Origin of the sequence: Siccirubricoccus sp. G192 (genome assembly GCF_019084075.1) — a bacterium.
GTDB lineage: Bacteria > Pseudomonadota > Alphaproteobacteria > Acetobacterales > Acetobacteraceae > G192.
In genome coordinates this window covers 4,710,452-4,765,230 of sequence record NZ_JAHREN010000001.1, presented here as the reverse complement: position 1 = coordinate 4,765,230, position 54,779 = coordinate 4,710,452, and the positions used below count along the sequence as shown (strand labels likewise).

General features: G+C 70.8%; 56 protein-coding genes, 1 tRNA gene and 4 pseudogenes (2 of these 61 running past the window's edge). 39 read left to right on the top strand and 22 right to left on the bottom strand.

Features of this window, described 5'->3' with window-relative positions; genetic code table 11:
• The 12 genes from KSF81_RS23060 to KSF81_RS23005 form a co-directional block, all read left to right on the top strand.
• Positions 1-182 carry the final stretch of a dienelactone hydrolase family protein gene (locus KSF81_RS23060; RefSeq protein ID WP_217380948.1) on the top strand. Its footprint begins 667 nt before the window's first position, so only the last 182 of its 849 coding nucleotides appear in the window; its start codon lies off the left edge, out of view; its stop codon occupies positions 180-182.
• Positions 183-243: 61 nt separating this feature from the next.
• Positions 244-705 carry a ribose 5-phosphate isomerase B gene (rpiB, locus tag KSF81_RS23055; protein ID WP_217380947.1) on the top strand — a complete coding sequence of 154 codons (462 nt, stop codon included), beginning with the start codon at positions 244-246 and terminating at the stop codon, positions 703-705.
• Positions 706-710: 5 nt separating this feature from the next.
• Positions 711-2,015, top strand: coding sequence for a serine hydroxymethyltransferase (glyA, locus tag KSF81_RS23050; protein ID WP_217380946.1), 1,305 nt, complete (start codon positions 711-713; stop codon positions 2,013-2,015).
• 40 nt (positions 2,016-2,055) lie between these two features.
• Complete coding sequence (gene nrdR / locus KSF81_RS23045) at positions 2,056-2,508, top strand: transcriptional regulator NrdR (protein WP_217380945.1); 453 nt, start codon at positions 2,056-2,058, stop codon at positions 2,506-2,508.
• 35 nt (positions 2,509-2,543) lie between these two features.
• Complete coding sequence (locus tag KSF81_RS23040) at positions 2,544-2,945, top strand: VOC family protein (protein WP_217380944.1); 402 nt, start codon at positions 2,544-2,546, stop codon at positions 2,943-2,945.
• Between the two features lie 88 nt (positions 2,946-3,033).
• Positions 3,034-4,137 (top strand): bifunctional diaminohydroxyphosphoribosylaminopyrimidine deaminase/5-amino-6-(5-phosphoribosylamino)uracil reductase RibD, encoded by a 1,104-nt coding sequence (gene ribD / locus KSF81_RS23035; protein ID WP_254453706.1) that lies wholly within the window; start codon positions 3,034-3,036, stop codon positions 4,135-4,137.
• A complete protein-coding gene (locus tag KSF81_RS23030) occupies positions 4,119-4,790 on the top strand; it encodes a riboflavin synthase (RefSeq protein ID WP_217380942.1) in 672 nt (223 codons plus the stop codon). Before ribD ends, KSF81_RS23030 begins: the two co-directional genes overlap by 19 nt.
• The gene (gene ribB, locus KSF81_RS23025) at positions 4,787-5,947 is read left to right on the top strand and encodes a 3,4-dihydroxy-2-butanone-4-phosphate synthase (RefSeq protein WP_217380941.1); all 1,161 of its coding nucleotides are present in this window, start codon (positions 4,787-4,789) and stop codon (positions 5,945-5,947) included. The genes KSF81_RS23030 and ribB overlap by 4 nt, the downstream gene beginning before the upstream one ends.
• 102 nt (positions 5,948-6,049) lie before the next feature.
• Complete coding sequence (gene ribH, locus KSF81_RS23020; protein WP_309139655.1) at positions 6,050-6,430, top strand: 6,7-dimethyl-8-ribityllumazine synthase; 381 nt, start codon at positions 6,050-6,052, stop codon at positions 6,428-6,430.
• Positions 6,427-6,981 carry a transcription antitermination factor NusB gene (gene nusB, locus KSF81_RS23015; protein ID WP_217380940.1) on the top strand — a complete coding sequence of 185 codons (555 nt, stop codon included), beginning with the start codon at positions 6,427-6,429 and terminating at the stop codon, positions 6,979-6,981. Before ribH ends, nusB begins: the two co-directional genes overlap by 4 nt.
• A 47-nt stretch (positions 6,982-7,028) precedes the next feature.
• Positions 7,029-7,997 (top strand): thiamine-phosphate kinase, encoded by a 969-nt coding sequence (thiL, locus tag KSF81_RS23010; RefSeq protein WP_217380939.1) that lies wholly within the window; start codon positions 7,029-7,031, stop codon positions 7,995-7,997.
• A 19-nt stretch (positions 7,998-8,016) separates the two neighbouring features.
• Positions 8,017-9,189: an MFS transporter gene (locus KSF81_RS23005; protein WP_217380938.1), complete on the top strand. Its 1,173-nt coding sequence runs from the start codon at positions 8,017-8,019 to the stop codon at positions 9,187-9,189.
• A gap of 88 nt (positions 9,190-9,277) precedes the next feature.
• Here the strand turns inward: KSF81_RS23005 and KSF81_RS23000 are convergent, their stop codons facing one another.
• Entirely contained in the window at positions 9,278-9,823 is a 546-nt protein-coding gene (locus KSF81_RS23000) for an outer membrane protein assembly factor BamE (protein ID WP_217380937.1), read from the bottom strand.
• Between the two features lie 116 nt (positions 9,824-9,939).
• On the opposite strand from KSF81_RS23000, the gene KSF81_RS30410 reads away from it, so the two are divergent.
• From KSF81_RS30410 to KSF81_RS22965, 6 genes and pseudogenes are all read left to right on the top strand, one after another.
• Positions 9,940-10,989, top strand: a complete 1,050-nt coding sequence (locus tag KSF81_RS30410; RefSeq protein WP_254453705.1) for a YceD family protein — start codon at positions 9,940-9,942, stop codon at positions 10,987-10,989.
• A gap of 135 nt (positions 10,990-11,124) precedes the next feature.
• Positions 11,125-11,328: a 50S ribosomal protein L32 gene (gene rpmF, locus KSF81_RS22985; RefSeq protein ID WP_217380936.1), complete on the top strand. Its 204-nt coding sequence runs from the start codon at positions 11,125-11,127 to the stop codon at positions 11,326-11,328.
• A gap of 58 nt (positions 11,329-11,386) precedes the next feature.
• A pseudogene (gene plsX, locus KSF81_RS22980) lies at positions 11,387-12,434 on the top strand (phosphate acyltransferase PlsX).
• Positions 12,435-12,448: 14 nt separating this feature from the next.
• Complete coding sequence (locus KSF81_RS22975) at positions 12,449-13,429, top strand: beta-ketoacyl-ACP synthase III (RefSeq protein WP_217380935.1); 981 nt, start codon at positions 12,449-12,451, stop codon at positions 13,427-13,429.
• A 117-nt stretch (positions 13,430-13,546) separates the two neighbouring features.
• A complete protein-coding gene (locus tag KSF81_RS22970) occupies positions 13,547-13,861 on the top strand; it encodes an integration host factor subunit alpha (protein WP_217380934.1) in 315 nt (104 codons plus the stop codon).
• Positions 13,858-14,271, top strand: a complete 414-nt coding sequence (locus tag KSF81_RS22965) for a MerR family transcriptional regulator (protein WP_217380933.1) — start codon at positions 13,858-13,860, stop codon at positions 14,269-14,271. The genes KSF81_RS22970 and KSF81_RS22965 overlap by 4 nt, the downstream gene beginning before the upstream one ends.
• Before the next feature lie 283 nt (positions 14,272-14,554).
• On the opposite strand, the gene KSF81_RS22960 is transcribed toward KSF81_RS22965, so the two are convergent.
• The 4 genes from KSF81_RS22960 to KSF81_RS22945 form a co-directional block, all read right to left on the bottom strand.
• Positions 14,555-14,911 (bottom strand): hypothetical protein, encoded by a 357-nt coding sequence (locus KSF81_RS22960; RefSeq protein ID WP_217380932.1) that lies wholly within the window; start codon positions 14,909-14,911, stop codon positions 14,555-14,557.
• Between the two features lies 1 nt (position 14,912).
• Positions 14,913-15,212, bottom strand: a complete 300-nt coding sequence (locus KSF81_RS22955) for a hypothetical protein (protein WP_217380931.1) — start codon at positions 15,210-15,212, stop codon at positions 14,913-14,915.
• Between the two features lie 124 nt (positions 15,213-15,336).
• Entirely contained in the window at positions 15,337-16,779 is a 1,443-nt protein-coding gene (locus KSF81_RS22950; RefSeq protein WP_217380930.1) for a HAMP domain-containing sensor histidine kinase, read from the bottom strand.
• Entirely contained in the window at positions 16,766-17,455 is a 690-nt protein-coding gene (locus KSF81_RS22945) for a response regulator transcription factor (protein ID WP_217380929.1), read from the bottom strand. Before KSF81_RS22945 ends, KSF81_RS22950 begins: the two co-directional genes overlap by 14 nt.
• Before the next feature lie 349 nt (positions 17,456-17,804).
• On the opposite strand from KSF81_RS22945, the gene KSF81_RS22940 reads away from it, so the two are divergent.
• From KSF81_RS22940 to KSF81_RS22925, 4 genes are all read left to right on the top strand, one after another.
• Positions 17,805-18,161 carry a hypothetical protein gene (locus KSF81_RS22940; RefSeq protein ID WP_217380928.1) on the top strand — a complete coding sequence of 119 codons (357 nt, stop codon included), beginning with the start codon at positions 17,805-17,807 and terminating at the stop codon, positions 18,159-18,161.
• A gap of 24 nt (positions 18,162-18,185) precedes the next feature.
• Positions 18,186-18,536, top strand: coding sequence for a hypothetical protein (locus tag KSF81_RS22935; protein WP_217380927.1), 351 nt, complete (start codon positions 18,186-18,188; stop codon positions 18,534-18,536).
• A 290-nt stretch (positions 18,537-18,826) separates the two neighbouring features.
• Positions 18,827-20,269: a Do family serine endopeptidase gene (locus KSF81_RS22930; protein ID WP_217380926.1), complete on the top strand. Its 1,443-nt coding sequence runs from the start codon at positions 18,827-18,829 to the stop codon at positions 20,267-20,269.
• Between the two features lie 196 nt (positions 20,270-20,465).
• Positions 20,466-20,542 (top strand) — tRNA-Pro (locus KSF81_RS22925).
• Positions 20,543-20,626: 84 nt separating this feature from the next.
• Here KSF81_RS22925 and KSF81_RS22920 read toward each other — a convergent pair.
• A complete protein-coding gene (locus KSF81_RS22920; protein ID WP_217380925.1) occupies positions 20,627-22,138 on the bottom strand; it encodes an aldehyde dehydrogenase family protein in 1,512 nt (503 codons plus the stop codon).
• Positions 22,139-22,251: 113 nt separating this feature from the next.
• Between KSF81_RS22920 and KSF81_RS22915 the strand changes: the two genes are divergently transcribed.
• Both KSF81_RS22915 and KSF81_RS22910 read left to right on the top strand, forming a co-directional pair.
• Positions 22,252-23,460 carry a CaiB/BaiF CoA-transferase family protein gene (locus tag KSF81_RS22915; protein WP_217380924.1) on the top strand — a complete coding sequence of 403 codons (1,209 nt, stop codon included), beginning with the start codon at positions 22,252-22,254 and terminating at the stop codon, positions 23,458-23,460.
• A gap of 14 nt (positions 23,461-23,474) precedes the next feature.
• Positions 23,475-24,314, top strand: coding sequence for an alpha/beta fold hydrolase (locus KSF81_RS22910; RefSeq protein ID WP_217380923.1), 840 nt, complete (start codon positions 23,475-23,477; stop codon positions 24,312-24,314).
• A 60-nt stretch (positions 24,315-24,374) separates the two neighbouring features.
• On the opposite strand, the gene KSF81_RS22905 is transcribed toward KSF81_RS22910, so the two are convergent.
• From KSF81_RS22905 to KSF81_RS22895, 3 genes and pseudogenes are all read right to left on the bottom strand, one after another.
• Positions 24,375-25,454, bottom strand: a complete 1,080-nt coding sequence (locus tag KSF81_RS22905; RefSeq protein WP_217380922.1) for a thiamine pyrophosphate-dependent enzyme — start codon at positions 25,452-25,454, stop codon at positions 24,375-24,377.
• A gap of 265 nt (positions 25,455-25,719) precedes the next feature.
• Positions 25,720-26,016 (bottom strand): annotated as a pseudogene (locus KSF81_RS22900) (thiamine pyrophosphate-binding protein); the annotation flags it as partial.
• A 70-nt stretch (positions 26,017-26,086) separates the two neighbouring features.
• Complete coding sequence (locus tag KSF81_RS22895; RefSeq protein WP_217380921.1) at positions 26,087-27,538, bottom strand: amidohydrolase family protein; 1,452 nt, start codon at positions 27,536-27,538, stop codon at positions 26,087-26,089.
• Between the two features lie 172 nt (positions 27,539-27,710).
• Here KSF81_RS22895 and KSF81_RS22890 point away from each other — a divergent pair, with 172 nt between their 5' ends.
• The 4 genes from KSF81_RS22890 (at position 27,711) to KSF81_RS22875 (ending at position 30,048) form a co-directional block, all read left to right on the top strand.
• Complete coding sequence (locus KSF81_RS22890) at positions 27,711-28,001, top strand: peptidoglycan-binding domain-containing protein (RefSeq protein ID WP_309139742.1); 291 nt, start codon at positions 27,711-27,713, stop codon at positions 27,999-28,001.
• Entirely contained in the window at positions 27,998-28,294 is a 297-nt protein-coding gene (locus KSF81_RS22885; protein ID WP_217380919.1) for a hypothetical protein, read from the top strand. Before KSF81_RS22890 ends, KSF81_RS22885 begins: the two co-directional genes overlap by 4 nt.
• Positions 28,295-28,385: 91 nt before the next feature.
• Positions 28,386-29,585: an IS256 family transposase gene (locus KSF81_RS22880; protein WP_217379024.1), complete on the top strand. Its 1,200-nt coding sequence runs from the start codon at positions 28,386-28,388 to the stop codon at positions 29,583-29,585.
• Between the two features lie 97 nt (positions 29,586-29,682).
• Positions 29,683-30,048 (top strand): hypothetical protein, encoded by a 366-nt coding sequence (locus KSF81_RS22875; protein WP_217380918.1) that lies wholly within the window; start codon positions 29,683-29,685, stop codon positions 30,046-30,048.
• Between the two features lie 611 nt (positions 30,049-30,659).
• Here KSF81_RS22875 and KSF81_RS22870 read toward each other — a convergent pair.
• Genes KSF81_RS22870 through KSF81_RS22850 form a run of 5 tightly spaced genes read right to left on the bottom strand, consistent with a single transcriptional unit; the run spans position 30,660 to position 37,397 of the window.
• Positions 30,660-32,324 carry a hydantoinase B/oxoprolinase family protein gene (locus KSF81_RS22870; protein ID WP_217380917.1) on the bottom strand — a complete coding sequence of 555 codons (1,665 nt, stop codon included), beginning with the start codon at positions 32,322-32,324 and terminating at the stop codon, positions 30,660-30,662.
• A gap of 38 nt (positions 32,325-32,362) precedes the next feature.
• Entirely contained in the window at positions 32,363-33,190 is an 828-nt protein-coding gene (locus KSF81_RS22865) for a hypothetical protein (RefSeq protein ID WP_217380916.1), read from the bottom strand.
• A 47-nt stretch (positions 33,191-33,237) separates the two neighbouring features.
• Positions 33,238-35,340, bottom strand: a complete 2,103-nt coding sequence (locus KSF81_RS22860; RefSeq protein WP_309139654.1) for a hydantoinase/oxoprolinase family protein — start codon at positions 35,338-35,340, stop codon at positions 33,238-33,240.
• Complete coding sequence (locus tag KSF81_RS22855) at positions 35,337-36,602, bottom strand: hydantoinase/carbamoylase family amidase (RefSeq protein ID WP_217380915.1); 1,266 nt, start codon at positions 36,600-36,602, stop codon at positions 35,337-35,339. Before KSF81_RS22855 ends, KSF81_RS22860 begins: the two co-directional genes overlap by 4 nt.
• Positions 36,603-36,605: 3 nt before the next feature.
• Positions 36,606-37,397 (bottom strand): SDR family oxidoreductase, encoded by a 792-nt coding sequence (locus KSF81_RS22850; RefSeq protein ID WP_217380914.1) that lies wholly within the window; start codon positions 37,395-37,397, stop codon positions 36,606-36,608.
• A 133-nt stretch (positions 37,398-37,530) separates the two neighbouring features.
• Between KSF81_RS22850 and KSF81_RS22845 the strand changes: the two genes are divergently transcribed.
• Entirely contained in the window at positions 37,531-38,508 is a 978-nt protein-coding gene (locus tag KSF81_RS22845) for a D-glycerate dehydrogenase (RefSeq protein ID WP_217380913.1), read from the top strand.
• Positions 38,509-38,577: 69 nt separating this feature from the next.
• Complete coding sequence (locus tag KSF81_RS22840) at positions 38,578-39,552, top strand: MBL fold metallo-hydrolase (RefSeq protein ID WP_217380912.1); 975 nt, start codon at positions 38,578-38,580, stop codon at positions 39,550-39,552.
• 10 nt (positions 39,553-39,562) lie between these two features.
• Here the strand turns inward: KSF81_RS22840 and KSF81_RS22835 are convergent, their stop codons facing one another.
• Positions 39,563-40,432, bottom strand: a complete 870-nt coding sequence (locus tag KSF81_RS22835; protein WP_217380911.1) for an amidohydrolase — start codon at positions 40,430-40,432, stop codon at positions 39,563-39,565.
• 50 nt (positions 40,433-40,482) lie between these two features.
• A complete protein-coding gene (locus tag KSF81_RS22830) occupies positions 40,483-41,484 on the bottom strand; it encodes an EAL domain-containing protein (RefSeq protein ID WP_217380910.1) in 1,002 nt (333 codons plus the stop codon).
• Positions 41,485-41,681: 197 nt separating this feature from the next.
• Between KSF81_RS22830 and KSF81_RS22825 the strand changes: the two genes are divergently transcribed.
• A complete protein-coding gene (locus tag KSF81_RS22825) occupies positions 41,682-42,149 on the top strand; it encodes a hypothetical protein (RefSeq protein ID WP_217380909.1) in 468 nt (155 codons plus the stop codon).
• 1 nt (position 42,150) lies between these two features.
• Here KSF81_RS22825 and KSF81_RS22820 read toward each other — a convergent pair whose 3' ends face one another.
• From KSF81_RS22820 to KSF81_RS22800, 5 genes and pseudogenes are all read right to left on the bottom strand, one after another.
• A complete protein-coding gene (locus KSF81_RS22820; protein ID WP_217380908.1) occupies positions 42,151-42,681 on the bottom strand; it encodes a carboxymuconolactone decarboxylase family protein in 531 nt (176 codons plus the stop codon).
• Positions 42,682-42,820: 139 nt separating this feature from the next.
• Positions 42,821-43,395, bottom strand: a pseudogene (locus tag KSF81_RS22815) (peroxiredoxin).
• Positions 43,389-44,156 carry a DUF3501 family protein gene (locus KSF81_RS22810; RefSeq protein WP_254453703.1) on the bottom strand — a complete coding sequence of 256 codons (768 nt, stop codon included), beginning with the start codon at positions 44,154-44,156 and terminating at the stop codon, positions 43,389-43,391. The pseudogene KSF81_RS22815 and the gene KSF81_RS22810 overlap by 7 nt, the downstream one beginning before the upstream one ends.
• A 14-nt stretch (positions 44,157-44,170) precedes the next feature.
• Positions 44,171-45,514: a heterodisulfide reductase-related iron-sulfur binding cluster gene (locus tag KSF81_RS22805; RefSeq protein ID WP_217380907.1), complete on the bottom strand. Its 1,344-nt coding sequence runs from the start codon at positions 45,512-45,514 to the stop codon at positions 44,171-44,173.
• 113 nt (positions 45,515-45,627) lie between these two features.
• Entirely contained in the window at positions 45,628-46,047 is a 420-nt protein-coding gene (locus tag KSF81_RS22800) for a rubrerythrin family protein (protein ID WP_217380906.1), read from the bottom strand.
• 148 nt (positions 46,048-46,195) lie between these two features.
• On the opposite strand from KSF81_RS22800, the gene KSF81_RS22795 reads away from it, so the two are divergent.
• The 4 genes and pseudogenes from KSF81_RS22795 to ykgO all read left to right on the top strand — a co-directional run bounded on the left by KSF81_RS22795 (position 46,196) and on the right by ykgO (position 48,561).
• Complete coding sequence (locus KSF81_RS22795; protein WP_217380905.1) at positions 46,196-47,125, top strand: hydrogen peroxide-inducible genes activator; 930 nt, start codon at positions 46,196-46,198, stop codon at positions 47,123-47,125.
• A gap of 30 nt (positions 47,126-47,155) precedes the next feature.
• Positions 47,156-47,947, top strand: a pseudogene (locus tag KSF81_RS22790) (acyl-CoA dehydrogenase family protein); the annotation flags it as partial.
• Positions 47,877-48,359, top strand: coding sequence for an acyl-CoA dehydrogenase family protein (locus KSF81_RS30400; protein WP_309139653.1), 483 nt, complete (start codon positions 47,877-47,879; stop codon positions 48,357-48,359). The pseudogene KSF81_RS22790 and the gene KSF81_RS30400, both read left to right, overlap by 71 nt.
• A gap of 76 nt (positions 48,360-48,435) precedes the next feature.
• Positions 48,436-48,561 (top strand): type B 50S ribosomal protein L36, encoded by a 126-nt coding sequence (gene ykgO / locus KSF81_RS22785; protein WP_043337704.1) that lies wholly within the window; start codon positions 48,436-48,438, stop codon positions 48,559-48,561.
• Positions 48,562-48,651: 90 nt separating this feature from the next.
• Here the strand turns inward: ykgO and KSF81_RS22780 are convergent, their stop codons facing one another.
• On the bottom strand, positions 48,652-49,011 hold the full coding sequence (locus KSF81_RS22780) for a hypothetical protein (RefSeq protein WP_217380904.1): 360 nt from the start codon (positions 49,009-49,011) through the stop codon (positions 48,652-48,654).
• A gap of 153 nt (positions 49,012-49,164) precedes the next feature.
• Here KSF81_RS22780 and KSF81_RS22775 point away from each other — a divergent pair, with 153 nt between their 5' ends.
• From KSF81_RS22775 to KSF81_RS22760, 4 genes are all read left to right on the top strand, one after another.
• Complete coding sequence (locus tag KSF81_RS22775; protein WP_217380903.1) at positions 49,165-50,622, top strand: FAD-linked oxidase C-terminal domain-containing protein; 1,458 nt, start codon at positions 49,165-49,167, stop codon at positions 50,620-50,622.
• On the top strand, positions 50,619-51,812 hold the full coding sequence (locus KSF81_RS22770) for an FAD-binding protein (RefSeq protein ID WP_217380902.1): 1,194 nt from the start codon (positions 50,619-50,621) through the stop codon (positions 51,810-51,812). Before KSF81_RS22775 ends, KSF81_RS22770 begins: the two co-directional genes overlap by 4 nt.
• An 85-nt stretch (positions 51,813-51,897) precedes the next feature.
• Entirely contained in the window at positions 51,898-54,213 is a 2,316-nt protein-coding gene (locus KSF81_RS22765; RefSeq protein WP_217380901.1) for a molybdopterin-dependent oxidoreductase, read from the top strand.
• A 116-nt stretch (positions 54,214-54,329) separates the two neighbouring features.
• Positions 54,330-54,779, top strand: the 5' portion of a protein-coding gene (locus KSF81_RS22760) for a PhoX family phosphatase (RefSeq protein WP_217380900.1). It continues 1,125 nt past the right edge of the window; only the first 450 of its 1,575 coding nucleotides appear in the window; its start codon is at positions 54,330-54,332; its stop codon lies off the right edge, out of view.

The following is a 54,779-nucleotide window of genomic DNA, read 5'->3' as shown; positions in this document are numbered from 1 at the left end:
AGGTCGAGACCGTGCTCTACAGCGGCGCGGCGCATGGCTTCGACCATCCCGGCCGGCCCGTGCGCAGCCATGCCCTGCCGGATGGCCGCATGGTGACGATGGGCAGCGACCCGGCGGGGCGGGCGGACGCGCTGCGGCGCGTGGCGGGCTTCCTCGGGGCGCATGGCGGGGTTGCGCCCTGACGGGCCGGGTTCCCAGGGGCCCGCTCTTCGCCTCGCATCGGGGAAGTGCTAGTCAGCCCGCATGACCTCCGCCGGATTCCCCATCGCCATTGGCGGCGACCATGCCGGGTTGCCGCTGAAACAGGCCCTGCAGCAGGCGCTCGCCGCCGCCGGCCACGCATTGCTGGATTTCGGCACGAATGAGGCCGCCAGCGTGGATTACCCGGATTTCGCACACCAGGTCTGCCTGGCCGTGCAGGAGGGCCGGGCGCACTTCGGCGTGCTGGTCTGCGGCAGCGGCATCGGCATGGCGATCGCCGCCAACCGCCACCCCGGCATCCGCGCCGCGGTGCTGCATGACAGCACGGAGGCGCGGCTGACACGGGCGCATAACGATGCGAATGTCGCCGCCTTCGGTGCCCGGCTGATCGGGGCCGAGGTGGCGCAGGACGCCCTGAATACCTTCCTCGCCACCGCCTATGAGGGCGGCAGGCATGACCGGCGGCTGGCGAAACTTGCCCCGCCCCCCAAGGCCGGGGAGTAGCACCCATGAACGAGACCACCGCCTATCGCAGCCCCGCCCGCTTCTTCAGCGCCGGCCTGGCCGAGAGCGACCCCGAGATCGCCGCCGCCATCGGCCAGGAATTGGTGCGCCAGCAGGACGGCATCGAACTGATCGCCAGCGAGAACATCGTCTCCCGCGCCGTGCTGGAGGCCCAGGGATCCGTCCTCACCAACAAATACGCGGAAGGCTATCCCGGCCGCCGCTACTATGGCGGCTGCGAATTCGTGGATATCGCCGAGACCCTGGCGATCGAGCGGGCCTGCAAGCTCTTCGGTTGCGGTTTCGCCAATGTGCAGCCGCATTCCGGCGCCCAGGCCAACCAGGCGGTGTTCCTGGCGCTGCTCCAGCCCGGCGACGCCTTCATGGGGCTTGACCTCGCGGCCGGCGGGCACCTGACCCATGGCTCGCCCGCCAACCTCTCCGGCAAGTGGTTCCGGCCGGTGCCCTATACGGTGCGGCGCGAGGACCAGTTGATCGACATGGAGGAGGTCGCCCGCATCGCGCGGGAGAGCCGGCCGAAGCTCATCATCGCCGGCGGCTCGGCCTATGCGCGGCACTGGGATTTCGCCCGGTTCCGAGCCATCGCCGATGAGGTGGGCGCGATCTTCATGGTGGACATGGCGCATTTCGCGGGCTTGGTGGCCGGGGGGGCGCATCCCTCGCCCTTCCCGCATGCGCATGTCGCCACCACCACCACCCACAAGACGCTGCGCGGCCCGCGGGGGGGGATGATCCTCACCAATGACGAGGCGCTGGCGAAGAAATTCAACAGTGCCGTCTTCCCTGGCCTCCAGGGCGGCCCGCTGATGCATGTGATCGCCGCCAAGGCGGTGGCCTTCGGCGAGGCGCTGCGGCCGGAATCCCGCGCCTATGCCCGGGCGGTGGTGGGCAATGCCCGGGCGCTGGCCGAGGAGCTGCGCGGCCAGGGCCTGGACCTCGTCACCGGCGGCACCGACAACCACCTGCTGCTGGTGGATCTCCGGCCGAAGCGCCTCACCGGCAAGGCGGCGGAGGGCGCGCTGAACCGGGCGCATCTCACCTGCAACAAGAACGCCATCCCCTTCGACCCGGAGAAGCCGATGGTGACCTCCGGCGTCCGCCTCGGCACCCCCGCCGGCACCACCCGCGGCTTCGGCGAGGCCGAGTTCCGCGAGATCGGCCGGCTGATCGGCCAGGTGCTGGACGGGCTGGCGGCGGCCAATGCGCCGGAAGGCAATACCGCGGTCGAGGCCGCGGTGAAGGCGCGGGTGCAGGCGCTCTGCCAGGGCTTCCCGATCTACCGGGACTAGGAAGGAGGGCGTTTCGCCCCCGGGGGGGAGGAAGACACGGATGCGCTGCCCCTATTGCGGCGGTGAGGACACGCAGGTGAAGGACAGCCGCCCCGCCGAGGACGGGGTGGCGATCCGCCGCCGCCGCTCCTGCCCGGCCTGCGGCGCCCGCTTCACCACCTTCGAGCGGGTGCAGCTGCGCGAGCTGACCGTGCTCAAGACCGATGGCCGCCGGGTGCCCTTCGACCGCGAGAAGCTCGCCCGTTCCATCCGCGTGGCGCTGCGCAAGCGCCCGGTGGACGAGGACCGGATCGAGCGCATCGTCAACGGCATCCAGCGCCGGCTGGAGACCGAGGTGGAATTCGAGGTCACGTCCCGCCAGATCGGCGAGATCGTCATGGAAACCCTGAAGGAGGTGGACCAGGTGGCCTATGTCCGCTTCGCCAGCGTCTACCGCAATTTCCGCGAGGCCCGCGATTTCCGCGCCTTCCTCGGCGAGATGGACGCGGATTAGCACCGGCCCCGATCAGCTTCCGCCTTGGGACTCCCATGCTCGACCACGTCTCCATCACCGTCTCCGACCTCGCGCGCGCCGCGCCCTTCTGGGATGCGGTGATGGCCGCGCTCGGCATCGGCTGCGTGGTGCGGCGGGAGGGCCAGCTCGGCTACGGCACGCGCAACCGGCCCGGGGATGACGGGCACGGCTACCTCTCCGTCCATGCCAGCACCGGCCCCGCCGTGGTGGCGGACAACCGGCACTGGTGCTTCCGCGCGCCGGACCGCGCGGCGGTCGAGGCCTTCCATGCCGCCGGGCTGGCGGCCGGCGGGCGCTGCGACGGGCCGCCCGGCCTGCGGGTTGGCTATCACCCAGCCTATTACGCCGCCTTCCTGCTGGACCCGGGTGGCAACCGGGTGGAGGCCGTCTGCCACCGCCCGCCAGGCCCCGCATGAATTCCAGCAACCGCGGCCGGTGCGGCTTTCCCCCGGCCGGGCCGCACCCCAGCTAGCGCCCATGTCTTCCGCCGAGGATCAGGCCCATATGCGCGCGGCGCTGGGGCTGGCACGACGGGGCCTGGGCAATACCTGGCCCAACCCGGCGGTCGGCTGCGTCATCGTCCGGGATGAGCAGGTGGTGGGCCGCGGCTGGACCCAGCCCGGCGGCCGCCCGCATGCCGAGACCGAGGCGCTGGCCCGGGCCGGCGCCGCGGCCCGCGGCGCCACCGCCTATGTCACGCTGGAGCCCTGCTCCCATTGGGGCCGCACGCCGCCCTGCTGCGATGCGCTGGTCCGCGCCGGCATCGCCCGGGTGGTGGTGGCCACCGGCGACCCGGACCCGCGCGTCGATGGCCGCGGCTTGCAGCGGCTGCGCGATGCCGGGGTGGTGGTGGAGACCGGCCTGATGGGAGAGGCGGCGCGGGCGGTCAATGCCGGCTTCGCCCGCCGCATCACCCTGGGCCTGCCGCTGGTGACGCTGAAACTCGCCACCAGCCTTGATGGGCGGATCGCCACGGCGGCAGGCGAGAGCCGCTGGATCACCGGGGCCGAGGCGCGGCGGGCGGCGCATGGGCTGCGCGCCCGGCACGACGCCATCCTGGTCGGCAGCGGCACGGTCCTGGCCGATGACCCGGACCTCACCTGCCGCATCCCCGGCATGGCCCGGGTGCCGCTGGCCCGCGTGGTGGCCGATAGCCGGCTGCGGACGCCGCTCGATGCCCGGCTGGTGGCGACGGCGCGGGAGGTGCCCACCTGGATCGCCACGCGCACCGGCCAGAAGCCGGCCGCGCTCGCCCCCTACCAGGCGGCGGGGGTGGAGATCCTGACGGTGAAGCGGGGCAAGGTGGGGCTCGACCTGCCCATGCTGCTCGGCGCCCTGGCCCAGCGGGGCGTCACGCGGGTGCTGGCGGAGGGCGGCGCCGGCATCGCCGCCGGGCTGCTGCGGGCGGGGCTGGTGGACCGGATCGCCTGGTTCCACGCCCCCGGCGTGATGGGCGGGGACGGGCTGTCGGCGGTGCAGCCCTTGCCGCTGGCATCGCTTTCCGCCATGCCCAGGTTTGTGCGGGTTGCCAGCCAGCCGCTCGGGCCGGACTGGCTGACCGAATTCAGACGCGCGGAGGGCGAAGACCCATGTTCACCGGGATCGTGACCGACCTCGGCACGGTGCGGGAAGTGCAGCCGATCGGCGGCGGCAACGACATGCGCCTCATCATCGGCACCTCGCCCGCCTTCCTGGCGAGGCCCGAGCCGGCGGTGATCGGCGCCTCCATCGCCTGTTCCGGCTGCTGCCTGACCGCGGTGGAGCTGGGCGGCGACTGGTTCGCGGTGGATGCCTCGGCCGAGACGCTGTCGAAGACTACCCTCGGCCGGCTCAGGCCGGGCAGCCGCATCAACCTGGAACGCTCGCTGCGCATGGGCGACGAGCTCGGCGGGCATCTCGTCTCCGGCCATGTGGACGGGGTGGCGGAGGCGCTTTCGGCCGAGCCGGAGAACGGCTCGGTGCGCTGGCGCTTCCGGCTGCCGCCGGGGCTTGCGCGCTTCGTCGCCGCCAAGGGCTCCATCGCGATCGACGGCTGCTCGCTGACGGTGAACGAGGTGGGCGAGCCCGGCGCGCTTGACGAAGCGGTCTTCGGGGTCAACATCATTCCCCATACCGCCGCCGTGACCACCTTCGGCACCTTGCAGCCGGGCGGGGCGGTGAATATCGAGATCGACATGCTGGCGCGCTATGTCGCGCGGCTGGCGGCATCCGGGGGCGCCGCGCCACCGGAGGCCCCGACGCACAGGGACAGGACTCCATGACAGCCGGCACCGTGGCCCAGGGCGGCGAGCAGATTTCGCCGCAGCGCGTCAATTTCGCCGATTTCCTCTCGCCCTCCGAGGAGCTGATCGAGGAGGCGCAGCGCGGCCGCATGTTCGTGCTGGTGGATGACGAGGACCGGGAGAATGAGGGCGACCTCGTCATCCCCGCGCAATCCGCGACGCCGGACGCCATCAACTTCATGGCCAAGCACGCCCGCGGCCTGATCTGCCTGGCGATGACCCGGCACCGGGTGGAGCAGCTCGGCCTGCCGCTGATGGCCGCCTCCAACGGCACCCGCCACGCCACCGCCTTCACCGTCAGCATCGAGGCCAAGGACGGCGTCACCACCGGCATCTCCGCCGCCGACCGTGCCCATACCATCGCGGTGGCGGTGAACCCGGAACTCGGGCGGGATCATATCGTCACCCCCGGCCATGTCTTCCCGCTGATGGCGCGGGATGGCGGCACCCTGGTCCGCGCCGGGCATACCGAAGCGGCGGTGGATTTCGCCCGGCTCGCCGGGCTGAACCCGGCCGGCGTCATCTGCGAGATCATGAACGATGACGGCACCATGGCCCGGATGCCGGACCTGGTGGCCTTCGCGCAGCGGCACGGCCTCAAGCTCGGCACCATCGCCGACCTGATCGCGCACCGGCGGCGGACCGAGCGCCTGGTGCGGCGGGTGCAGGAGGGCCAGATCGAGCATGCGGTCGGCGGTGAGTGGCGGCTGGTGGTCTATACCAACACCCTGGAATATGCCGAGCACCTGGCGCTGGTGAAGGGCGACGTGACCCAGCCTGGCCCGGTGCATGTGCGGATGCATGCCGCCAACCTGCTGCACGACATCGTCGCCGGCATCGGCACCCGCGACCTGCACGACGCCATGCGCATGATCGCCGAGGCCGGGCGCGGCGTGGTGGTGGTGATCCGCGACTGGCGCCCCACCAACATGAGCGAGCAGGTGCGGCGCGGCCGCGACCGCCGCGTGGCGCCGCCGGAAATCCGCGACTATGGCATCGGCGCGCAGATCCTCGCCGATCTCGGGGTGCGCGACCTGGTGCGGCTTTCCAACAACCCGCGCCCGATCATCGGGCTGGAAGGCTATGGGCTGCGCGTGTCCGAAACCCGGCCCCTCATCCGCAAGGGCGAAGCATGAGCACCATCGATGCGCCGGAACGCGCCGCCAGCCCCATCGCCGGGCCGCCGCCGCGCCTGCTGGTGATCCAGGCCCCCCTATTACGAGAAGGTGGTGGGCGGCATGCGCGAGGGCGCCGAGGCGGTCTTCGCCACGGCCGGCGCCACCGTGGAGGTGGTGGATGTGGCAGGCGCCTTCGAAATGCCGGCGGCGCTGCGGATGGCGCTGGCGCAGGCCGGCACCCCCTATGACGGCTTCCTCATCCTGGGCTGCGTGGTGCGGGGCGATACCGACCATTACGACCATATCTGCCGCGAGACCTGCCGCGGCGTGATGGACATCGCGGTGGAGACCGGCGCCGCCATCGGCTTTGGCCTGCTGACCGTGCACAGCCTCACCCAGGCGCTGGAACGCGCCGCGCCCGGCCGCATGAACAAGGGGGCCGAGGCGGCGCATGCGCTGCTCGGCCAGGTGGCGCTGCGCCGCCGCTGGGGCCTCGGATGAGCGGCGCCCGGAAGCCGGCCGGCAAGCCGAAGGGCAAGCCGGACCGGGTGCGCGGCCGGCCGCGCACCGGCGCCCGCGTCGCCGCCATGCAGGCGCTCTACCAGAGCGAGCAGACCGGCGAGGCGGCGGAGGCGGTGATCGACCAGTTCGTCCGCCACCGGCTCGGCAACCTGCCGGGGCCGCGCGGCGAGATCGGCGGCTTCGAGGAAGGCCGCGTGCCGGAGGCCGATGTGCCGCTCTTTGCCGCCATCGTCCGCAAGGCCGCCCAGAACGGCGAGACGGTGGACGGGCTGGTGGCCGGGCATCTCGACCCGGACTGGCCGCTGATGCGGCTCGATCCCGTGCTGCGCGCCCTGCTGCGCGCCGCCTGCGCCGAGCTCTGGGGCGGCACCGAGCCGCCGGCCCGGGTGGTCATCAACGAGTATCTCGATATCGCGCATGGCTTCTTCAGCGGCGACGAGCCGCGCTTCGCCAATGGCGTGCTGGACGCCATGGCCCGCAGCCTGCGGGCCGCGGAATCCGCCGATGCGCCGCGCCGCCCCGGCGGCTGAGCCGGTGCCCATGGCGCATCCGCCTTGCCCGTGGCTGCGGGGCTGGCATGTCGCTCCCCGGTGAATTCGCCCTGATCGCCCGGCATTTCCGTAGCCTCGCCGGCCCCGGCGCGCTCGACCTGCTGGATGACGCGGCGCTGCTGGATGTGCCGCCCGGCCGGCAATTGGTGCTGACGGCGGATGCCATGGTCGCCGGCGTGCATTTCCTGCCCGACGACCCGCCGGAGACCATCGGCCGCAAGCTCCTGCGGGTGAACCTCTCGGATCTCGCCGCCATGGGCGCGGCGCCGCTCGGCTACCTGATGACCGTGGCCTTGCCGCAGGGGACCGCCGATGGCTGGGTCGCCGGCTTCGCCGCCGGGCTGGCAGCGGACCAGGTGGCGTTCGGGCTTTCGGTGCTGGGCGGCGACACGGTCTCGACGCCGGGGCCGGTCACGCTGTCGCTCACCATGCTCGGCACGGTGGCGCCGGGGGCGGCGCTGCGGCGAGCCGGAGCGCGGCCGGGCGATGCGGTCTGGGTTTCCGGCACAATCGGCGATGGCGCGCTGGGGCTCCGGGTGCTGCAAGGGCGGCTGGCGGCGGATGCGGCGGGGCATCTGGCCCAACGCTACCGGCTGCCGGAGCCGCGCCTGGCGCTTGGCCAAGCGCTGGCCGGGCTGGCGCTGGCGGCCATGGATGTCTCGGACGGGCTGGCCCAGGACCTCGGCCATCTCTGCCGGGCGGGCGGCTGCGGCGCGGTGGTGGAAGCGGCGGCCGTGCCGCTCTCGCCCGCCGCCCGCGCCGCGGTCATGGCGGACCCCGCCCTTCTGCCGCTGGTGCTGACCGGCGGCGACGACTACGAACTGCTCTTCGCCGCCGCCCCCGACCAGGAGGCGGCGGTGCTGGCCCGGGCTGCTTCCGCCGGCGTGGCGGTGACGCGGATCGGGTCTTTCGTCGCGGGGCCTGCAGAGGTCGCGCTGCGGGGTGAGGGGGGGCGACCCCTGGCCCTGCCCAGGGGAGGGTGGAGCCATTTCTAGCACGTCGCGGGACCGGGCCATGAAGCGGCAGGTCTGGCTGCTGTTCTTCTGCCAGGCGCTGATGCACTCCACCATTGTCGGCCAGGCGGTGATGGGGGCGCTGATCGGCCATTCCCTCGCCGAGGACAAGGCGCTCTCCACCCTGCCGATCGCCATCCAGATGACGGCGACCATGGCGGCCTCCATCCCGGCCGGACTGGTCTTCAGCCGCCTCGGCCGCCGCCCCGGCTTCATCTTCGGGGCGCTTTTCGCCCTGGCGGGCTCGCTGACCTTCGCCGCCGGGGTGTGGCAGGGGGATTTCGTGCTCTATTGCCTGGGCGCGGTGCCGGCGGGGCTCGGCTTCGGCATCGGCCAGCATTACCGCTTCGCCGCCGCCGAGGTGGCGACGCCGGCCTATCGGGCGCGGGCGATCTCGCTGGTGATGACCGGCGGCGTGGTCTCGGCCGCCTTCGGACCGGAGATCGTGAAGCATACCGGCGCCGCCTTCCCGCCCTTCCTGTTCCTCGGCACCTATCTGGTGCTGGCGCTGCTGCCGCTGATCTGCATCCTGCTGCTGGCCTTCACCCGGCTGCCGCCGCCGCCCGCCCGCAGCGCCGGCGGCGCCCCGGTGCGGGAGATCATCTCCCGGCCGGCCTTCATCGCGGCGGCCGTGACCGCGGCCGTGGCCTTCGGCACCATGAACCTCGTCATGACCTCGACGCCGGTGGAGATGATGCTCTGCGGCTTCGGCGTCGGCGCCTCGGCCACCGTCATCCAGGCGCATGCGGTGGCGATGTATGCGCCGGGCTTCGTCACCGGGCGGCTGATCACCCGCTTCGGCACCAGGCGGATCATCGGGGTCGGCGCGCTGCTTTCGGCGCTTTGCGTGCTGGTCGGGCTGCAGGGCCAGAGCTTCGCGCATTTCGCCCTGGCCCTGGCGCTGCTGGGCGTGGGCTGGAATTTCATGTTCGTCGGCGCCACCACCCTGCTCGGCACGGCCTATGCGCCGGAGGAGCGGGTGCGGGCGCAGGCGGCCAATGACCTGATCGTCTTCGGCACCGTGGCCTGCACGGCCTTCCTCTCCGGGGCGGTGCATGCGCGGGGCGGCTGGGTGATGCTGAACCTGTCCATCCTGCCCGCCCTGGCAGTGGCGCTGGGCCTGCTGGCCTGGCAGCGCTGGCGGCGGCAGGTGGCGGCGCGGGCGGTGGCCTGAACGGCCCGGTCGCCCGCAGGCGCAGCCGGGCCGATTCCCTAAAGGCTGAACCGGCGTTCGGAAGCTTGTGGCCTGGCGGCTCCGGGGCCTAGCGGATCTGGCCGATCGGTGGGCCGGCGGTGCCGGGGCCGATATTCGGCTGCGTCGCGCCGGCGCCCACCCGGCCGATATTGCCGAACAGCGCCTGCAACAGCGTGCGCTCCGTGCCGGGGGTCGGGGTCTCGCGCGAGACCATGGAGACGGGCTGGCCATCGGCCGCGGTCAGGACCCGCACCTTGTCCACCACGCCGCGCTCATCGAATTCGACCACCACGGTCTTCTGGTCTTCCACCAGGAGCTGCCGGGCGGGCCGCTGCCGGGTGCGGCTGCTGATATAGTACCACTGGTTGTCGTTGAAGGTGCTGGTCTGGGTCGGCGAGCCGAGCAGGGCCCGGATATCGGCCTTGGTCTGGACCCCGGGGGTGATCTCCCGCAGCTGGTCCTCCGTCACCCGGTTGCCTCGCTGGATCTCCGGCGCCTCGAACAGGCTGCAGCCGGAGAGCAGCAGCACCGCCGGCAGGGCCAGCAGGGCGCGGCGGACCAGGCCGCCCCAGGAGGCGGCCTGGGGCGCGGTGCGGGAAGCGGAGGCGGGCATTGCGTTGACCGGGCGAGGGGGGCGATCCATGTGTCCTGGCGAATGCCACCTTGCCGCGGCACGGTCAACCACGCCTGCTTGTGCCCGCCCGCCCTGCCATAAGGATCCACCGACCGATGGGCCTCCTCGCCCTGCTCCGCCGCAAGCCGCATGAGCGTTCCGGCTTCGAGCTCTATGGCGCCGCCGTCGCCGCGGCACGGCATCCCTGGTTCTTCGGCCCGCTCGGCGTGCCGGACAGCCTGGATGGCCGTTTCGACCTGGTCGGGCTGCATGTGGCGCTGCTGATCCGCCGGCTGCGCCGGGACCCGGACCCGCGCGGCGCCGCCCTGGCCCAGGCGGTCTTCGATGCCATGTTCGCCGATATGGACGTGAACCTGCGCGAGATGGGGGTGGGCGACCTCTCGGTCGGCAAGCGCGTCAAGGCGATGTGGGAGGCCTTCCACGGCCGCGCCCATGCCTATGAGGCGGCGCTGGATGCGGGGGATGCGCCGGCGCTCGCCGCCGCGCTCGGCCGCAATGTCTGGCGTGACGGGGCAGGCGGGGCGGCGGGGGGCGCCGCGCCTGGCGCGCCACGTCATGGCCGCCGCCGCGGCGCTGGCGACCCAGCCGCTCGCCGGGCTGCTGCGCGGCGAGGCCCGTTTCTCTGCCCCGGAGGAGGCTGCCGATGCCGCCTGAACCCCGCGAATTCTCCCGCCCCCCTCGCCCTCGGCCGGGTTGGCCCCGAGGGGCGGCGGGAGGTGCTGGAGGCCAGTGCCGCGGAATGCGCCGCGCTGGCCCGCCGCTTCGGCATCCCCTCGATCGAATCGCTCCGTGCCGAACTGCACCTGAAGCCGGAGCCGGATGGCGCGGTGCTGGCAGAGGGCCGGCTGGAGGCGACGGTCACGCAATCCTGCGTGGTGACGCTGGAGGCCGTGCCGCAGCAGGTGCAGGAGGCGGTGGCGCTGCGCCTGCTGCCCCCCGGCCGCGCGCCGGACGAGGGGCCGGAGGAGATCGACGAGATCGAAACCGAACACGGCATCGCCGATCTCGGCGAGGCGGTGGCGGAACAGCTTGCCCTGGCGCTCGACCCCTATCCACGGGCGCCCGGCGCCGCCCTGCCCCCGGAGGCGGGTGATGCCGGGGGCGGGAAGCTGGCCGGGCTGGCGGCGCTGCGGCGGCGGCATTGATGCCCCATCCTTGCCGAACTCGGTCTTTCCTGGGCGGCGCCGATGGGGCGAACGCTTGCGTGAGCGGGGGGGCGGTGCTACAGGCCCGCCCTTCCGCTGCACTCAGCCGCTTGTTGAAGAGAGAGGCTCGGCACCATGGCCGTTCCGAAGAGAAAAGTTTCGCCCTCCCGCCGCGGCATGCGGCGGGCCCATGAGGGCCTGAAGGCCGAGGCCCATTCCGAATGCGCCAATTGCGGCGAGCTGAAGCGGCCGCACCATGTCTGCTCCGCCTGCGGCCATTACGACGGGCGCGAGGTGGTGCCGGCGGGGAATGCCCTGAAGTCCGCCATCCGCACCTGACCGGGCCACGGGCCCCTTGCGGCGACGCGTGATGATCTGGCACCGGGAGCGCGCCTGAATGTCGCAATCCTTCTCCCTGGCCATCGACGCCATGGGGGGCGACAACGCGCCTGACAGCGTGCTGGATGGGCTTGAATTGGCCGCCGAACGGCACCCGCAGGCGCGCTTCCTGCTGGTGGGCGACGAGGCGCGGCTCGGCGCCATGCTCGCCCGCCGCAAGCGCGCCGCCAGGCTGTGCAGCCTGCGCCATGCGCCGGGCGTGATCTCATCCGAGATGAAGCCCACCGCGGCGCTGCGCCAGGGCCGCAACAGCTCCATGCGCCTGGCGATCGACGCGGTGGCGGCGGGGGAGGCGGCGGGCGTGGTCTCGGCCGGCAATACCGGCGCGCTGATGGCGCTCGCCAAGATCGTGGTGAAGGCGCTGCCGGAGATCGACCGGCCGGCGCTGGCCGCCATCGGCCCCTCGGCGCGGGGCGATGTGGTGATGCTCGACCTCGGCGCCAATGTGCAGTGCGATGCCCGCAACCTGGTGGAATTCGCGGTCATGGGCCATACCTTCGCCCAGGCGGTGCTCGGCCTGCCGACCCCGAGCTTCGGCCTGCTGAATGTGGGCTCGGAGGAGTTGAAGGGCGACGAGCGCGTCCGCCAGGCCGCCGAGGTGCTGCGGGACAGCCATATCGGCGCGCAATTCCCATGGCTTCATCGAGGGCCATGACATCGCCGCCGGCACCGTCGACGTGGTGGTGACGGATGGCTTCACCGGCAATGTCGCGCTCAAGACCGGCGAGGGCGCGCTGAAGCTGATGCGCGACCTGCTGCGCCAGGTCTTCACCAGCAGCATCCCGGCCCGCGCCGGCTACCTGCTGGCGCGCCCGGCGCTGGACCGCCTGCGCGAATGGATGGACCCGCGCCGCTACAACGGCGCCATCCTGCTCGGCCTGAACGGCGTCGTGGTGAAGAGCCATGGCGGCACGGATGCGGTGGGCTTCGCCCATGCCGTCGATGTCGCCATGGACATGGTGACGCACCGCTTCAACGAACGCATCCGGGAAGGCCTTTCCCACCTCTCCACCCCGGCGCCGAAACTGGCGCCGGTGGCCCGCTAGGGATTCCGCTTCCCATGATCACGCGCGCGCTCATCGCCGGCTGCGGCGGCTACCTGCCGGAGCGGGTCGTGCCGAACGACCGGCTCGGCGCCGACCTCGGCATCGAGACCTCGGATGCCTGGATCGTCGAGCGCACCGGCATCCGCCAGCGGCACATCGCGGCGCCGCAGGAGACCGCCTCCTCCATGGGCGCGGAAGCGGCGCGGCAGGCGCTGGAGCGCGCGGGGATCGGGGCGGAGGCGGTGGATGCCGTCATCCTGGCCACCGCCACGCCGGACCAGGCCTTCCCCGCCAGCGCGGTGCGGGTGCAGCAGGCGCTCGGCATCACCCGCGGCTTCGCCTTCGACCTCTCCGCGGCCTGCACCGGCTTCGTCTATGCGCTCGGCATGGCGGATGCGCTGATCCGCACCGGCCAGGCGCGCTGCGTGCTGGTGATCGGCTCGGAGGTCTTCTCCCGCATCCTGGACTGGACCGACCGCGGCACCTGCGTGCTGTTCGGCGACGGCGCCGGTGCCGTGGTGCTGACCGCCGGGGAGGGCGGGGGCACGGCGGCGGACCGCGGCCTCCTCTCCACCCATCTGCACAGCGACGGCCGCTTCGGCGACATCCTGCTGGTGGATGGCGGGCCGGGCTCCAACGGCCAGTGCGGCAAGCTGCGCATGGCCGGAAGGGAGGTGTTCCGCCACGCCGTCTCCAAGCTCGCCGCCGTGGTCGACGAGGCGCTGGAGGCGAATGGGCTGGGCCATGAGGATGTGCGCTGGCTGGTGCCGCACCAGGCCAACCGGCGGATCATCGATGCCATGGGCAAGAAGCTGAAGCTGCCGGCCGAGCGCGTGGTGGTCACGGTGGACCGCCATGCCAATACCTCCGCCGCCTCCATCCCGCTGGCGCTGGCCGAGGCCGCCGGCGCGGGCCTGATCGAGCGGGGCGACCTGGTGGTGATGGAGGCGATCGGCGGCGGCCTCACCTGGGGCGCGGCGCTGGCGCGGTTCTGAACCCGCCCGGGAGCCTTTCCGCCCCGCAACGACCGGCCTTTTCGCCATGATGGTTGACGCCCGCGGCGGATACCGGTTTTCTAGGCGGATGAAGGGCTTGCGGGAAAAGGCTCCAGGATGAACACCTTGACGCGCGCGAACCTGGCCGAGGCGATCTACGCCCAGGTCGGGCTGTCGCGGAACGAATCCGCCGCGCTGCTGGAAACGGTGCTGGACCGCATGTCGGCCGCCCTGGAGGCCGGCGAGGCGGTGAAGATCTCCGCCTTCGGCACCTTCATGGTGCGGCAGAAGGGCCAGCGCATCGGCCGCAATCCGAAGACCGGGGTGGAGGTGCCGATCCTGCCGCGCAAGGTCCTCTCCTTCCGGCCCTCGCAGGTGCTGAAGGCCCGCATCAACGGCCAGCCGGTGCCGCGCGACGAGGCGCGGGCGTGAGCGAAGACCACGCCGACGCTGCCCGCACCCGCGCCCGCAAGGCGCCCACGGCCTTCCGCACCATCAGCGAGGTCGCGGAGGACCTGCACATCCCGCAGCATGTGCTGCGCTTCTGGGAAACCAAATTCCCGCAATTGAAGCCGCTGAAGCGCGGCGGCGGGCGGCGCTACTACCGGCCCGAGGACATCGCGCTGCTGCGCCGCATCAGCGACCTGCTCTATACCCAGGGCTATACCATCAAGGGCGTGCAGCGCCTGCTGCGGGAAGGCGGGCTGGAGGAAGCCGGGGCGGCGGAGGACACCGACCTGCCGCTGCCCGAGCCGCCAGAATCCGGCGCCGAGGCGCTGCGGGCGGTGCTGGAGGAGCTTGAGGACTTGGCCGAGGAATTGCGCCACCTGGCGCAGGGCTGAAGCCAGGGGTGCCATCGGCATCCGGCGGCGCGCCGGCCTTGCACCCTCGCAGGCCGTACCACGGGCCTGAACGGCGGGGCGGCATGGCCACGGCCGCCCCGCTCCAATTCCCGGTCCCCGGTCCCGCCGCGCGCATGGGGCGCCGCTTCGGTCATGGCTCTGCCCGGGCTTCAGGAGCAGCTAGAGCGTGATCGCTTGAGGTGCTCGCACCGAAAAGCGTGAATCACGCGATCAAACAAAGGCCTGGAGCATGATGCGTGAACGAAGGTGAACGCATCATGCTCTAGTCGATGGTGAGGACGCATCCGACGCCGAAGGTGTCGAGGTCGTCGGTGTGGATCGACCGCAGCCACATGTTGATGAAGCGGCCACTGCCGACCACCGCGCCCTGGTAGACATTGCTGCCCGATCCAAGGGGCCCCCAATGGTCTCCGCCAAAAACGGCTGTCGGCGTCTTCACGCCATCGATCGTGTAGATGTCGAAGGCGAAGGCGTTGTCCCTGTCGAAGTCGTTGAGCGAATCCACCATCGTCACCGATCCCCAGGCCAGGAATCGGCGGACCCTGCCCAGATCGACCGTGGCGCTGGCCGATCCGCCATTGTTCTTGAGCGCGGCCAGGTTGACCCTGAATGCTGGCATGTCACTTTTCCTCCAGCGTCCTGCGGTGGAGTTCGGCAAGTTGCCGGCCCAGCGCGTCGGTGACGAGCGGGTGCTTGACGACCTCGCCGGTGCTGAGATCCACCGACATCGTCGCTTCGCGGCTCGATACGACCGGCATCGCCGTCCTGGTGATGCCAAGGCGATCGGCATCGCCGAAGCGGCTCAGGATGGCGCGGGCATCCTCTTCCGTCACCTCCTGCGGCTGCTCCTTGTCGAGTGTAAAGGACTGATGCGTATGCACGATCGCGCCGGTGGTTTTGTCGTACAGGACATAACGCATTGTGCCCTCCTTCGCGGATAATCACCGCGGGCAGGAGCGTAGAGCCGATCGCATGGTGATCGTTGTGCGCTGCCGCACATGCCTTGCGGCGCGAAGGCTGCCCGGCACCCAGCAATCCGCGGCATCAGCCCGGTGACGGGTGGGAAGCGCCGGCTGGCGTCCCTTGCGGCGGTGCCGGCACCTCCAGCACCGCCCGCAGCCCCGGCCGGTTGTCGCCGAACGTCAGGCGCATGCCGTGCAGTTCCGCCACCGCCGCCACCAGCGCCAGGCCGAGGCCGCTGCCGGGCTGCGACCGCGCCGCATCCAGCCGGTGGAAGCGGCGCAGCACCCGCTTGCGTTCCGCTTCCGGGATGCCCGGCCCGTCATCCGCCACCGCCAGCAGGGCGCCACCACTGGGCCTAGCCTCGAGTGTGAGCCGGATATGCCCGGCCTCCCGCCCATGCGTGACCGCGTTCTCCACCAGGTTGGCGAGCATCTGCGTCACCAGCTCGCGGTCGCCCCAGGCCATGAGGCCGGGGGCCAGGCGCGTCTCCAGCACCTGGCCGCGCGCTTCCGCCGCCGGGGCATAGACCTCGGCCACCGCCTCCGCCACGGCGGTGAGGTCGAGGCGGGTGAAGCCGGCGCGGCGGGCACCGCTTTCCACCTGCGCGATGCGCAGCAGGGCGGCGAAGATGCCGAGGATGCGGTCGCAATCCGCCAGCGCGCCCTCCACCGCCGCCTCCCATTCCGCCTCGCTGCGGGGCGCCGTGCGCAGCGCGGCTTCCAGCCGCTGCCGCAGCCGGGCGAGGGGGGTGCGGAGGTCATGCGCGATGTCGTCCGTCACCTGCCGCACCGCCTGCATCAGCGCCGCCAGCCGGTCGAGCGTGGCGTTGATGCGCGCCGCCAGCCGGTCGAATTCATCGCCGCCCTCGCGCGCGGCCAGGCGGCGGGTGATCTCGCCGGCCTCCACCGCGGCCAGCGCCGCCTCCATCGCCGCCGCCCGCCGGGCCACGCCACGGCCCATGACGGCGCCGCCCAGCAGGCCGAGCAGCAGGGCGCCGCCGCCGACCCAGCCGGCAGCGCCGAGCAGCCGCGCCTCCAACTCCCGCACCGGCGCCAGGTCCCGCGCCACCACCAGGAAGCCGCCGCCCGGCAGCGCCGCGCCAAGGGCGAGCAGGGTGGTTTCCGGCCCGGCCGGGCCGCCCTCCAGCCGCAGGTTGCGCCAGCCGGGCAGGCGCGGCGCCTCGGCGAGGTTGCCGGCGGCCCGCCCGCCATCCGGGGCGGTCAGCGCATAGTATTCGGCGCCGCCGCGATCGGCCGCGAGCCGCGCCTCCACCGAGACGGCGGCCGAGGCCAGGCCGCCGAGCTGCGCCGCCTGCTGCAGCACGCCCATGTCGCGCGCCACCTCCTCGGCGACCTGCCGCGCGGCGAAGCCGGTGGTCGCCCACCAGGCGACGGCCGAGAGCGCGGCGGTGCCGAACAGGGTCAGCGCCAGGTGCAGCAGCGTGACCCGGAAGGCGGTGGTGCGGAGGATGCCGGCGAGGGTGCCGCCCGGGCGTGTCCGGGCCGATGGGTCAGCCGGGGGCATTGTCGGGCGCGCGGATGGTGTAGCCGGCGCCGCGCACGGTATGGATCAGCTCGGTGCCGAAGCCGCGGTCGAGCTTGCCGCGCAGCCGGCTGATATGGGTCTCGACCACGCTGGTCCTGGGGTCGAAATGGAAGTCCCAGACGCCTTCCAGCAGCATGGTGCGGGTCACCACCTGGCCCTCGCGGCGCATCAGGTATTCGAGCAGGCGGAATTCGCGCGGTTGCAGCTCGATCCGGCGGCCGGCGCGGGTCACGCTGCGGCGCAGCAGATCCATCTCCAGGTCGCCCACCCTGAGCACCGTGACCTCGGATTGCAGCGGCGGGCGGCGGGCCAGGGCATTGACCCGGGCCAGCAGCTCGGCGAAGGCGAAGGGCTTGCCGAGATAGTCGTCGGCGCCGGCCTCCAGCCCCTCCACCCGGTCGCCGACCCCGGTGCGGGCGGTGAGGAACAGGGCCGGGCTCCGCACCCCGGCGGCCCGCAGCGCCCGCACCAGGCCGAGCCCATCGAGGCGCGGCAGCATCCGGTCCACCACCAGCACGTCGTAGTCGCCGCTGCCGGCCAGGAACAGCCCCTCCCGCCCATCCGCGGCGCGGTCCACCAGATGGCCGGCCTCGGTCAGGCCGCGGGCGACGTAGTCGGCGGTCTCGGCGTCGTCCTCGACGATAAGGATCTTCACGGGTGGCGACTCCGCGGCCGGGCCGGCCGAGCATGCGGATTGGTAAACCCGCCAGGCCGAGGCGGCCAGGGGCGGAGGCTGCACCACTGCCAGCGCCGTCCGCCTGCGCAGGAATCTCGTCGTTCACGCCGGGATTGCGGGCGATGCCTGCCAACCGCCACGACCATCAGGCCGCGTGCAGGCTGCCGTCCTGCGGCGGATGGGAGCGCAGCCAGGCGGCCCTGCGCAGATCGGGTTCGTTGCGGTTTGGCGGCGCATTACATCCTTTCAGGAACACGCATCTCATGTTGACGCTGCGAATCAAAACATTGTCTGCTTTGCGCGCCGGGCCGAAGGTCGGGAGACTTCGATGAAGTCGATCGGCATGGGGTTGGCGGCGATGGTCGCCACGAGCGCGCTTGCCTATCCGTTGGACATCGGGAACCACGCGCGACGGGCTGTGTCGGGCGGTCTGCCCGTGCGGCGCGCCGGCGCATCCTGGGGCGCTGAGGTCATCCGACTGCGAACGCGGGATTGGGCCGGAGCGTCCAGCAGCCCTTTCCTCGTCATGCCGTTGCCCGCACTCCTGATGATCGGTTGCGGCCCCGCCGTCTTCAATCGCCTCACCGGCCAGCACTTCGCCACGGCGGCCAACCGGTTGCTGATTGCCCCTGGCTCGGGACTTGCGTTCCAGCGCCCCCGTTCGCGCCATATGCGGCGCCGATAGCCGCTTGGCAGGAGGTCGAGGCCAATGTTCGCACGCATCGCCCTGGCTGCCGCGATCACCGTGACGGTGATGCCCGCTCGCGCATTCTGGGACGGAATTGACCGGCTGGCCGTCATGGCGGTCGCCGCCCTGAACGGTGACGAAAAGCTCCTGTTCCGCGACATCCGCATCCACGACTTCGAGCATGGTGGCAGCGACGAAACGCGCTCCGTCTGCGGCGAGGTGTGGTTCGACGGCGAGCCTGACTACGTCCGTTTCGTGCAGCTCTTCGGGCGGCTCGGCGACCGGCCTGAGCCTTTCGGCCTGCCCTTGGTCGCGCACTGGACCGAGACCCCCCCTCCGTCTCGATGCCTTGTGGGACTCGTTCTGCCGTGACGCACCGAGACTCTCCGGGCAGGAGACGATCGCCGCCGTGGCGGACTGAAAACCCGGTCAGGATGGGGATGGACGGGCGGCTGCCCCGATAGGTGGCATTCAGGCGAATACCCGCGGTCGCGCAGCGCCGGCCGAAGCGGCAGCCCCGAAGGTCTCCGGGGCGGCGCCTCCACCGCCTGCCTTTACGGATCGGTAAACCGCTGGCGAGGGCGGGACGAGGGCCGAAGCACCACTCTCATGCTGCAGCCGCCCCTCTTCCCGGGGGGTAGCCCCGAGATGAGGAGCTGACCATGCCCAAGACCAATCCCCGCCGCGGCGCGATCCTGGCCTCCGGCGTACTGGCGCTGGCGCTTGCCACCACCGCGCTCGTCCCCCTGCCGCACCAGGCCACCGCCCAGCAGGCACCCGCCGCCAGCACCGCCATCGCCCTGCCACGCCCGGCCGGGCCGGACTTCGCCGATCTCGCGGCAAAGGTGACGCCGGCGGTGGTGCGGGTCAGCGTGATCGGGCATGTGCAGAACGCCGCCGCCGAAATACCGCCGGAGTTGCGCGGCACGCCCTTCGAGGAATTCTTCCGCCGCTATGGCGGCAGCCCGACCCCGCGCCGGATCGCCGGCCAGGGGTCCGGCTTCATCATCGACCCGGCCGGCTTCATCGTCACCAACAACCACGTGGTCGGCAATGCGGACCAGGTGAAGGTCGAACTGGCCGATGGGCGGGACCTGCCGGCCAAGGTGGTCGGCACCGATCCGCAGACCGACCTGGCGCTGCTGAAGGTGGAGGCCGGTGGTGCGCTGCCGACCGTGGCCTTTGGCGACAGCGACCATCTCCGCGTCGGCGAATGGGTGGTGGCCATGGGCAATCCCTTCGGCCTCGGTGCCAGCGCCACGGCGGGCATCGTCTCGGCGCGCGGCCGGCAGATCGGCGCCGGGCCCTATGACGACTTCATCCAGACCGATGCGCCGATCAACCCCGGCAATTCCGGCGGCCCGCTGTTCAACACCACGGGTGAGGTGGTGGGCGTGAACACCGCGATCTTCTCGCCCTCCGGCGGCAATATCGGCATCGGCTTCGCGGTGCCCTCGCGCCTCGCGCAGCATGTGGTGGCGCAGTTGAAGGATCATGGCCGGGTGGAGCGCGGCTGGCTCGGCGTCTCCATGCAGCGGCTGGACCCGGAGATGGCGGCGGCCCTGTCCGTGCCGGAGGCCAAGGGCGCGGTGGTGGCCGCGGTGGAGCCGAATTCCCCGGCGGCCCGGGCCGGGCTGCAGCCGGGCGATGTGATCGTGGGCGTGAATGGCCGGCCGATCGCGCAGCCGCGCGCCCTGGCGGCGGCGGTGGCCGAGCTGAAGCCCGGCGCCGAGACGAAGCTGGCCGTGCTGCGCAATGGCGAGCGGACCGAGCCGCAGGTGACCATCGGCACGCCGCCCAACGCCCGGATGGCGCAGGGCGGCGCGGCCGGGCAGGAGCGGGAGCAGCTTGGCCTGGCCCTGGCCCCGAACGGCAAGGGTGAAGGGGCGGTGGTGGCCCAGGTGGCGCCGGATGGCTTGGCCGCGGAGCGCGGGATGCAGCCGGGCGACGTGATCCTCCGCGCCGGCGGCCAGGTGGTGCACGGGCCGGCCGATGTGGCCAAGGCGGTTGACGCGGCGCGCCAGGCCGGGCGCAGCGCCATCGCGCTGCAGATCGAGCGGGAGGGCGGACGGGCGATCGTCGCGCTGCCGCTGCGGACTGGCTGAGGATGGCCGGACCCGGCGGCCTGCCTTCGGGGGGGCCGCCGGGGCTGGGCCGGGCCTGGACCACAGCCTTTCAGGCTGTGGTCTAGCCTTGTCAGGGTGGCCAACTGTGCCGTCCCGGCCGAAAACGTTGGGCGTTTCCGGCAAGGACGACGTTGGACTAGCCGAGCCGGGCCTGGGATGCTACCACGCCCGGCGTCGGATCGTAGCGCAGCCTGGTAGCGCACTTGTCTGGGGGACAAGGGGTCGTGGGTTCAAATCCCGCCGGTCCGACCACTTCGCCCACGGGCGCCCCCCCTGCCGCAGCAAGCAGCGTAACCGGCCACGGCGCCGGGGCACCGCGGCCGGTTCCGGCGTGGCTCAGGCCATGTTCACCATGATCGTCTTCTTGTGAGTGAAGTGCTCCAGCATCGCCTCCAGCGAGGCCTCCTTGCCGAGGCCGCTGCTCTTCACGCCGCCATAGGACAGGTTGGCCTGCACCACCAGGTTCTGGTTGATCTGCACCAGCCCCGCCTCCAGCCGGTGCGCGAGGTCCAGCCCCACCTTCAGGTTGTTGGTCCAGAGGCTGGCGGCCAGGCCGTATTCGCTGTCATTCGCCTCGGCCAGTACCGCCTCCGGCTCGTCGAAGGGCTGGATCACCGTCACCGGGCCGAAGATCTCCTCCCGCACCAGCCGGCTCTTGCTGTCGAGACCGGTGAAGATGACGGGTTGCAGGAACAGGCCCTTCTTCAGCGCCTGGTCCTTCGGCATGGCGGAGCAGACATGCGCGGTGGCGCCGGCCGTCGCCTTTCCCTCCTCGATGAAGCTCTGCACCTTCTCGAACTGGCCGGTCGAGATGATGGTGCCGATATCGGTCTTCTCGTCCAGCGGGTCGCCCATCACCATGGCATCCACCGCGGTCTTCATCGCCTGCACGAAGCGGTCGAAGATCGGGCGTTCCACATAGATGCGGCTGGCCGCGGTGCAGCTCTGCCCCTGGCGGGTGAAGCGCATGGAGGTCAGCGCGCCGGAGACGGTCTTGTCGAAGTCGCAATCGGCGAAGACGATCATCGGCGACTTGCCGCCGAGTTCCAGCGTGACCGGGATCAGCTTCTCGGCCGCCGCCTTGGCCACGATCTTGCCGGTCTCGACGCTGCCGGTGAAGGTCAGCTTCCGCACCAGCGGGTGCTCGACCAGCGGCGCGCCGCATTCCGGGCCGAAGCCCGAGAGCATGTTGAAGACGCCGGGCGGCAGGACGCGGTTCATCAGCTCGCAGACGCGCAGCACCGCGAGCGGCGCCTCCTCGGCGGATTTCACCACCACGGAATTGCCCGCCACCAGTGCCGGCGCCACCTTCAGCGCCATCAGCAGCATCGGCACGTTCCAGGGGATGATGGCGCCCACCACCCCCAGCGGCTCCCGCACCGTCACGCTCAGGACATTGGGGGCGAAGGGCACGCTCTCGCCCTTCAACTCGCTGCCGAGGCCGCCGAAGAATTCGAAGATATCGGCGACCACGCCGGCCTCGACCCGGCTTTCGGTCCGCAGCGCCTTGCCGGTTTCCAGCGCGATGAGCCGCGCGAGTTCCTCGGCATGATCCTTCAGCAGGGCGGCGCATTGATGCACCAGGGCGCCGCGCTTCCGCGCCGGGAGCTTGGCCCATTCCTTCTGGGCCTCAGCGGCGTTCCGCACGGCGGCATCGACATCCGCGGCATCGCCCTCGGCGGCCTGCGCCACCTGCTGGCCGGTGGCGGGGTTCACCACCGCGAAGCTGCGGCCGCTGCGGGCGGGCACATAGCCGCCGCCGATGAAATGAAAGCCTGAAAGCGCCTTGGCCAGCGCGAAGGGATCGTTCGAGGGGGCAGAGGGGGTGGGGTGCGGCCGGTCGAGCATGGGTTCCTCCCGGGATAGGCGGGTCGTATAAGCCGGGCTGGACAATGATTCCATGGCCCGCGCGCGGCAAGGCACTTGGGCCCGGCGCCGGAAGCTGGAAGGGGACTGATTGCATGGAAAAGCCGCCGACCGGCCCTTTGAAGGGTATCCGCGTCCTGGACCTGACGCGGGTCCTGGCCGGCCCGACCTGCACCCAGATGCTGGGCGATCTCGGCGCCGAGATCATCAAGATCGAGCGGCCGGAAGCCGGGGACGACACCCGCGGCTTCGCCCCGCCCTTCGTGCCGAACACGAAGGAGAGCGCCTATTTCGTCGGCGTGAACCGCAACAAGAAGTCGATCACGGTGGATATCGCCAAGCCCGAGGGCCAGGCCATCATCCAGCGGCTGCTGGAGAGCTGCGACATCCTGGCCGAGAATTTCAAGGTCGGTGCGCTGGCGAAATACGGGCTCGGCTGGGAACAACTCTCGGCGAAGTATCCGCGGCTGATCTACTGCTCCATCACCGGCTTCGGCCAGACCGGCCCCTATGCGCCGCGCCCCGGTTATGACGCGCTGATCCAGGCCATGGGCGGGGTGATGAGCCTGACCGGCGACCCGGACGGCTCGCCGCAGAAGGTGGGCGTGCCGGTGGCCGACCTCTTCGCTGGGCTCTATGGCTGCATCGGCATCCTGGCCGCGCTGCAGCACCGCAACGCCACGGGCCAGGGCCAGCAGATCGATATCGGCATGCTGGACACGCATGTGGCCTGGCTGGCGAACCAGGGCATGAACTACCTCGCCACCGGGGAGAACCCGCCGCGGCTCGGCAACCAGCATCCGAATATCGCGCCCTACCAGGAATTCCCGACCAAGGATGGCTACATCATCCTGGCAGTCGGCAACGACCCGACCTTCGAGCGCTTCTGCCGGGCCTTCGGGCAGGAGCACCTGCTGGCCGACGAGCGCTTCGCCAGCAACCCGAAGCGCGTCGCCAATCGCCAGGCAGTGACGGATACGCTGACGCCGGTGATGCGCTCCCGCACCACCGCCGAGTGGATCGACCAGTTGGAGGCGCTGAAGATCGGCTGCGGCCCGATCAACACGCTGGAGCAGGTCTTCGCCGACCCGCATGTGCAGGCGCGCGGCATGGTGGTGGAGATGCCGCATGCCAGCGGCGAGACGGTGAAGGTCATCGCCAACCCCGTGAAGCTCTCCGCCACGCCGCCCGACTACCGCAGCCCGCCGCCGCTGCTCGGCCAGCACACGGCGGAGGTGTTCTCCGAACTGCTCGGCATGGGCGAGGCGGAGATCGCCGACCTCAAGGCCAGGGGCATCGTTTGACGATGCGGCAGGGGATGCGGCAGGGCGCCCTCCGCTACCTGCTGGCGCCCGGCTTCTTCACGCTCCGCTGGTGGGAATGGGGGCCGGAGGATGGCGCCCCCGTTCTCTGCATCCATGGCCTGACCCGCAGCGGCCGGGATTTCGATGCGCTGGCCGGGGCGCTGGCGGCCGAGGGGCGGCGCGTGCTCTGCCCGGACCTCCCCGGCCGCGGCGCCTCGGACTGGCTGCCCGACCCGGCGCTCTATGCGCCACCGACCTATGTGGCGGCGCTGTCGCATCTGCTGGCGCGGCTGGAGGGGCCGGTGGACTGGATCGGCACCTCGCTCGGCGGCATCTGCGGCATCGCGGTGGCGGCGCTGCCGGGCAACCCGGTGCGCCGCCTGGTGCTGAACGATATCGGCAGCCATGTGCCGGAGGCGGCAATGGCCCGCATCCGCGACTATATCGGCGAGATGCCGGACTTCGCCGACCTGCCGGCGCTGGAGGCGCATCTGCGCGCCGTCCATGCCCCCTTCGGCCCGCTGACCGATGCCGAATGGCGGCACCTGGCGGCCACCTCCTGCCGCCCCGCCGAACCTGGCCCCGGGCTCAGCCTGCATTACGACCCGGCCATCGCCACCCCGATCCGGGCGGTGGCGCCGGCGGCGATGGACCTTTCCGCCTACTGGGCCCGCGTCACCGCGCCGACCCTGCTGATCCGCGGCGCTGAAAGCGACCTGCTGCTGGCCGAGACGGCGCGGGAGATGGCGGCGCGGCCGGGGGTGCGGCTGGCGGAGATCCCCGGCTGCGGCCATGCGCCGGCCCTGATGGACGCGGCGCAGATCGGGCTGGTCGCCGGCTTCCTGGCGGGCTGACCGGCCCGGTCGGCGAAGGGCCGCAGGCCCGGAGGCGTGAACCGGCCCGGAGGTGCAAGCCTACTCCACGGCGGTATCGGCCGCCGGCCCCTTGGGCAGCACCGCCTGGAGCGAGGTGCGGATCACCGCCGCCAGGGGCCCCGGTGCGCGCAGCGCGGCTTCCAGCGCCGGCAGGTCGGCCTCGGTCTCCACCGCAAGCACCGGCACCCGGAAGGCGGCGCACCATTGCAGGAAATCCGGGTTCTCCAGCGTGGTGCCGGAAACCCGGCCGGGATGCGCCCGCTCCTGGTGGATGCGGATGCTGGCATAGCTGCCATTGTCGGAGAGCAGCAGCTTCACCGGCACGCCGCGCGCCACCGCCACCGCCAGCTCGGCGCCGGTCATCAGCGCCCCGCCATCGCCGAGCGCGCAGATCACCTGCCGCTCCGGGTGGCGCAGCGCCGCGGCCACCGCCGCCGGCATGCCGAAGCCCATGGCGCCGGAGACGGGGGCCAGCAGGCGTTGCGGCGGCGTCCAGGCGGTCTTGCGGTAGAAGGGGGCGCCGAAGGTACCGGCATCGAGCGCCACGATGGCATCCGGGGCGGCGACGCGCTCCACCAGCTTGGCGACGAGCGCGAAGGGAATGCCGTCCGGGGCGGGGCGGGTCACCACCTCGCAATCCGCCAGATGGAGGCGGCGCAGCCGAGCATTCCAGCCGGCGCGCGCTGCGGGCGCGGTGGCGGCCTCGCCGGCCAGCGCCGCGATCACCGCCCGCGCATCGGCGGCGATGGCAAGCTCCGCCGGGAATTGCCAGCCGAGGAAGCGCGGCTCGGCGCAGACATGCACCAGGCGCTGGCCTGGTGCCGGCCAGGTCCAGCCCTGGGTGGTGATGTCGGTGAGCCGCGTGCCGAGCGCCAGCACCAGATCGGCCTCCGCGAAGGCGGCGCGCTGCGCGTCCGGGTTCCGCAGCCCGAGATCGCCGGCATAGAGCGGGTGGTTGTTGGGAAACAGGTCCTGCCGGCGGAAGGAGACGGCCACCGGCAATTGCCAGGCCTCGGCGAAGCCGAGCAGCGCCTCCCGCCCGCCCGGCGTGTCGAAGGCATGGCCGGCGAGCAGGATCGGCCGCTCCGCCCGGCGCAGCAGCTCCGCCAGCCGTGCCACATCCGCCGCGGCGGGGGGGCATCGGGCGGGACAGGGTGGCCGGCACCAGGGGCGCGGCGCAGTCCATCGCCAGCACGTCCTCGGGCAGCGACAGCACCACCGGGCCGGGGACGCCGCCCATGGCCTGCGCATAGGCGCGGGCGATCAGTTCCGGCACCTGGTCCGGCTCCGTGGCCTCGCCGACCCATTTCGCCACACCGCGGAACATATTGGCGTAGTCGATCTCCTGGAAGGCGTTGCGGCGGAGGTCGCGCCGCTCCACCTGACCGACCAGCAGGATAAGCGGCACCGCATCCTGCTCGGCGGTATGCACCGCGATGCTGGCATTGCAGGCGCCGGGGCCGCGCGAGACCAGCACCACCCCCGGCCGGTGCGTCAGCTTGGCATCCGCCACCGCCATGAAGCCGGCGCCGCCCTCGCTGCGGCAGGTGACGAGGTCGATGGTGGCGTGCGCGTGCAGCGCGTCCAGCAGGGCGATGTAGCTCTCGCCGGGAACGCAGAAGGCGCGGTCGATGCCCTGGGCGGCCAGGAATTCGGTGAGGCGTTCGGCGGCGGTGGGCATGTGGCGCGCATCTCCTTCAGGCCCCCGCTGCGTAGCGCTGGCAGGGCCCGCCGCCAAGCCGGCGCGTGGTTCAGGCCCTGTGGCGGCGGATCAGCCGGCCCGGCCGCTCCCCGGTCATGCCCTGGCTGGCGCGGAAGGTGGGCACGCCATTGGTCCAGACCTCCTCGATTCCCTCGGCGGGCAGGGTCGGTTCCTCGAAGGTCGCACGGTCGATGACCCGGTGCGGGTCGAAGAGCACCAGGTCGGCATAGGCGCCGGGGCGCAGCACGCCGCGATCCTCCATGCCGAACAGCGCGGCGGTGCGCCCTGTCATCTTGTGGATGGCGGTCTCCAGGTCCAGCAGGCCGAGTTGCCGGCTGTACAGGCCGAGCACCCGCGGGAAGGTGCCCCAGAGCCGCGGATGCGGATGCGCCTCCTGCGGGATGCCGTCCGAGCCGATGACGGAGAGCGGATGCGCCATGATGCGGCGCACATCCTCCTCGTCCATCTGGAAGGTGATGGCGCCAGCGGGCAGCAGGCGTTCGGCGGCGCTGCGGATATCGGTGTTCCAGCCGCGCGCGACGTCGGCGAGATCCCGGCCGTTCATCTCCGGATGCGGCACGGACCAGGAGACGATGACGCGGCATTCCGGCCGCAGCCGGTCCGGCATCAGCACGGTGGCGCCGGCGGGGTAGGGATACATGTCGTAGCCCACCTCCTGCATGGCGGCGGCGGCCTCGATCAGCGCGAGCGTCTGCACGCTGCGTCCGTAATTCTCCGGCATCGAGCATTTGTGGTGGCTGATCCAGACTGGCACGCCGATGCGCTTGCCGATCTTCAGCGTCTCCTCGATGGAGGCGCAGACCCGGTCCGCCTCGTCCCGCATATGCGTGACGTAGAGTCCGCCGGCGGCGCGCAGCGGCTCGCCGACCGCGATCACCTCCTCCGTCGTCGCCATCATGTTGGGCTTGTAGTAGAGGCCGGTGGAGAAGCCGGAGGCGCCTTCCGCCAGCGCCTCCGCCACCTGGCGGCGCATGCGCTCGATCTCGGCATCCGTGGCGGGGCGGTTGAGGTCCTCGCCCATGGCGCCGGCACGCAATGCCATATGGCCGACCAGCGCATAGGTGTTCACGGCCGGCGGCGATTTGGCCAGGGCCTGCGCGTATTCCCCGAAACTGCCGAAGGCATAGGCGGCCTCGTCGCCGAGCAGGTCGAGCGGCGGCACCGGGCGGCGCTGCATGCGCGTCGGCGCCAGGCTGATGCCGCAATTGCCGACCACCACGGTGGTGACGCCCTGGCTGGATTTGCAGCGCAGGCATTCCGGGCCGCAGAGCACGGCGCGGTCGTCATGGGTATGCGCGTCGATGAAGCCGGGGGCCAGCGCCCGGCCGGTGGCGATCACCTCGCGGTCCGCGCTGGCGGCGGAGAGGTCGCCCACCGCCACGATGCGGTCGCCGGTGACGCCGAGATCGCCGGTGCTGCGCGGCGCGCCGGTGCCGTCGATGAGGGTGGCATCGCGGATGATGAGGTCGCAGCGGAGCATGCCGGTTCCGTCCAGGGCTGGGGCAGGGCGACAAGTGTGGCCGGGGCGGTCGGGCTTGTCACCGGCCGGCATTCTGGCGGGTGGGAGCGTTCTCGAAATGATCTTGACGACTCCATGGAATCAGGCCTATATTCCTAGATCGAGATTGCCGGAGACTTCATAGACGTCCGAAATAATTACTCCAGAGGCTGGCAAGGAAAGGACATGGCTTCGAGGGCGGACCGGCAATGGGCGCACCAACCACCCCGAGGACATCCTCTGGCTCAAGGCGGCGTTGCAAGTGCTTGGCCGCTACAACGACCGCGAGCGGAACGGCTACATCACCCGCGCGCTCGATGATGCCATCCGGGGCTACCAGCGCGACCGCGGCCTGCGGCGCGACGGCTATCTCGATCCGGGCGGCGAGACGGAATGCACCCTCTGCATCGAACTGGCGCGCCTGGCCGGGAGGGCACGGCCGTGAGCGATACTCTTGACGCCGCCGGGCCAGCCGATGCCGATATGGCAGCCGGGCTGCTGGATGCGGCCCGGAATTTCTTCTCCTTGACCGAGCGTGGCTTTGACTTTTTCGGCTATGACACCGCAGCCGAGAACCTGCGGCGTTATCGGAGCGGGCAGGGTGGCTTGGAGGAGTACTCAAATAGAGAGATCGAGCGCCATCCAGCCTTGCTCGAGGCGGAGGACACGAGTCGTACGCGTTTCGAGAGTTTTACCTTCACAGGCCGCACCAAGGTCGCGCCCCTGGGCGTGGTGTAGGAGATCGCCACCGTAATGGTGGCGGCCATCGTGGTGGTCCTGGGTAGGGTTGGGTTGTCGAGACCTGCACCCCGAACCTTGGACACCCACGATGACCGACGACAGGATTGCCCTTCGGGAGCTTCTGGAGAAGGGCTCTGATGCGAGCTTCCTCCGCGAGATGATCGGCTTTGCCGCCCAGAGGCTGATGGAGTTGGAGACCGATGGCCTATGCGGCGCCGCCCATGGCGAACGCAGCGCCGAGCGGATGAACCAGCGCAACGGCTATCGGGACCGCGACTGGCAGACCCGGGCGGGGACAGTCGAGCTGCGCATTCCCAAGCTCCGGAAGGGCACTTACTTCCCGGCCTTTCTGGAGCCCCGCAGGACGGCGGAGAAGGCGCTGACGGCGGTGATCCAGGAAGCCTACGTCCAGGGCATCTCGACCCGCTCGGTCGACGACCTGGTCCGCGCCATGGGCATGGAGGGGATCAGCAAGAGCCAGGTGTCCCGGCTGTGCACTGAGATCGACGGCCGGGTGCAGGATTTCCTCTCCCGGCCGATCGAGGGCGATTGGCCCTACCTGTGGCTCGACGCCACCTACGTGAAGGTGCGCGAGGCCGGGCGCGTGGTCTCGGTGGCCGTCACCGTCGCGGTGGGCGTCAACAGCGATGGGCGGCGCGAGGTGCTCGGCATGGCGGTCGGCGCCTCCGAGGCGGAGACCTTCTGGACCGACTTCCTGCGCGGCTTGTCGCGTCGCGGCCTGCGCGGGGTGAAGCTGGTGGTCTCCGACGCCCACGAAGGCCTAAAGGCGGCCGTCAGCCGCGTCCTGCGGGCCACTTGGCAACGCTGCCGGGTGCATTTCATGCGCAACGCCACCGCCCATGCCGGGAAGACCCAGCGCCGCATCGTCTCGGCCTGGATCGGCACCGCCTTTGCCGAAGCCGACGCCCCTGCCGCGCATGCGCAATGGCGGACCGTCGCCGACCAACTCCGCCCCAAGGTGCCGAAGCTCGCCGCCCTGATGGATGCCGCCGAGGAGGATGTGCTGGCCTTCATGGACTTCCCGCCGCAGCACCGCGCCAAGATCCACAGCAACAACCCAATCGAGAGGCTGAACGGCGAGATCAAGCGGCGCACCGACGTCGTTGGCATCTTTCCAAACGACGCCGCCGTCGTTCGCCTGGTCGGCGCCATCCTCCTCGAGCAATCCGATGAGTGGGCAACCCAACGATCCCGCTACATGACCCTGGAGACGATCGGCACTCTCAGCGATACTGCCGTCGTCAGCTTGCCTGCCGTGACAACCTGACGCGGCGATCAGGCCCGCCCAGGAGCACCGCTCCTACACCACGACGGGGGACACGACCCGCACCAATAACCGAGGTGTTAACGAGGGGCTTCTTGGATTGCAGGAAGGAGAAACCTTCAACTTCGATGATTATTGGGACACACCCGCAACTGCGAGTCGGCCATCCACCTATTTGGCCTTCGGCCGGAGCGCTATCAAATCGGATGGAACCTTCAGTGCCGAGCGCAATGGTGACATGCTCACGATCCGAGGCACCGTGGCGCACGGTTTTGGTCCCAAGGAAATCTTCGACTTCAACCCGGGCCAGCCTGGCCGCGATGCAGCCGAAATTCTGGAGCGGGCTGGTGAAGCCGCACCTTTCCGTATGAGCTATGATCGTTCCCAGGATGTACAGGCCGAACTGCGCTACGGGCCAAATGGCACGCTGACGCTGCAGAGCGCATCCTGGGGCCGCATCCGTTGAGGGGCATTCGTATGCGGCGGCGCTCGAAGTGGATTGCAATAAGCTTTGGCTTCGGCGCAGCGCTCTTGGTCGTGGCAACGCTTGTGCCGACACAGGTCTACAAGCCGAGTTGCGGGCGCACTCCGAAGTGGGGCCTCGGCGGACCACCACAATTGGAAGGGCCGCTGCGCCTGGAATACATCGAGATGTTCACAAGCGCCATGGACGAGGGCGGGTTCCGGTACTGGCGGTTCGGTAATACCATCCTTATCCCTCTGTGGCCGGTATTCGACGGCAAAGACCGCTGGGACTGGACCAACTTCACCCTCAACATGGAACGGCGGATCGCAGACTCGGTCGCGAATGGATACACGGCCCACGGCTGCGGCCCCCCCTCCCGAGGGGCTGCGCCGGCTGTTGGGGAACTACAAGACGACCTGCGGCATACCCCCCGACCGGCTGCCGGGTGGCCGGGTCGTCTACCCGAGCGGCTTCTCGGTTGCCGGCGACTGCGCCCTCTTTCGCGCCGCCGTCATCCGCACCGAGGACATGCCCCAGCCCTTGCCGGGGTTGGAGCGTGCTGCCATCCCTTCAGGGATTATTGGTGGGCCACCGAAGCGCGACCCCGAGCCTCAGGCCCCGTAGATCTCCCGCGCCGCCGCCTCGCTCACCAGCCCATCCGCCACATCCCGCCGCACCAGCGCCGGATCGCGCGCCTTCGGGTCGCCCATCCCCCCGCCACCGGGCAGCTTCAGCAGCAGCCGCCGGCCCTTCGGGATGATCTGGAAGCCCTTGGTGCGCAGCGGCGTGCCGTTCGGGTCGTTCAACCCGACCCAGCCATTGGCCCCGTCGCCGCCGCCCTCGCGCCCTTTCGGTGCATTGGCCACCCGGTCGAAGATGGCATTCACCGCGAATTCGGCATCGCCCTTGGCGCCGATCTCCATCACCTGGCCGAAGCCGCCGCGGGTGCGGCCGGGGCCGGCGCTGTCCGGGCGCAACTCCTTCCGCCAGAAGATCACCGGCGCGACGTTCTCCGTGGCTTCCACCGGCATGGTGCGGACGCCCGAGGGGAAGGCGATGCCGTCCAGCCCGTCCTTAGCCGGGCGGGCGCCGGTGCCGCCGGAATTGAAGGTGATGATCTCGAAATCCTCGACCTCCGCTGCCTGGCCGGAGACCTGCGCGCCGCCACGCAGCGGCGGGTTCCAGAGCGCCGAGGAGCCCTCGGCATTCACCCGCCCCGGCACCGCCTGGTGCAGGCAGCCCATCATCAGGTCCGGCAGCAATTGCCCGACCACGTGCCGCACGCTGACAGGGTAGGGCCGCGGCGCGTTCAGGATGCAGCCCTCCGGAATCTCCATATGGAAAGGCGAGAGCGAGGCCCAGTTGTTCGGGACTTCCGGTGCCACGACGCATTTGATCCCGAAGCAGGAATAGGCGCGGCAATAGGCCGGCGGCACATTGATGCCGCGGCCCGAGAGGCCGGAGGTGCCGGCGTAATCCACCACGATGCGGTCGGGATGCACCGTCATCGCGGCATTCAGCGTGACCTCGGATTCATAGCCATCGGACTTGATCTGTGCGCGATAGGTGCCGGCTGGAATCCGGGCGATCTCCTCCAGCGTCGCCCGCAGGCTGCTGGTGAAGATGTAGTCGGCCAGCGGGTCGAGGCTGTCCATGCCGAATTCGTCCAGCATCTCCACCAGCCGCTTGGCGCCGGCATCGTTGCAGGCGCAAAGCGAGTAGATGTCGCCCTCCAGCTCCACCGGGGTGCGGCTGCCTGCCCGGATGAAGTCGAAGAAGGTCTCGTTCGGCACGTCGCGGTCGAAGCACTTCACGATGGGGATGTAGAGCCCCTCCTCGAAGACGCTGCGCCCCTCGGGCCCCATGCCGAGGCCGCCGATATCGATGATATGCGCCGTATTGGCAAAGAGGCCGACGATGGCGCCGTTGCGGAAGGCGGGCGTCACCACCGTCAGGTCGTGCAGGTGGCCGGTGCCGAGCCAGGGGTCGTTGGTGATGTAGTGGTCGCCCGGCCGCATGCCGGCGGCCGGAAATTTCGCCAGGAAATGGCCGACGCTCTCCATCATGGAATTGACATGGCCCGGCGTGCCGGTGACGGCCTGGGCCAGCATCCGCCCCTGCAGATCGAAGATGCCGGCGGAGAGATCGCCTGCCTCCCGCACCGTGGTGCTGAAGGCGGTGCGGATCATGGTCTGCGCCTGTTCCTCCACCACCGCGATCAGGCGGTTCCACTGGATCTGGCGCTGGATGGTGGCCAAACCAAGGGCGTCCTGCATGGGCTAATTCTCCTACGAGTGGGCCATTGAGCCTTGTTTTAGTCTCTAATCATGTACTCAATATAAGAGGGACAATTCCAGGCGCCCGCCTGAAAAGAGCGGAGGTAATGCTTGACCTGGATACGATCGCTCTGAAAAGAAAAAGAATTGTGTTCTGAACCTCTCGATTCAGCCACCGGCCGGCCCCATTCATAAGTGAGTTGATTAAAAACTAAATTTGGATTTCTAGCGCACCAAGTTGCCTGCTCGTCGAGCCAAAGCATAATGCGATAAACTTCGTTATTTCTCAGATTGTAAATGACTTCTGCATTTATGGTGGTGTGCGCGCCTTGAGGTCCAGCTAAATACACCGTTCTCTTTCTTGCAAATACTTCTTTAGTGTCTGTGATGCCGAATTCTAGATCCCTGCGAGCAGAAATCTGCTCTAATAAACTCCCGATGAAGATTCCTTCTATGTTTGTTCGCATTATAACATTTGATGGTGCTTGACTTCTGTGCGTCGGGAGCAATCGGTCAATCAGTGCGTGGAAAACACTCAATTTGCACGTGTCTCGCTGGCCTAACGCCCTTACTATGTCACCCTCGAGTACTGCCCTGGACTCCGCCGTCTGCTCATACTGGACTGCTCCTCGTACCCCAAGGGCGCTGAGGCGGGCTAGCACCCCGCGTAGTTCGGCTTCCGCCTGTCCGCTTAGGCGCATGCCGGAATTTGTACGCTCAAGCGGTATTCTCTCGCAAAGACCATCAGCGGTCTCTCTGATCAAACGCAACGCGTCAGCGGCTTCGGGCACCTGTGCGTGCAATTTGCCGCTTATTAAGAGGGCAAAGGCGAGTAGCGAAACCATCGTAACCAGTGCCTGTGCCATCTCCGCGCTCCACACAAGAAGTATCCGCAGCACCAGTGCAAACGAATTCACGTGCCGTACTGCAGTAACTCGAGATTTCTCAACCCATCCATCCGGCAGGACCACCCCGGCCCCACCAGCGTGCTCGTCTCGTCTTCCGCCACGATGCACGGCCCCGCCACGCTCGCGCCCGACGCCATGGCGGTGCGGTCGTAGACCGGCCATTCCGTCACCTCGCCCGTCGCGGTGTCGCGCACCATCTGGGTGCGGATCGGAGCAGGGGCGGGGGCGGGGACCACCCTGGCGACGGGCTCGATCGCTTCCGTCGTCGTCGCCACCGTCACGGCGAAGCTCAGCACCTCCACGTCGCTGCCGGGGACGGGGCGGTCGTAGAACTTCGTGTACTCGACGTCATAGAGCGCGCGGATCTCCCGCACATCCGCTGCCGTCAGGTCGCGCGCCGGCAGCGGCACCGCGATCTCGTGGCCCTGGCCGACATAGCGCATATAGGCCAGCCGGTGCTCCACGGTCGGCGCGCCCAAGGCGCCCTGCGAGACCACCGTTATCGCCTCCTCCGCCATGCCGGCCAGCAGCGCATTCACCGCCGGCACGTCGAAGCTGGCGAAGCGCTGGTAGAGGCTCCGCACCACCTCATAGGCCACCGGCGCGCGCAGGAAGCCGATGGCGCTGCCGACGCCGGCGCCGCTCGGCACCAGCAGGCGGCGGATGCCGATCTTCTCCGCCACCCGCGTGCCATGCACCGGCCCGCCGCCGCCGAAGGCGATCAGGGTGCGGCCCTCGAAGCCCTTGCCGCTCTCGATGGCATGGACGCGGGCGGCATTCGCCATGTTCTCGTCCACCATCTCCACCACGCCGAGCGCCGCCATCTCCGGCGAAAGGCCAAGCCGGCCGCCGACCTGCGCCGCCAGCGCATCCCGCGCCGGCTCCGGGTAGAGGCGGAGCGAACCGCCGGCGAAATTCGCGGGGTCGTAGCGGCCGAGCGCCAGGTTGGCATCCGTCACCGCCGGCCTGGCCCCGCCGCGGCCGTAGCAGGCCGGGCCGGGAACGGCGCCGGCGCTTTCCGGCCCCACCTGGATGCGGCCCATGCCATCCACCTGCGCGATGGAGCCGCCCCCGGCGCCGATCTCCACCATCTCGATCACCGGGATGCGCAGCGGCAAGCCGGAGCCCTTCTTGAAGCGGCCGACCCGCGCCACCTCGAAGGTCCGGCTGGCCTGGGGCCGGTAGTCGTCGATCAGGCAGATCTTCGCCGTGGTGCCGCCCATGTCGAAGGACAGCACCCGGTCGAACCCGCGCTGCCGCGCCACATGCGCGGAGAAGATGGCGCCGCCCGCCGGGCCGCTCTCCACCAGCCGGATCGGGAAGCGCGCCGCGGTCTCGAGCGTGGTGAGCCCGCCGCCCGAGAGCATCATGAAGAGCGGGCAGGCCAGCCCCGCCTCGCGCAGCCCGACCTCCAGCCGGCCGAGATAGCTGGCCATCAGCGGCTGCACATAGGCATTGGCGGCGGTGGTGCTGAACCGCTCCCATTCCCGCATCTCGGGCGAGACCTCGCTGCTCAGCGAGACCGGCACCTCCGGCCAGAGCCGGCGCAGGATGGCGGCGGCCTGGCGCTCATGCGCCGGGTTCACGAAGCCATGCAGGAAGCCGATGGCGACCGCCTCGATCCCCTCCGCCCGCATGAACGCCACCTGCCGCGCCACCGCGGCTTCGTCCAGCGGCAGCAGCACGGCGCCGGTATTGTCGAGCCGTTCCGGCACGGGCAGGCGCCAGCGGCGCGGCACCAGCGGCTCCGGCAGGCTGATGTTCAGGTCGTACTGGTCGTAGCGGGACTCGTTGCCGAGCGCCAGCACGTCGCGGAAACCCTCGGTGGTCAGCAGCGCGGTGCGGGCGCCCTTGCGCTCGATGATGGCATTGGTGGCGAGCGTGGTGCCGTGGATCACCATGGCGATGTCGCCCGGCGCCATGCCGGCATTGCCCAGCACCGCCCGCACGCCGGCCAGTACGCCCTGTTCCGGGGCGGCGGGGGTGGTGAGCACCTTGGCGGTCCAGCGCTGGTCGTCCTGCTCGATGGCGAGGTCGGTGAAGGTGCCGCCGATATCCACCGCAAGACGGGCGGCGCTGCCGCCCTCGGCTGCCAGGCCTGCCGTCACTGCGCGAGTTCCGCCGCGAAGCGCTGGGCGACCGCGCAGGCCGCCGCGAAATCCTCGATCCGCATGTCTTCCTTCGGGTTGTGGCTGCCGTGCTGGTTCCTGACGAACAGCATGCCGGCCGGCACGCCGGCCTGGGCGAAGGCCGCCGCATCATGGCCGCCGCCGGAGGCCATCGCCCGATAGGGGATGGCAAGCGCCTCCGCCGCGCGTCTCAGCCCCGCCTGCACGCCGGCATCCATCGGGCCGGGGCGGCTGCCGCCCTCCGGCCCGAGATCGAAGCGCACGCCGCGCCGCGCCTCGATCTGCGCCACCCGGTCATACAGCACCTCGAAGACCGCATCGCAGCTGTGCAGGTTCACGCTGCGCACATCCAACTGGAAGGTGGCCTCGCCGGGGATCTTGGTGAAGCCCGCCTCGGCCGTGGTGGCCATTGTGCAAAAGGTGCAGACCAGGTGGTGGCCCTCCGCCTCCAGCCGGCACCAGGTCTCGTCCAGATGATAGGCGAGGTCGGCCAGGGCGATCGCCGCGTCGCGCCGGTATTTCCGGGGCGTGCCGCCGGAATGGTTGTATTCGCCGAGCACCCGCCCCTGGCGCAGCCGCCGGCTGCCGGGGATGCCGGTGACGATGCCGATGGGGATGCCCTCCGCCTCCAGCACCGGCCCCTGTTCGATATGCACCTCCAGGAAGGCCGCGACATTGTCGGGGCCGAGTTCCTTGCCACCACGCTCCACATGGGCGGGATCGAAGCCTTCCTCCCGCATGTGCTCGGCGAGCGTCCTGCCGCTGTCCATGCGGCGGATCTGCAATTCCTCCGCCGGCAGGGTGCCGAGCGCGCCGCGGCTGCCGGGGTAGGAGGTGGGGAACCAGGCCCCCGCTTCCTCCGCCCGCGTCACCATCACCGTGATATCGCGGCCCGGGGTGAAGCCCGCCTGCTTCAGCCCGGCCACGGCGGCGAGCCCGGCCAGCACGCCGGCCGCGCCATCGAAATTGCCGCCCTGCCGCACGCTGTCGAGATGGCTGCCGAGCAGCACGCGCTTCGCCGCCCGGTCGGTGCCCGGCAGGGTCATGTACAGGTTGCCGACCGGGTCCGCCCGCACCTCCAGCCCCAGCCCATCGGCGGTCTCCCGCATCAGCGCATGCGCCATGCGCTCGCCCGGTCCATAGGCTTCGCGGGTGATGCCGGTGCCATCGAAGCTCCGTGCCCGGAGCTCGGCGAAAAGCCGCTCGGCGAGCGCGACGTCAGGGGTGAGGTTCGGGATCATGGCTCACAGCATCCCGCGCACCCGGCCGCCATCGACGCGGATCATGCTGCCGGTGATGTAGCTGCCCCGATCGCTGGCGAGGAAGGCGCCCATCGGCCCGTATTCCGCCGGCACGCCGAAGCGCCCGGCCGGAATTTCGCGCGAGGATTCCTTCTCCGCCTGCTCCATGGTGATGCCGCGCTTCTCCGCGGTCTTGCCGAGCGTGTCCTTGGTGCGGTCGGTGCGGATGGAGCCGGGCGCCAGCACGTTCATCGTCACCCCGTCCTTCGCCACCTCGCCGGAGAGCGTCTTCAGCCAGGACCAGATGGTCGCGCGCAAGGTGTTGGAGAGCGCCAGATGCGGGATCGGGTGCTGCATCCCGGTGCTGCCCACCACGATGATCCGGCCCCATTGCCGCTCCCGCATGCCGGGCAGCAGCCGCATGGTGATGCGGATGGGCGAGAGGGTGATGCGCTGGAACCAGGTGATGAGATCGGCCTCCTGCATCTCCAGCGCCGTGCAGGGCGGCGGGCCGCCATGGTTCAGCACCAGGATATCGACGCCGCCCATGGCCTTCACGGCGGCATCGGCCAGCCGGTCCATGTCCTCGGGATTCGCCACGTCGCCGGGCACGCCGATGGCGCTGGCCGCGCCCTTTTCCCGCAGCGCCGCCGCCGCCTCGTCCAGCCTTCCCTGGTCGCGGCCGCTGATGACCAGATGCGCGCCTTCCTCGGCCAGCGCATCGGCGATCGACCGCCCAAGCCCCTTCGTGCCGCCCATCACCAGGGCGCGGCGGCCCTGCAAGCCCAGATCCATCCTTGTCTCTCCCTGAGTGGGGCGGGGCCCTGCCCACCCGGCCATGGCGAGCCGCGACCCTGCCCGCCGCGGGCCCGGCTGGCAAGACGGCGCAGGGCTGGTAAGGAAGCCTCAATCCCGAGGAGACTCCCCCATGGCCAAGCCCGTCCTGCTCGTCACCCGCAAGCTGCCCGAGGCCATCGAGGCCCGCGCCGCCCGCGATTACGATGCCCGCCTCAACCCGCAGGACGCGCATTGGGCGGTGGATGGCGCCGAGATCGCCAGGCGCGCCACCGAGGCCGGCGCCGCCGGCATCCTCGGCGCCGCCGGGGACCGCTTCGATGCCGCCTGCATCAAGGCGCTGCCGGAGAGCGTGAAGATCATCACCACCTTCAGCGTCGGCACCGACCATATCGATATCGCTGCCGCCCGGGCGCGCGGCATCGTGGTGACGAACACGCCCGAGGTGCTCTCCTTCGCCACCGCCGAATGCGCCTTCACCCTGATGCTGATGGCCGCCCGCCGCGCCGGCGAGGGGGAGCGGATGGTGCGCGCCGGGAAGTGGGAAGGCTGGGCGCCGACCCAGCTCATGGGCGTGACGCTGGAGGGCAAGAAGCTCGGCATCCTGGGCTTCGGCCGGATCGGGCGCGAGTTGGCGGCGATGGCCCGCGGCTTCCGCATGGAGATCCATTACCGCGACATCAACAGGCTGCCGCCGGAGCTGGAGCAGGGCGCCATCTACCATGACGATGACGACCGCTTCCTCGCCACCATCGACATCCTGTCGATGCATGTGCCGGGCGGCGAGGGCACGCGGAAATGGCTGAATGCCAAGCGGCTCGCCACCATGCAGCAGGGTGCCATCGTGGTGAACAGCGGCCGCGGCCCCTCGGTGGATGACGAGGCGCTGATCGCCGCGCTCGCCTCCGGCCATATCCGCGCCGCCGGCCTCGATGTCTATGACAACGAGCCGAAGGTGAACCCCGGCTACCTGACGCTGGAGAACGTGGCGCTGCTGCCGCATCTCGGCAGCGCCACCATCGAGACGCGGCATGCCATGGGCCTCCGCTGCCTGGAGAACCTGGACGCCGTGCTGCTGCAGGGCAAGGCGCCGCCGCACCGGGTCGGCTGATCCGGGGCCTTGGAGACAGGGCGCCGGATGGCGCATGCTGCCCGCAACCGGGAACCGGGGAGGACATGCATGACAATCCTGCGCCGCAAGGCCCTGCTCGCGCCCATTGCCGCCGCCTTGGCCACGCCCGCGCTGCTGCGTGGCGCATTCGCCCAGAGCGCGGGCCAGCCCGCCGCGCCCGCCCTGTCCCAGGCGCCCGGCTATTACCGCTTCCGCCTCGGCGACTATATTGTCACCACGGTGCATGACGGCTTCTCCCGCCGCCCGGTGGAAGGGCTGGTCCGCAATGCGCCGACCGCGGAGGTGCAGGCGGTGCTGGCGGAAGCCTTCATGCCCACCACCACCTATGACGGGGTCTATACCGTCCCCTTCGTCGATACCGGGCGGCTGCTGATCGCCTTCGATACCGGCACTGGCGGGCAGATGGGCCCCACCTCCGGGCTGCTCGCGCGCAACATGCAGGCGGCCGGCATCGACCCCGCCCGGGTCGGGCTGGTGGTGATCACCCATTGCCACCGCGACCATATCCACGGCCTCACCACGGCGGAGGGCCAGGCGGTCTTCCCCAATGCCGAGGTCGCGGTGGGCGAGATCGAATGGGCCTGGTGGTCCGACCCTGGCAACGAGAGCCGTAGCCCGGAGGGCCAGCGGGTGAATTTCGCCAATGTCGCCCGCCGCTTCGCGCCCTACCAGGCCCGCCTCCGCCGCTACCGGGATGGCGAGGAGGTGGCGCCCGGCATCCGCGCCATCGCCGCCTATGGCCATACCCCCGGCCATATGATCTTCCATGTGGCCGATGGCGCGGAGGAACTGATGCTCCTGGCCGATACCACCCACCGGCCGGAGGTCTTCGCCCGCCGCCCCGGCCTGCATTCGCTGTTTGAATTCGACGCCGCCATGGCCGAGGTGACGCGCCGGCGCGTGCTGGATCGGGTGGCGGTGGACCGGGTGCGGGTGGCGGGCTACCACTTCCCCTTCCCGGCGACTGGCCATATCGCAAGGGACGGCGAGGGCTACCGCTTCTTCCCCGTGGAATGGTCCTGAACCGGCGGGATCAGCCCCAGTAGAGCCGCGCCGGATTCTCCACCAGCACCTGCCGGAGCAGCGCCTTCTCGGTTGTGAAGCGGGCGAGGAGGTCCACCAGGTCGCCGTCATTCGGCATGTCGCCGCTGATATTGGGGTGCGGCCAGTCGGTGCCCCAGAGCACCCGGTCCGGCGCCGCCGCGATCAGCGCGGCGGCGAAGGGCACCGCGTCCTGGAAGGGGGCGCCGGCGGAGGAGACCCGCTCCGCCCCGCAGACCTTCACCCAGGCCAGCGGGTTGCGCATCAACTCCAGCAATTGCCGGAAGGGCGCCTGGTCCAGCCCCGCCCGCGCCTTCACCCGGCCCATATGGTCGATGACGAAGGGCACGCGCAGGCGCCCGATGCGCGCCGCATGTTCGAGGATGTCCTCGGCATCGAGATGCAGCACCACATGCCAGCCCAGCGGCTCGATCCGCCCCAGCACGCGGTCGAAGACATCGAGGTCCGGGGTGCCGCCGAGATGGCGGACGAAGTTGAACCGCACGCCGCGGATGCCGCCCGCATGCAGCCGCGCCAGTTCCGCATCGCTCTCCCCGCCACCCAGGATCGCCACGCCCCGATAGGCGCCACCCGATTCCGCGATGGCGTCCAGCATGGCGGTATTGTCGGTGCCATGGCAGCTCGCCTGCACGATCACCGCGCGGGAGACGCCGAGCATGCGGTGAACCCTGCGCAATTCCTCCATCGGCGCATCGGGCGGCGTATAGGCGCGGTCTGGGGCATAGGGGTAGCGATGCGCGGGGCCGAAGACATGGCAATGCGCGTCGCAGGCGCCGGGCGGCAGGCGGAAGCGCGGGGCGCGCGTCGCCGGGTCGGGTGCCTTGCAGGTCCTGTCGCGCATCGCCGCCTCGCTGTCCCTTGGCGGGATGGGAGCCCGGAGCCCGCGCCGGGTCAACCGCCCGGCAGCGGCCCCGGCCGGCCGAAGTGCCAGCCCTGGGCGTAATCCACGCCGAGATCGCGCATGGCCGCGGCCTCGGCCCCGGTTTCGATCTGCTCGGCCACCACCCGGGCGCCGACATTGCGGGCCAGGTCCACCATGGCGGCGACGATGCCGCGGTCCTGCTCGCTCCGCATGGCGTTGCGGACATAGGTGCCGTCGATCTTCACGTAGTCCACGCGGAAGGCGCGGAGATAGCGGAAGGCGGCGGCACCGGCCCCGAAATCGTCGATGCAGAGCGGCAGGCCACGGCGGCGCAGCGCCTCCACCATGCGCACCGCCTCGGCCTCCTCCTCGATCTCGGCGGTTTCGGTGATCTCGATCAGCAGGCGGGAGGCGAGCAGCGGCTCGGCATCCAGCAATTCCAGCAGCCTGGCGCGGAAGCCCGGGCTTTGCAGCGACAGGCCGGAGAGGTTGGCGGCGATGCGGATGCCGCGGGACCGCCGGGCGGCGCCGCAGACGGCCTCCAGCACCGCCCAGTCCAATTCCTCGGAAAGGCCCACGGTCTCGGCGAAGGTGACGAAATCCCCGGGCTGGTCCAATTCCCCGTCCGGGCCCGGCTGCGGCCGCAGCAGCGCCTCGACATGGTGGATCGCGCCGTCGCCGAGGGAGACGATGGGTTGGAAGGCCATGCCGAAGCGCCGCTCGGCGATCGCCTGGCGCAATGCGAGCGCCCGCGAGCAGGCGATGGCGACGAAGCCGGAGAGGCCATCGGCGAAACCCGCCTGCTGCATCGCCGCCGACCCGCCACGAGCGAAGGTGGAGAGGGCATAGCGCAGCGCCCGCGTCGCCTGCATCGGCGTCAGTCCCTCGGCATCCAGCGCCAGGCTGCTGGTGGCGACGGCGGCATCGAGCCCGGCCTTCCGCACCACCGCCTCGATCTGCGCCCCGATCGCGGCGAGGTCGGCCGAGGTGCCGGAGATCACGCCATAGCGCCCGGCCGCCAATTCCCCCACCACCGCATCGGCGGCCAGCGCATCGGCAAGGGTCTGGCCGATGAGCGGGCCGAGCGGCCCTGCCTCCGCGCCCAGCGGGCCATCCGGCCCGGCAAGTTCGATGAGCCCGAGCGTTCCGCCCGGGCCGGCGCGCCGCAGGCCGGCCTCCCCGGTCTCGCGCAGTGCCGCCGGTCCCCCCCAGCCCCCTGGCGGGCGGGGTGGCGGCCGGCTGCGGCATGGCGGCGAAGGTCAGGCAGAGACGCTGGCTGTCCCGTTCCGGCAGCCGCAGCCCGGCGACCGAGATCGGGGTGGCGGCCGCATCGGCCAGGCGGAAGCCGGTCGGCGGCAGCCGGTCCCGCGCCAGCAGCAGGCCGAAGGACATTTCGAAATCCCGGCGGTCGGCCGGCGCCACCATCTCCCGCACCGGGCGGCCGAGCCAGGCCTGGGGCGGCTGCCCCATGCGGCTCTCGAAGGTGCCGGCGGCGAAGCCGATGCGGCCCTCCGGCGAGACCTCGATCAGCATCTCCGCCGCGGTCAGCGCGAAGGTGAGGAAACGCTCGCGATCCGCCACGGGGCGTGGCGCGCGCGCCGGGCGCAGCGTGTCACCGCCAGTATCCATCCCGAAGCTGCATCCCTATCCCAGCGAAGGAATGCAGCATGCGGGGGGAAGCATGAAGGCGGCGTGAATCAGGCCGCCAGCGCAGCCTCGGCATCGAGGGTCGCGGCGGTGGCATGCACCACGGCGGCGATGCGCACCGCGGCCTGCACCTGCTCCTTGCCGATGCCGTGCTGGAGCACCGCCTTCTCGTGCGATTCCATGCACATGCCGCAGCCATTGATGGCCGAGACGGCAAGCGACCACAGTTCGAAATCGCCCTTGTCCACGCCTGGCCTCGCCATGACGTTCATGCGCAGCTTCGCCGGCATCGAGGCGTAGTCGCCGCCCACCAGATGCGTGAAGCGGTAATAGATGTTGTTCATCGCCATGATGGAGGCGGCCGCCTTGGCAGCGGTCAGCGCCTCGGGCGAGAGCTTCGGGCCGAATTCCGCGAGGATGGCGCGCGTCACCTCGGCATTGCGGGAGGCGATGGCGGAGACGATGAAGCAGCCGGCGCGCTTCTGCTCGTCCAGCGCCGGCTCCGTCGCCAAGCTGCCGAGATTGAGCTTCTGGTCCTTGGCGTATTCGGGCAGGCGGTTGCGCAGGGCTTCCAGCGACATCGCGGGCTCCTCTCTTCGGTTCTGGTTTTCACGGTGGGCGGAGCCGAGGCGCCCGGGGGTGCTCCCCTCGCCTCGGCTCGGCGCACCGCCCCCGCATAGGGGGCGGGCTGGCGCGGGGGCGGTGCCCCGCGCCGTCTCGTCAGGCCGCCTTGTCGAAGAGCTTCTCCGGGTTCAGGACGTCCTTGCCCTTCTCCCAGTTGCAGGGGCAGAGCTCGTCGGTTTGCAACGCATCGAGCACGCGCAGCACTTCCTGCGGGTTGCGGCCGACATTGAGGCCGTTCACGCCCACCCACTGGATGGTGCCATCCGGGTCCACGATGAAGGTCGCGCGCAGCGCCACGCCCGCTTCCTTGTCGAGGATGCCCAGCGCCTCGGCCAGCTCGCGCTTGATATCGGCCAGCATCGGGATCGGCAGGTCGCGGATGTCGTCGTTATAGACGCGCCAGTTCAGGTGCACGAACTCGCTGTCGGTGGAGACGCCGTAGACCACCGCGTCACGGTCGGCGAATCGCCGGCCAGCTTGCCGAAGGCGGCGATCTCGGTCGGGCAGATGAAGGTGAAGTCCTTCGGCCAGAAGAAGACGATCTTCCACTTGCCCGCATCCGACTCGCTGGAGACCTTGGTGAAGGACTTGCCCGGGCCGCCGAGGCCCTCGGGGCCGCCCTTGACGGCATCCAGGTTGAAGCTCGGGAACTTGTCGCCAACGGTCAGCATGCAGATCCATCCCTGGAATGAAGTGGTTCGGTGAAGGGGCCAAAGCCTGGCCCGCGCGGCGCCGGTTGCGCCGCTGCACCGGGGATATGCGGCTTCCGCTTCGCTTGTTCCAATGAATAGTTTTTGGCGTTTTGATCGGCTGCGTCGATGGTCGAGACCGGGCCCGCATCAGTCCAGGTCGCGCGCCAATTCCGCCCGCACCGCCTCCGGCAGCACCGCCATATGGCCGTAATTCCGGGTGCCCGAGGCCGAGCACCACCTCGGCGCCCGGGGTGCGGAACCGGGCGATCTGGGCCGGGGTAAGGGGGGAAATGCACGAATTGCACGGAGGAGGCCTTGCCCTCCTCGGTGGTGCGATCCTGGTCCGCCTCCGGATGTGCGGTGACGGTCTCATCGAAAAGGCGGAGGAAGGCGGTTTCCTCGATGCCGCCGAGGCCGCCCAGGATGCGCTTCCGCCGCACCGGGTCATCGATCTCGATCATGAAGGTGGCGACCAGCTCCGCCCCCTGCGGCACCAGCGGGTTGTAGGCGGCAAGCTCCTCCGGGATCTGCTCGGCGCCGCCATTCTCGATCCAGCACATTTCCTGCACCTGATGGCGCATGGTGTCGTGGCTTTCGAAATGGAAGGTCACGAAGGGGCCGATCTCGACGCGGCGGTTGCGCTTGAGCGCGGCCATGCGCCGCCGCTCCTCGGCGCGGATCTTCGCATATTCCGCGCGCGGCAGGATCTCGGCGGCGGTGATCTGGTGCCGGTTCGCCATGCTCTGCTTTCCCCTCAAGCCTCGATGCCATAGGCGCGCGCGAGCAACTGCACGGGGTGCGAGACCAGCGCCGGGGCCGCGCCCTCGCCGCCCAGCCGGTCCATGCCCTGGGCGATATGCACCCCCGCCAGCGGGCATTCCGAGGTGACATAGGCCGCGCCGCCCTGCCGCGCCTGGCGCGCCACCGGGCGGCCGACCTTCAGCGCCGTCTCGAAATGCTCGCGCTTGAAGCCCCAGGACCCGCCATGGCCGGAGCAGCGCTCCAGCACCGTCACCTTGGTATCCGGGATCAGCCGCAGCATCTCGGCGCCCTTCTGGCCCATGTTCTGCGCCCGCGCATGGCAGGCGAGGTGGATGGTGACATCGCCCTCCAGCTTCGCCATCCCCGGCGCCATCCCCTCCTTGCGGGCGATGTCCATGACATATTCGCTGATGTCGAATGTGGCGGCGGCCAGCCGCTTCACCGCCGCATCCTCCGGCAGGATCAGCGGCCATTCGGATTTCAGCATCAGCGAGCAGGAGGGCACCAGCGCGATGATGTCGTGCCCCTCGTCGATCCAGCGGCCGAGCTCCGCCGCCACGACCCGCGCATTCTCCGCCACTGCGGCGATATCGCCCTGTTCCAGCAGCGGCATGCCGCAGCAGCGGGGATGCACGACCGTGGTGGCGACGCCGTTCCGCGCCAGCACGGCACGCGCGGCAAGCCCGGCCTCCGGGTCGTTGTAGTTGGTGAAGCAGGTGGCGTAGAGCACCGCCTTGCGGCCGAAGGCGGGGGCGTCCTCGTTCACCGCCGGGCTCTCGGCCCCGGCGCGCTTGACGAAGGGGGTGCCGGCATAGCGCGGCAGCGCCGCCTCCGGGTGCAGCCCGGCGCGCTTGTCCAGCAGCTTGCGGGTCGTCTTGTTGCTGGTGCCGCTCGCCCAATTCGCCAGGGCCGGGGCCAGCGAGGCGAGCTTGCCGTTGCGGTCGGTCCTGGCCAGCTCCCGGTCCGCCAGCGGGATGCCCCGCGTCTTCGCCTCCACCGCGCGGTAGCGCAGCATCAGATGCGGGAAGTCGAGGTTGAACTCATGCGGCGGCACATAGGGGCATTTCGTCATGTAGCACATGTCGCAGAGCGTGCAGGCATCCACGACCGGCTTGAAATCCTTGCTCTCCACCCCGTCCAGCTCGCCGGTCGGCGAGGCATCCACCAGGTCGAAGAGGCGGGGGAAACTGTCGCAGAGATTGAAGCAGCGGCGGCAGCCATGGCAGATGTCGAAGACGCGCCGCATCTCCGCGTCCAGCCTCGCCTCGTCGTAGAATTCGGGTTCCTGCCACGCCAGCGGATGCCGCGTGGGTGCCTCCAGGCTGCCTTCTCGCATTCTTCTCGCTTCCCCCGTCGCGCGGGGACGGGAAAGGGCCCGTCCCCACGGTTCTCGATGCTCCTTGGATCGTCCCGATTCAGGCCTCCGGGCCACGCGGCCCCGGGCCCGGTTCAGGCCATCGTGTCGAGGGCGCGCTGGAAGCGGCCGGCATGGCTGCGCTCGGCCTTGGCCAGCGTCTCGAACCAGTCGGCGATCTCGTCATGGCCTTCCTCGCGGGCGGTGCGGGCCATGCCGGGATACATGTCGGTGTATTCGTGCGTCTCGCCGGCGATCGCGGCCTTCAGGTTGTGGTCGGTCGGGCCGATCGGCAGGCCCGTCGCCGGGTCGCCCACGCCTTCCAGGAATTCCAGGTGGCCATGCGCATGGCCGGTCTCGCCCTCGGCAGTGGAGCGGAACACCGCGGCCACGTCGTTGAAGCCCTCCACATCGGCCTTCTGCGCGAAATAGAGGTAGCGGCGATTCGCCTGGGATTCGCCGGCGAAGGCGGCCTTCAGATTTTCCTCGGTCTTGCTGCCCTTCAACGCTGCCATGTTTCCTCTCCATTATTGCGGCCCATGCGGCGGCCGGGGTGTCGCCACCTGGGGCCGCCACCCCATCCCTATCGCATGGCGTTTTGAAGCCTGCTAATGAATAGTTTTGGTTATTTTCATCGAATGAATCGATGATTGCGGAGGCCCCATGACAGCCCTGCCCAGCCCGCAGCAGCTCCGCTACCTGCTCGCCCTGGCCGACCACGGCCATTTCGGCCGCGCCGCCACGGCCTCTGCGGTGACGCAATCCACCCTCTCGGCCGGCATCATCGCGCTGGAGCGGCAGTTGGACGCCGCGCTGCTGGAACGCGGCACCGCCAAGCGCCCGGTCTTCACCCCGCTCGGGCTGGAGGTGGTGGCGCGGGCCCGTGCCGCGCTGGCCGCGCTGGAGGATGTGGTGGAGACGGCGGCGGCGGCGCGGGACCCGCTTTCCGGCCCGCTCCGCCTCGGCATCATCCCGACCATCGGCCCCTTCCTGCTGCCCCGGCTCATGCCCGTGCTGCGCGCCGCCTTCCCCCGGCTGCGGCTCTGGCTCAGGGAGGACCAGACCGAGCGGCTGGTGGCGCAGCTCGAGGGCGGCCGGCTCGACCTGCTGCTGCTGGCGCTGCCCTGCGCCTGCGGCGAGGCCGAGACCCTGCCCATCGCCGCCGATCCCTTCCTGGCGGCGCTACCCGCCGGCCATCGCTTGGCGGCGCGCGACCGGGTCCCGGTCGGCGCGCTCTCGGCCGAGCGGCTGCTGCTGCTGGAGGATGGGCATTGCCTGCGGGAGCACGCGCTGGACGCCTGCGGCCTGCCGCATGGGGTGGCTCCGGGGGAGGAGGGTTTCGCCGCCACCTCGCTGCACACGCTGGTGCAGATGGTGGCGAGCAACCTCGGCGTGACCCTGCTGCCGCAACTGGCGGTGCAGGGCGGCGTGCTGGCCGGGGCGGCGGTGGAGGTGCGGCCGCTGGAGCCCGCCACCCCCGCCGGCCCGGTGCCGGCCCGCAGCCTGGCCCTGGCCTGGCGCGGCCGCAGCCCGCGCGCCGCGGAATCCCGCAGCCTGGCGCCGGCCATTGCGGCCTCGGTCCGGGTGGATTAACCCGAAGCGAGACAAGGAGGAAACGCGGCAATGGACGGCCTGACCCCGGAGCAGCAGCACCTGCGCGACCGCGCCCGCGAATTGGCGCGGGAGGCCGCGGCCCAGGCCGCCGAGACGGACCGCACCGAGCAATATCCCTGGCCGATGGTCCGCCTGATGACCGAGGCGGGCTTCCTCGGCCTCACCATCCCGAAGGAATGGGGCGGGCCGGGCCTTTCCTATTTCGACGCCGTGCTGGTGATCGAGGAATTCTCGCGGGCCTGCGCCGTCTGCGGCCGCATCGCGGTGGAGGCCAATATGGGCGCGCTCGGCGCCGTCATGGCCTATGGCACGCCGCAACAGAAGCGGATCGCTGCCGATCTGGTGCTGGCCGGCGACAAGCCGGCAATCTGCATCACCGAGCCCGAGGCTGGCTCCGCCGCCACCGAGATGACCACCCGGGCGGTGCGGCATGGCGATACCTGGGTGATCGACGGGGTGAAGCACTGGATCACCGGGGGCGGCATCTCCCGCCTGCACCTGATCTTCGCCCGCATGGTCGAGGCCGGGCAGGACCGCGGCATCGGCGGCTTCCTGGTGGTGCGGAACGGGGCGGGGGATCCGCCCGGCCTGCTGATCCACCGCCGCATCCCCTCCATGGGGCTGAAGGGCATGCCGGAGGCGGAGATCCGCTTCCAGGGGCTGGAGGTGCCGGATGCCATGATGCTGCGCCCGCCGGGCGGCGCCGCGCGCGGCTTCGGGCGGCTGATGGATGCCTATAACGGCCAGCGGGTCGGCGCCGCCACGGTGGCGCTGGGCTTGGCCGCCGGCGCCTATGGCCATGCGCTGGAATTCGCGCAGCGGCGGCAGCAATTCGGCCGGCCAATCGCCGGATTCCCAGGGCCTCGGCTGGATGCTGGCGGATATGTCGATCAGGCTGGAGGCCGCCCGCGCCCTGGTCTGGCGCGCCGCCCGCAGCGCCGGGCCGAACGGCTTCCCGGACCGGCTGGCCGCCGCCCAGGCCAAGGTGCTGGCCGCGGATTCCGCCATCGAGGTCACCAATATGGCGCTGCAGGTCTGGGGTGCCGCCGGCTATAGCCGGGAGAACCCGATGGAGCGCTATGTGCGGGATGCCCGGATGTTCGCCATCGCCGGCGGCACGGCGCAGGTGCTGCGGACCCAGGTGGCGGAGCAGATCCTCGGCCGCAAGCTGCCCCAGACCCGCGACGGCTTCCTGAAGCTGGCGGCGGAATAGGCTGCGCGACCAGCCCCAGCGGTTGACAAGACCGGACCCCGCCCTTAGACGCGACCGCCTTCCAAGGACTGCCGCCATGAAGATCCGCAACAGCCTGAAGACCGCGAAGACGCGCGACAAGAACTGCGTGGTGGTGCGCCGCCGCGGCCGGCTCTACGTGCTGAACAAGAAGAACCCCCGGCTGAAGGCCCGCCAGGGCTGAAGCCTGCCCCGGGCCACCTGGCCCGGGGGCCTCGGGTGGTTCGCAGCCGCCGCCGGCATCGCCGCGGCGGCTTTTCGCGTTCGGCTGGCTCTACTGGTGGGGTTTCAGGATCTCGGTGCCGAGGCCGCCGCCGGTGGTCCAGCTTCCGCGCAGCGAGCCGTCCGCCTCCACCTCATAGGCGGCGATGCCCGGCCTGCCGTTCACCACGAAGGATACGGCCAGCACGCCGCCCTGGATCAGCCCGAGGCCGACCAGGCGCACATCGGCCACCTGCCAGGTCGCGAGCCAGCTCGCGCCCGCCGCTTCCTGCAGCATGAAGACGCCGCCATAGGTGGTGCCATCCGGGTTCTGCCCCTCCACCTGATAGGCGCCCTCGCGGATCTGGGCGCCGGCGGGCAGGGCCAGGCCGCAGAGGGCGGCGGCGAGCAGCAGCATGCGAAGCACAGGCAAGGGCGTCTCCCGGGATGCGGTGGCGGCGGAGATTGGCCGCGCCGCCCCGCCGGGGCAAGCCCGGCCAAAGGGAGGCCAAAGGGAGACCGGCAGTGGGTGCTTGCCGCCGCCCCCGGGCCGGCCCATTTTCCCGGCATCACAGGAGCAACGGTCGTGATCAGGCTGCCCGATCCCAAACCCGAGGTGCTGGCCCGCCGCGAGGAGATCGTGGCCGCGCTGCATGCCATCCTGCCCGGCGACGGCGTCATCAGCGAGCCGCTGCGCCTCAAGCCCTATGAGACGGACGGGCTTTCGGCCTATCGCCAGCCGCCGCTCGCCGTGGTGCTGCCGAACACCACCGAACAGGTGGCGGCGCTACTGCGCTATTGCCATGGCATGGGCATCCGCGTGGTGCCGCGCGGCGCCGGCACGAGCCTTTCCGGCGGCGCCCTGCCGCTGGCGGATGCGGTGGTGCTCGGCCTGATGCGCATGAACCGCATCCTGGAGGTGGACTACGCCAACCGCCTGGCGGTGGTTGAGGCCGGCGTCACCAATCTCGGCATCACCAAATACGTCGAGGCGGACGGGTTCTTCTACGCGCCCGACCCCTCCAGCCAGTTGGCCTGCATGATCGGCGGCAATGTCAGCATGAATTCCGGCGGCGCGCATTGCCTGAAATACGGCGTCACAGCCAACAACCTGCTAGGCCTCAAGCTGGTGACGATCGAGGGCGAGGTCTTCGAGATCGGCGGCCGCCACCTGGATGCCGCGGGGCTCGACTGGCTCGGCCTGCTGACCGGCAGCGAGGGGCAGCTCGCCGTCGTCACCGAGGTCACGGTGCGCATCCTGCGCGGCCCGGAGGGGGCGCGGGCCATGCTGGCCGCCTTCCGCTCGAACGAGATCGCCGGCCAGGCGGTGGATGCCATCATCGGCAGCGGCATCATCCCCGTCGCGCTGGAATTCATGGACCGCCCCGCCATCCATGCCTGCGAAGCCTTCGCCCATGCCGGCTACCCGCTGGATGCCGAGGCGATGCTCATCATCGAGGTCGAGGGCAGCGTCGCGGAGCAGGACCTGCTGCTCGGCAAGCTGAAGGAGATCTGCACCCGCTTCGACCCGATCAGCCTGCGCGTGGCGCAGACCGCCGAGGAATCCGTGGCGATCTGGAAGGGCCGCAAGGGCGCCTTCGGGGCGGTGGGCCGCATCAGCCCCGACTATCTCTGCATGGACGGCACCATCCCCACTGGGGAACTCCCCTCCGTGCTGCGCCGCATCGGCGAGATGTCGGAGCAATACGGGCTGCAGGTGGCGAATATCTTCCATGCCGGCGACGGCAACCTGCACCCGCTCATCATGTTCGACGCCAACGACCCCGCCAGCTTCGCCAAGGCCGAGCAATTCGGCGCCGATATCCTGACGCTCTGCGTCGAGGTCGGCGGCTGCCTCACTGGCGAGCATGGCGTCGGCGTGGAGAAGCGCGACCTGATGGGCGTGCAATTCACGGCGAAGGAACTCGACCTGCAACGCGCGGTGAAATCGGCCTTCGACCCGGACTGGCTGCTGAACCCGGCCAAGGTCTTCCCGCTGGAGGGCAACCCCGCCTTCGCGCCCACCCTGCCGCGGGCCGCATGAGCGCCGCCCTCGACACCGAGGCGCCGGATACCGAGGCCGGCGTCGCCGCCATCGTCGCCGCCGCGGCGGCGGCGAGGGAGCCGCTCTCGATCGAGGGCAACGGCACCAAGCGCGCCCTGCTGCGGCCGGTGCAGGCGGCCCGCGCCCTGTCGCTGCGCAACCTCACCGGCATCACCCTGCACCGGCCGCAGGAGCTGATCCTCTCGGCCTGGGCCGGCACGCCGCTGCCGGAGATCGAGGCGGCGCTGGCCGGGCACGGCCAGCACCTGATCGCCGAGCCGCCCGACCTCTCGGCCCTCTTCGGCACCGACCGGCCGGCGACGCTGGGCGGCGTGGTGGCCACCAACCTCTCCGGCCCACGTCGCATCGCCTGGGGCGCCATGCGCGACCATGTCATGGGCATCCGCGCGGTGGACGGGCGCGGCGAGGTGTTCCGCAGCGGCGGGCGGGTGCTGAAGAACGTCACCGGCCTCGATCTCTGCAAGCTGCTCACCGGCAGCCATGGCACGCTCGGCGTGCTGACCGAGATCACGCTGAAGGTGCTGCCGGCGCCGCCTGCGGTGGGGACCCTCGCGGTGCCGGTGCGGGACCTGGCGGCGGGGGTGGCGGTGCTTTCCGCCGGGCTGGGCAGCCCCTACGGCGTCTCCGGCGCGGCCCTGCTGCCGGCGGGCGCGGCGGATTTCGGCCTCTCCGGCCCCGTCGCCCTGCTGCGGATCGAGGAGTTTTCCGAGTTCGTCGCCTATCGGCTCCGCCGGTTGCGGGAGGAACTCGGCGGCACGGTGCTGGACGAGGCCACCAGCCGCCCGCTCTGGCGCGCGGTGGGCGATGCCGGCCTGCTCCGCGCGGCGGCGGCGGATGCGGTCTGGCGCGTCTCGGTCCAACCCACCGCCGGCCCCACCGTGGCGGCGGCGCTGCGGCAGGCTTTCGGGGCCCGGCTGCTGCTCGACTGGGGTGGCGGCCTGGTCTGGGCCGCCGGCCCGGCGACGCCCAAGGCGCATGCCGCCGTGATGGCAGCGGCGGCGGCCTCGCGCGGCGGCTTCACCCTGTTCCGGGCGCCGGAGCCGCTGCGCGCCGCCGTGGCGGTGCTGCCGGAGGAGCCGGCCCCGCTGGCCGCCATCGGCCGCCGGGTGAAGGCGGCGTTGGACCCGCAGGGCGTGCTGAATCCAGGGCGGATGCGGGCGGGGCTGTAGGTCGCTGCGGGGCGGCGGCCCGCCCCGGGTGGACGCCCCGCCCCCCCCTGGTGGCACCTTCCTCGGCCAGCCAGGGAAACGCCGCATGACCGAAATCAAGCCACAGGCCTCGCATTGGGGCTATTTCGACGCGGTGGTGGAGAAGGGCCGGGTGGTGGGCGTCCGCCCCTTCGGCCCCGACCCCTTCCCGGGCAGCCTGATCGAGGCGGTGCCGGATGTGGTCCACGCCCCCTCCCGCATCGACCGCCCTTATATCCGCCAGGGCTGGCTGGAAGGGCGGCGGCGCGGCCACCTGCGCGGCGGCGATCCCTTCGTGCCCGTCTCCTGGGACCGGGTGACGCGGCTGCTGGCCGAGGAGGTCCGGCAGACCCGCGCACTGCATGGCGACACCGCGATCTATGCCGGTTCCTATGGCTGGGCCTCGGCCGGGCGCTACCACCATGCCAAGACGCAGTTGCAGCGCTTCCTCGGCCAGGGCGGCGGCTTCACCTCCTCGGTCAATGCCTATTCCTATGCCACGGCCCAGGCCCTGCTGCCGCATATCCTCGGCACCAATGAGGTGGTGCTGGGCCGCATGACGGATTGGCAGGCCATCGCCCGGCACGCGAAGCTGATGCTCTGCTTCGGCGGGCTGGCCGCCAAGAACGGGCTGGTGCTCTCCGGCGGCATGGGGCGGCATGACTACCTGCCGCTGATGCGGCAGGCCGCCGCGGCAGGGGTGCGGCTGGTCAATATCTCCCCCTTCCGCGGCGACACCGAGCCGGAGCTCGGCGCCGAATGGGTGCCGATCCGCCCGGGCAGCGACGCCGCCATGATGCTGGCCATGGCGCATGTGCTGGTGGAGGCGGGGCGGGAGGACCGCAGCTTCCTCGCCACACATTGCACCGGCTGGGAGAGGCTGCGCGCCTATATCCTGGGCGAGGCGGATGGCACGCCGAAGACGCCCGCCTGGGCCGAGGGCATCACTGGCGTCCCCGCCGCCACCATCCGCCGTCTGGCGCTGGAATGCGCGGAGAAGCCCACCATGCTGACCGCGGCCTGGTCGCTGCAACGGGCGGAGTACGGGGAGCAGCCCTATTGGATGCTGATCGCCCTCGCCGCCATGCTGGGGACCATCGGCAAGCCGGGGCAGGGCGTGGGCTTCGGCTATGGCAGCACCAACGGCATGGGCGCGCCGCGGCGTGACCTGCCGGCAGTCTCCGGGCCAGGCATCCGCAACCCGGTCGGCCTCTATATCCCCGTGGCCCGCGTCACCGAGATGCTGGAGCGGCCGGGCGGGGTGCTGCAATACAATGGCCGCGACATCGTCCTGCCGGATATCCGCATGATCTGGTGGGCCGGCGGCAATCCCTTCCACCACCACCAGGACCTGCCGCGCCTGCAACGCGCCTGGGCGCGGGCCGAGACCGTCGTGGTGCAGGAGCCCTGGTGGACGGCGGTGGCGCGGCACGCCGATATCGTGCTGCCGGCCACCACCACGCTGGAGCGGAACGACATCGCCTCCAGCTCGCGCGACCGCTTCATCCGCGCCATGCACCAGGCCGTGCCGCCCCAGGGGCAGGCGCGCAACGACGTGGACATGCTGGCGGATCTGGCGGAGGAACTCGGCTACCGCGACCGCTTCACCGAGCAGCGCGACGAGGGCGCCTGGCTGCGCCACCTCTATGAGCGCTGGCGCCAAGCCTGCGCGCCGCTCGGCTTCGAGGCGCCGGATTTCGACGGCTTCTGGAAGGCCGGCCATATCGAGGTGCCGCCGATCGAGCCCGGCGAGGAATACACCCAATTCGCCGAATTCGCCGCCGACCCGGAGGAGCACCCGCTCGACACCCCCTCCGGCAAGGTGGAGCTGTTTTCCGAAACCATCGCCTCCTTCCGCTATGACGACTGCCCCGGCCACCCCGTCTGGATCGAGCCGCGCGAATGGCTGGGCGGGGCGACGCAGGATCATCCGCTGCATCTGCTCACCTTCCAGCCGGTGACGCGGCTGCATGGCCAGCTCGACCCCGGGCGCGTCGCGGCGGCCGGCAAGATCCAGGGCCGCGAGCCGATCCTGATGAACCCGGAGGATGCCGCCGCGCGCGGCCTGGCGGAGGGCGACATCGTGCGGGTCTTCAATGCCCGCGGCGCCTGTCTCGGCGGCCTACGACTGAAGCCCGACATGCTGCGCGGCGTGGCCGCCATGGCGACCGGCGCCTGGTACGACCCCGCCACGGCAGGCGACCCGGACGCGCTGTGCATCCACGGCAACCCGAATGTGCTGACCGCCGATATCGGCACCTCGCGGCTCGGCCAGGGCCCCTCGGCGCAATCCTGCCTGGTGCAGGTGGAACGCTGGGAGGGGCCGCTGCCGCCGGTCACGGTGCATGCGCCACCGCCGGTCGTGGCGGAAGGGGCGGCCTGACGCCCCGGGCCCTTTCGTCCAGATCCGAAGGAAACCCGGCGGGGCAGGGAGGCCGCGCCCGGCGGGTGAAGGGCATTTGATCGGTTGCGCCTGGCTGCCCCTGGTATGACCCCGCGATGATCCATCGCCGCCATCTGCTCGCCGCCGCCGGTGCCCTCGCCTTGCCGGTCCCCGGCCGGGCGCAGATCCGCCGCAACGACCTCGATACCCTGGCGCTGCCGGTGAAGCAGGACGATACGGTGGCACGGGGCTACCGGCGCGACGCGCTGCTGCGCTGGGGCGACCGCGTGACCTTCGACGCGCCACCCTGGAACCCCGCGACGGTGACGCCGGAGGGCGCCTCGGCGCAATTCGGCTGGGATGCGCGGGTCGCCGGCATCGCGGTGCCGCAGGTCCAGGCGGCGGATGGCGTGCCGCGCGCCGTGCTGGCCGTGGTGCATCCTACGGTCGATCCCGCCATGGCCTGGCCTGCCCCGGCCTCGGGCGCGGTGCAGGACCGGCCGGCCCTGGCCGCCGCCATGCAGGGCGCCTCGCTGCTGAACCTGGAGAAGCAGCGCGGCCGCTGG

Excerpts from the sequence above, each read along its gene's own strand:
- KSF81_RS22975 (WP_217380935.1), top strand. The coding sequence starts at position 12,449 with ATGATCACGCGCGCGCTCATCGCCGGCTGCGGCGGCTACCTGCCGGAG.
- KSF81_RS22880 (WP_217379024.1), top strand. The coding sequence starts at position 28,386 with ATGACCGACGACAGGATTGCCCTTCGGGAGCTTCTGGAGAAGGGCTCT.
- ykgO (WP_043337704.1), top strand. The coding sequence starts at position 48,436 with ATGAAGATCCGCAACAGCCTGAAGACCGCGAAGACGCGCGACAAGAAC.
- KSF81_RS22810 (WP_254453703.1), bottom strand. The coding sequence starts at position 44,156 with ATGGCGAACCGGCACCAGATCACCGCCGCCGAGATCCTGCCGCGCGCG.
- KSF81_RS22865 (WP_217380916.1), bottom strand. The coding sequence starts at position 33,190 with ATGGCACAGGCACTGGTTACGATGGTTTCGCTACTCGCCTTTGCCCTC.
- KSF81_RS22765 (WP_217380901.1), top strand. The coding sequence starts at position 51,898 with ATGACCGAAATCAAGCCACAGGCCTCGCATTGGGGCTATTTCGACGCG.
- KSF81_RS22895 (WP_217380921.1), bottom strand. The coding sequence starts at position 27,538 with ATGCTCCGCTGCGACCTCATCATCCGCGATGCCACCCTCATCGACGGC.
- KSF81_RS22935 (WP_217380927.1), top strand. The coding sequence starts at position 18,186 with ATGTTCGCACGCATCGCCCTGGCTGCCGCGATCACCGTGACGGTGATG.
- KSF81_RS22940 (WP_217380928.1), top strand. The coding sequence starts at position 17,805 with ATGAAGTCGATCGGCATGGGGTTGGCGGCGATGGTCGCCACGAGCGCG.
- KSF81_RS22820 (WP_217380908.1), bottom strand. The coding sequence starts at position 42,681 with ATGTCGCTGGAAGCCCTGCGCAACCGCCTGCCCGAATACGCCAAGGAC.
- KSF81_RS22770 (WP_217380902.1), top strand. The coding sequence starts at position 50,619 with ATGAGCGCCGCCCTCGACACCGAGGCGCCGGATACCGAGGCCGGCGTC.
- KSF81_RS23000 (WP_217380937.1), bottom strand. The coding sequence starts at position 9,823 with ATGCCCGCCTCCGCTTCCCGCACCGCGCCCCAGGCCGCCTCCTGGGGC.
- glyA (WP_217380946.1), top strand. The coding sequence starts at position 711 with ATGAACGAGACCACCGCCTATCGCAGCCCCGCCCGCTTCTTCAGCGCC.
- KSF81_RS22795 (WP_217380905.1), top strand. The coding sequence starts at position 46,196 with ATGACAGCCCTGCCCAGCCCGCAGCAGCTCCGCTACCTGCTCGCCCTG.
- KSF81_RS22855 (WP_217380915.1), bottom strand. The coding sequence starts at position 36,602 with ATGATCCCGAACCTCACCCCTGACGTCGCGCTCGCCGAGCGGCTTTTC.
- KSF81_RS30410 (WP_254453705.1), top strand. The coding sequence starts at position 9,940 with ATGGGCCTCCTCGCCCTGCTCCGCCGCAAGCCGCATGAGCGTTCCGGC.
- KSF81_RS22915 (WP_217380924.1), top strand. The coding sequence starts at position 22,252 with ATGGAAAAGCCGCCGACCGGCCCTTTGAAGGGTATCCGCGTCCTGGAC.
- rpiB (WP_217380947.1), top strand. The coding sequence starts at position 244 with ATGACCTCCGCCGGATTCCCCATCGCCATTGGCGGCGACCATGCCGGG.
- KSF81_RS22930 (WP_217380926.1), top strand. The coding sequence starts at position 18,827 with ATGCCCAAGACCAATCCCCGCCGCGGCGCGATCCTGGCCTCCGGCGTA.
- ribB (WP_217380941.1), top strand. The coding sequence starts at position 4,787 with ATGACAGCCGGCACCGTGGCCCAGGGCGGCGAGCAGATTTCGCCGCAG.
- rpmF (WP_217380936.1), top strand. The coding sequence starts at position 11,125 with ATGGCCGTTCCGAAGAGAAAAGTTTCGCCCTCCCGCCGCGGCATGCGG.
- thiL (WP_217380939.1), top strand. The coding sequence starts at position 7,029 with ATGTCGCTCCCCGGTGAATTCGCCCTGATCGCCCGGCATTTCCGTAGC.
- KSF81_RS22835 (WP_217380911.1), bottom strand. The coding sequence starts at position 40,432 with ATGCGCGACAGGACCTGCAAGGCACCCGACCCGGCGACGCGCGCCCCG.
- KSF81_RS22845 (WP_217380913.1), top strand. The coding sequence starts at position 37,531 with ATGGCCAAGCCCGTCCTGCTCGTCACCCGCAAGCTGCCCGAGGCCATC.
- KSF81_RS22920 (WP_217380925.1), bottom strand. The coding sequence starts at position 22,138 with ATGCTCGACCGGCCGCACCCCACCCCCTCTGCCCCCTCGAACGATCCC.
- KSF81_RS23005 (WP_217380938.1), top strand. The coding sequence starts at position 8,017 with ATGAAGCGGCAGGTCTGGCTGCTGTTCTTCTGCCAGGCGCTGATGCAC.
- KSF81_RS22850 (WP_217380914.1), bottom strand. The coding sequence starts at position 37,397 with ATGGATCTGGGCTTGCAGGGCCGCCGCGCCCTGGTGATGGGCGGCACG.
- nusB (WP_217380940.1), top strand. The coding sequence starts at position 6,427 with ATGAGCGGCGCCCGGAAGCCGGCCGGCAAGCCGAAGGGCAAGCCGGAC.
- KSF81_RS22800 (WP_217380906.1), bottom strand. The coding sequence starts at position 46,047 with ATGGCAGCGTTGAAGGGCAGCAAGACCGAGGAAAATCTGAAGGCCGCC.
- ribH (WP_309139655.1), top strand. The coding sequence starts at position 6,050 with ATGCGCGAGGGCGCCGAGGCGGTCTTCGCCACGGCCGGCGCCACCGTG.
- KSF81_RS23040 (WP_217380944.1), top strand. The coding sequence starts at position 2,544 with ATGCTCGACCACGTCTCCATCACCGTCTCCGACCTCGCGCGCGCCGCG.
- KSF81_RS30400 (WP_309139653.1), top strand. The coding sequence starts at position 47,877 with ATGCCTATAACGGCCAGCGGGTCGGCGCCGCCACGGTGGCGCTGGGCT.
- KSF81_RS22910 (WP_217380923.1), top strand. The coding sequence starts at position 23,475 with ATGCGGCAGGGCGCCCTCCGCTACCTGCTGGCGCCCGGCTTCTTCACG.
- KSF81_RS22805 (WP_217380907.1), bottom strand. The coding sequence starts at position 45,514 with ATGCGAGAAGGCAGCCTGGAGGCACCCACGCGGCATCCGCTGGCGTGG.
- ribD (WP_254453706.1), top strand. The coding sequence starts at position 3,034 with ATGCGCGCGGCGCTGGGGCTGGCACGACGGGGCCTGGGCAATACCTGG.
- KSF81_RS22840 (WP_217380912.1), top strand. The coding sequence starts at position 38,578 with ATGACAATCCTGCGCCGCAAGGCCCTGCTCGCGCCCATTGCCGCCGCC.
- KSF81_RS22970 (WP_217380934.1), top strand. The coding sequence starts at position 13,547 with ATGAACACCTTGACGCGCGCGAACCTGGCCGAGGCGATCTACGCCCAG.
- KSF81_RS22955 (WP_217380931.1), bottom strand. The coding sequence starts at position 15,212 with ATGCGTTATGTCCTGTACGACAAAACCACCGGCGCGATCGTGCATACG.
- KSF81_RS22960 (WP_217380932.1), bottom strand. The coding sequence starts at position 14,911 with ATGCCAGCATTCAGGGTCAACCTGGCCGCGCTCAAGAACAATGGCGGA.
- KSF81_RS22950 (WP_217380930.1), bottom strand. The coding sequence starts at position 16,779 with ATGCCCCCGGCTGACCCATCGGCCCGGACACGCCCGGGCGGCACCCTC.
- nrdR (WP_217380945.1), top strand. The coding sequence starts at position 2,056 with ATGCGCTGCCCCTATTGCGGCGGTGAGGACACGCAGGTGAAGGACAGC.
- KSF81_RS22870 (WP_217380917.1), bottom strand. The coding sequence starts at position 32,324 with ATGCAGGACGCCCTTGGTTTGGCCACCATCCAGCGCCAGATCCAGTGG.
- KSF81_RS23030 (WP_217380942.1), top strand. The coding sequence starts at position 4,119 with ATGTTCACCGGGATCGTGACCGACCTCGGCACGGTGCGGGAAGTGCAG.